The sequence below is a fragment of the Enterococcus alcedinis genome (assembly GCF_014635985.1).
Classification (GTDB): Bacteria; Bacillota; Bacilli; order Lactobacillales; family Enterococcaceae; genus Enterococcus_I; species Enterococcus_I alcedinis.
This window is the reverse complement of record NZ_BMDT01000001.1, coordinates 57,672-115,342: the sequence shown is the minus strand read 5'-3', so window position 1 is coordinate 115,342 and position 57,671 is coordinate 57,672. Positions and strand designations below refer to the sequence as shown.

Below are 57,671 nucleotides of genomic sequence, written 5' to 3'. Positions count from 1 at the left end.
TTCTGCATCTTCTAAACGAGCAACTAGGACTTTTTCATTTCCTTTAATCACATTTTCAATATGATTACTGTCACCATTACGCACAGAAATAAAGTGTGGTAATAATTGACCGTTTGCATCTCGGACATCAAAGTAACGTTGGTGTTCTTTCATTGACGTCACAAGTACCTCTTCCGGTACGGTTAAATATTTCTCATCATAATTCCCCACAAAAGCTGTCGGGTACTCTAGTAAATTGTTGACTTCTTCTAATAAGTTAGCATCAAGTGACATTGACCAATCATTTTTTGTCGCAAGATGTTGAATTTGATCAACAATCATTTCTTCACGACGTTTAGAATCAGCGATCACGTAAACTTCTGCTAATTTTTCTAAATAGTCATCGGCAGTCGTAAATGTGACTTCATGTCCTAAGAATCGATGCCCTCTTGAAGTACGACCTGTTTGTACATCTAAAAACTCAAATGGAATGACTTCATCACCAAATAAAGCTACAATCCAATGAATTGGACGGATATATTCAGTATCGTATTTGCCCCAATGCATCGTCACTGGGAAAGTTAAACTTGTTATCACGTCTTTTAGACCTGTCAGGACTTCAAAAGCATCTTTTCCGACCGTTTGTTTTTTAACGTGGACGTATTCGACACCTTTAATTTCTTGGAAGAAAATATCATCGGTCGTTAACCCTTGTCCTCGGACGAATCCTTGAGCGGCTTTTGACCAATTACCTTCAGCATCTAATGCAATTTTTTTAGCTGGACCTTTAGCAATTTCTTCTTGATCGGCTTGTCGTTCATCCACATTCGTTACATAAACAGCCAGACGTCTTGGGGTTGAATAAGCTTCAATCTGATCGTAATTTAAAACATTTTCTTTTAAAAATGCCGCTGTTTTTTCTTTTAATTGGTTCATGCTCGGAACAACAATATGCGCCGGTACTTCTTCTAGACCAATTTCAAATAATAAATTTTTCCCCATCTTAGTTTTCCTCCTTCAACCATTTTTGTGCTTCTTCAGGACTTAATAACGGGTAACCCAACTTCGCACGTTCTGCAACAAATATTTTCGCGACCTCACGTGATAGATTACGAATTCGCGCTAAGTAGCCGGCACGTTCCGTTGACGAAACCGCACCTCTTGCGTCAAGTAAATTAAAGTTATGGCTGCACTTCAAAATATAATCATAAGCTGGGTGCACTAGGCTTGCTTCAATACAGCGTTGTGCTTCGATTTCAAATTTATTAAAGTTATCTAGTAACATCTCTTGGTCACTAATTTCAAACGAATATTTTGAATGTTCATATTCTGGTTGTTTAAAAATTTCGCCATATTTAACCCCTTGTGTCCATTCTAAATCATAAACACTTTCCACTTCTTGAATGTAAGAAGCTAAGCGCTCCAGACCATAGGTGATTTCAGAAGTCACTGGTGAGCAAGGTAAGCTTCCGACTTGTTGGAAATAAGTAAATTGGGTAATTTCCATTCCATTTAACCAAACTTCCCAACCAAGACCGGCACAACCCATCGATGGATTCTCCCAGTTGTCTTCAACAAAACGAATATCATGTTCTAACGGGTCAATTCCAAGTAGGCGTAAGCTTTCCAAATATAATTCTTGGATATTATCTGGCGATGGTTTCATCACCACTTGAAATTGGTGGTGTTGATACAAGCGATTCGGGTTTTCACCATAGCGACCATCAGCAGGACGGCGCGAAGGTTCAACATATGCCGCATTCCAAGGTTCAGGACCAATCGCACGTAAGAATGTATACGGGCTCATTGTTCCAGCCCCTTTTTCAGTATCATAAGCTTGCATCAACATACAACCATTACTTGACCAAAAATTTTGCAATGTAATAATCATTTCTTGCACAGTTTGTTTTTTTGTCATGTTTTTTCCCCCTAAATTTTTAATTTCCGTTGTTCATTTCTTGGCTCTAAACATCAAAAAGTCCCTATACTTATCTTCTTAGACAAGTATAGGGACGAATAAATTCGCGGTTCCACCCTACTTCCGATCAATCGGCAGCTTTGATTTTAAATGCTCACAATCGCCCAAAATAAAATAACCACTATCTGGCTTCCACTCTCCCAAACTCGCTAAAAGGATTAAACTTTTATTTCTTATAATGTTCAACGCATGATTCAATTGTCTCTATCATAATTCTTTTTTGATCGTCTTGTCAATCATTTTTCAGTATTTTCTTCGTTTTCATTCGTCGGCTTTAAAATATTGCCCCAATCATTCATCTGTTCGATAAACTTTTTACTTTTTAAGTGAATACCGACATATTCTTCAAAAAGTTGATCCACAACTTTTTGAATTTGTTTTTTCGTTTCTGGCTTTAGATGAATCGATTGAATCTTTTGGTAAGAGACTTTCGAAAACTGACGAATAAAATGAATCGCTACAGGGTCGGCTTGATAACGATGCTTGTCTTCTAGAAAGTGGCGCTCACACAGTAGCCCATGATATTTGGGTGAAAAATCGAATTTCCCCTGTGTTTGCCCACAAATTTGGCACTGTTCCCAATTAAATAAAACCCCAAAACGTTGTAAAATTTGAATTTCAAAAATATTAGTCACTATTTCAAAGTCTTTGCCTTCATCAAGTAACGTCAATGCCTGCTGTAAAAAGTGAAACAGATTGGGATCGTAGACGCGATCTTCAATGGCTGCATCCGTTAGCGTCAGTAAATAAGTCGCATAAGCGGCTGCAAATATGTCTTGTTGAATCTTCAAAAACGGCTGAATTTCTTTAGCTGCATTTAAAAAAGAGAGGCCTTCTTCGTTAAACTTCCCTAGATAAACACCTTGAGTATAGGGCATAATTGCTGGTGTTAAAGGATTATTTTTGCGATGGGCTCCTTTAACAAAGAACATTAACTTTCCAGCAGATTCCGTAAAGATTTTCACCAGTTTATCTTTTTCTTTATAATCTTTTGTAAATAAAATGATGCCTTTTGACTCTGCGATCTGCTTCATCGAATCACTCCCTTTTCAAACGTATTTATCTCAAAAAAAGCAGAGCTATGACGAAATGGTCACAGCTCTGTCTAATCGCTTAATACTCGTCTTCTCGGTAACCAAAGTCTTTTAAGTTGGTTTGTTTATCACGCCAATCTTTTTGAACTTTAACCCATAACTCTAAGAAGACTTTATCACCTAGTAAATGTTCAATATCAAGACGTGCTTTCGTACCTATTAATTTAAGCATTTTACCGCCCTTACCGATAATAATCCCTTTTTGACTGTCACGTTCAACAATCACTGTTGCTTGAATTTCAATCTTCTTGTTTTCATTGCGTTTCATTGAATCAATGGTTACCGCGACTGAATGCGGGACTTCATCGTGTGTAAAGAATAAGACTTTTTCACGAATAAGCTCAGATACAATAAAATATTCCGGATGATCGGTAATCTGATCCTCTGGGAAATATTGTGGCCCCTCTGGCATTTGTGAAGTTAATGTCTCCATTAAACGCTCAAAGTTATTGCCTTCTGTTGCTGAAATTGGCACTATCTCAGCAAAGTCCATTTGTTTTGAATAGTCATCAATGATTGCTAATAAATCATTTGGATGAATTTTATCAATTTTATTAATCACTAGGTAAACGGGAACGTGACTCTTTTTAAGGCGCTCAATAATTAAGTCGTCACCTTTACCACGTTTTTGATCGGCACTAATCATAAACATTACGATGTCAACTTCACGCATCGCACTATATGCCGTTTCAACCATGAAATCGCCTAGACGATGGCGTGGTTTATGAATCCCTGGTGTATCAATAAAAATAATTTGTGCTTCTTCTGTCGTTAAGACACCTTGAATCTTATTACGCGTTGTCTGAGCTTTATCACTCATAATCGCAATTTTTTGACCGACAATACGGTTTAAAAGTGTTGATTTCCCAACGTTTGGGCGACCAACAATCGCGACGAAACCTGATTTATATTCTGACATAGTTGTCCCTCTTTCTTAAAAAAACAGTTGATAAATTTTGGGTAAAAAAATGAAGCTTGCAACAATAAGTGCAAATATCGCGGTTATTAAGACCGCACCTGCAGCCATATCTTTGACTTTTTTTCCAATTGAATGAAAGTGAAAATTCGTAATCATATCGACCACATTTTCAAATGCGGTATTGATTATTTCCATAACAAGCACTAAAAAGATACTTAGCAACAACCATAGCCATTCCCAACGATTCAATTGGAAAATAAAGCCCAACACAATTGCGATTCCCCCAAGAATCGTGTGCGCACGCATATTTCGTTCATCTTGATAAACGGTTTTTATACCGGTTAGTGCAAACTCCACTGAACGAGTAAAGTGCTTATTTTTTCCAATATCTTCTTTATTACCTTTGTAATCCATAAGCGTTCAAAATTTCTTTTTGTAAGCCAAACATTTCGGCTTCATCTTTGGGGTTCATATGATCGTAGCCATTTAAGTGTAAAAAACCATGTAAGGCTAGGAAACCAAGTTCTCGTTCGTAGCTATGCCCATACTCTTGCGCCTGCTCACGTGCACGTTCCACCGAAATCATTAAGTCACCTAATGTTTTCGGTAAGTCCATTGTCATTTCAAAATCTTCTGAAAAGAAGACAGGCATCTCATCTTCTCCTTCTTCTTCAAAGGCAAAACTAATAACATCGGTCGGTACATCTTTATCACGATATGTCCGATTAATGATTTGAATATTGGCGTCGTCCATGAAGGTGACGGACATTTCGGTATTTCCAGGCAACTCTAAAAAATCAGCCGCAAATTGCAATAAAGAATCGATATCTTTTTGGTCCTTTGTTGGGACTTGATTTGTTTCATCAATAAAATTAATTTCCATTATAATCTCTTCTTTCTTGTTCTTGTTTCATTTCGACTGCTTCAGATTCCATTTTAGGATATTTAATTCGTGAGTGGAACGTGCTGCATAACCCATTGACTAATGATTTTTGAATGATTTTAATTTCTTTCATCGTTAAACCAGAATCATCTAACTGACCATCTAACAGGCGATCTTGAATGAGATTCGTCACAAATTCTTTAATTTTTTGATTCGTTGGGTGATCCATTGCCCGAACGGCAGCTTCACAACTATCGGCAATACTAACTACTGCAGCTTCCCTTGTTTGCGGAATTGGTCCTGGGTAACGATACTCTGATTCTGCAATATCGGGATTACGCTCTTTGGCTTTAAAATAAAAGAATTTCATCAAGGTTGTCCCATGATGTTGACGGCAAATATCAATGACCATCTGCGGCATGCGGTGTTGCTCTAAAATCGCCGCACCATCAATCACATGACCAAAAATAATTTGTTTACTATCACTTGGCAATAAGAAATTGTGTGGATTCTCTGCACCATCTGGTAAGTTTTCGACAAAGAAGTTGGCATGTTTTAATTTCCCAATATCATGGTAGTAACAAGCCACTCGCGTTAGCAGAGAATGTCCGCCAATTTCAGCAACTGCATTGGCACTTAAATTGGCGACCATCATACTATGATGATAAGTACCCGGTGCTTCTTCTAACAACTGCTTAAGCAGTGGATGATTCGGGTTACTTAGTTCATTTAGTACGATAATACTGTTATCCGTTACGAGTAATTCGATATATGGATGTAAACCGATTGTTAAAACCAAGGATAAGATACTACCTGCAAAACTGGCAATTAAATTGACCCAAGCACGACTATCAGTAAAACTCATTCCTTGATAAACAATCAAAATCGTATTCATAACCAATGGGAACAAGACAATCCATACAATTGAAGACAGGCCTTGTTTAGATATGCGTTTGCGGTCAAGTAACGTGCCCATTAGTCCTGAGAATAAATAGGATATCAAAATAATCGTTAACACGTTGGTACCAATTGAATCATAAAAGATAAACGCAGCCATCACAACTTGAAATAAGGCTGCAATGACCCCTGTCCGGCGACTAATAAAGACATTTAAGACTAAAGGAATAAAAGCTGCCGGGAAAAGTAGCGGGATAAACTGCGATGTATTTTCTTGGAAAATTTGAAAGAATTTCATAAAGACCATACTTAATGTCATCATTGTTGTATAAAAAACAATGGCGACAACGCGACGTTCCTGTCCTTTTAATTGTCGAATAAAGTAAAGTAAGACAAACACTTCTAAAATATTGGCTAAGACCATCGCAATAAAGGGAAATAAACTCGTGCTTTGATTCGTCATTCCTAGGAGATTCAGCTTTTGAATCACATTGCTATCAATCTGAGAACCTTCACGTACAATGACCTCTCCTTGAAAAATCATCACTGGTTGAACGGCATTCATCGCTTCTTGTTGCAATTCTTCTGTTCGTTTTTCATTGAGTACTGAGTTAATCACGATGCCTTGATTTAACATATAACGAATCGCCTGCGTCTGATCGGTCGATAAATTTAAAAAGGACGCCTCATCATAGGCATTTTGTCGGACTTCGTTTAAACGATTAATTCGAATCGGATTTTTCATTTGAGTCAGAATAATTCGAATCGCCTCGTTTTTGACCGTGGCTTGTTCTTCAGCAGAAAGCTGAAAAACGATTTGAAAGAAATTATTCGGAATCCGTTGATAGAAAGCTAAATTATCAGAATCAATTTGCTCAAAATGTTTTTTTAATGCGGCAATTTCTTCGTCTAAAGTTATGAGTTGGGGTTCTGTACCCTTTTTAGCCGCTTTTTGTCGTTTCTCATTTTCAGCTTTTGTTTCTTCTTCAACTTGTGAAATCAACGTAAATAAATGCTCGATTAATTGGCTTTGTTTCGTGCCGGCATCTTCATCAAACGTATATTCTGGTGCCACCGATTCAGCTGCTAACTTTCTTTTTTGTTGCGTAGCTTCTGTATTCTCAATTGTTTTATTTGCACGTATACTTTTATCTGCTACTTGACCTTCTTTATAATCCACTTGTCGCTGCTGGACATTTGAATAAAGTAAGGCTGAAGAAAAGACAAAGAAAAACAAAAGGAGTAACGGTACTAACCATTTTCCTAGCTTCCCATAAATCTTTTCTAAAGGTCTTATAAGCATATTTCCCACCTACTTTTCATTTATTAGGAGTGCTCACTTTGGTCATAGGCGCGAATAATTTGCGCAACCACTGGATGGCGAACAACATCTCCTGCATCGAATGAAACAAAATCAATTTGTGGGATATTCGCTAATGTCGCTTGCGCGTGAACTAAGCCGCTCACAATCCCCTTATGTTTAGGTAAATCAATTTGACTGACATCCCCATTGATTACCATTTTGGAATTAAATCCTAAGCGTGTTAAAAACATTTTCATTTGTGCAACCGTTGTATTTTGTGCTTCATCTAAAATAACAAACGCATCTTCTAAAGTGCGTCCACGCATATAAGCTAGTGGTGCAATTTCAATCACACCGCGCTCCATTAAACGATTCGTATGATCGACACCAAAAATTTGATATAAAGCATCATAAACCGGACGTAAATACGGATCAACCTTTTCTTTTAAATCTCCCGGTAAGAAGCCTAAGTTTTCTCCTGCTTCAACAGCCGGACGGGTTAAAATAATTTTTTGGACCTCGCCCTTTTTTAAGGCTCTAATGGCTAAAACAACGGCTAGAAAAGTTTTTCCTGTTCCAGCAGGCCCAATACCAAACACAACATCTTTTTGGTTAATCGCCTGAATATACCGCTTTTGTCCAACATTTTTTGCTCGAATAGCTTTACCGAAGCGGTCTTTCATAATCTCTTCTTCATAAAGATCAATAAAATCATTTACATGCTCTGAATCAACCATTTTTAAGGCAGTAATCACATCTGGACTATGGATTTCAATCCCACGTTGAATCAACTCTCTTAAGGCATTTAAGACCGAAATCGCCTTCTCCGCATTTAATGGACTACCTTCAACTTGAATCATTTCACCTCTTGAATGAATCACGCTCTGTGTTGCTTCTTCAATTATTTTTAGATGTTTATCGTGCGTTCCAAATAGTACGTGACTATCTTCGTGCGCATCAAGCTTTAATTCAATCGTGATTCGTTCTTCTGTCAAAAAAAATCGCTCCTTTATTAACCTAAACATTCACTATATGATACCACAATCTACTAAAAAGAAAAATTGCTTGTCACAAAAAAATTTCTCGAATAAAAAACAACTCCATTTTCTTTTTTATTCGAGGAATTTTTCCCTTTCAAGCAAGATGAATTGATGACAATGATTGATTTGCCTAATTTATTTTTTCGGTTGTAAAATATTAAAAAAGTCGTAGGATTTCTCCTACGACTTTAAGTCTGCTTACAAATTGTTTAATTCTTCTTTAACGGTTTCATTCACTAGGTTTCCATCGGCTTTGCCTTTAACTTGTGGCATAACCACTCCCATTACTTGCCCAAAGGCAGCACTAGAAGTTGCGCCTACTTTCTGAATCGCTTGCTTCACAATTTGGCGAATTTCTTCGTCAGTTAGTTGCGCAGGTAAGTATTTTTCAACAATTGCAATTTCTTCTTCGACTTTTTGGACCAAGTCTTCGCGATTGGCTTTTTGAAATTCAACGAGTGAGTCACGACGTTGCTTCATCTCACGAGATAAAACGGTCAATTCCTCTTCTGCGTTTAATTCGCGACCAAGCTTAATTTGATCATTTTGTAACGATGCTTTAATCATGCGAATCACCTGCAAAACATTTTTTTCTTTTGCCTTCATCGCTAGCTTCATGTCATCGTTCAAAGTGTTTAGTAGTGACACACTACCAACCCCAATTCTTTTACTACTTAGAATACGAAAAAATTAGAATTTTTTACGTTTTCTAGCAGCTTCAGATTTTTTCTTGCGTTTCACGCTTGGTTTCTCATAAAACTCACGTTTACGTGATTCTTGTAATGTACCTGCTTTTGAAACGGAACGTTTGAAGCGACGAAGAGCATCATCAAGAGACTCGTTTTTACGAACGACTGTTTTTGACATGTTAAATCCCTCCCTCCGAGCTTAAAAAGTAACCGTTTTTGCAAGGAATAAAAAAACATCCCTCACATCACTGTCCTTTGACAAATTATATCGAAGCCTTGAAATAGTGTCAAGCTGTTCTGCTAAAATCTTCTAATTATTTTGCATTTTTGTTCGCATAACACAATATATTCAAATAAAAACATCTACGATTCATTAATTTTGACGCATTTTTCACATTTACCGAAAATTTCAAAGCGATGATCTTCAATCAAGCAATCTGGTAACTGTTCTTGATAAAAAGTCATTGGACAAAGATCTAATGGCTTTGTTGCCCCACAATTCGTACAAATAAAGTGGTGATGATGATGATTTGAATTCGGATGTACGCAATGAAAACGAAAATTCATCTCACCATTTAATTCCGTCTCTTCTAAAATTCCTAATTCTGCAAATTCGCGTAAATTTCGATAAATCGTATCTTGACTGAGTCCGGGATATTCTTTGGTTAAGCTAGAGTGAATTTCTTTTGGTGAAACATAACGATTTGACTGTACTAAATAGTCAATCATGACTTCACGTCGCTTCGTTTGTTTTTTACCGTTTTCTTTTAGAATTTTCATCGCTCCAGCAATTGCTACTTGATTTTCCAACGCTAGTCCCTCCTTTTTACAATCCGTCTACAATTCTTAATCGAGTGTATGGTATAATAAGTATGACTAAAATGCAAGTGAGGGATGCTTATGACAGAGACAAATGTAAAAGAAACATTAACCTTTTTCGTTATTTCAGATTCAGCTGGAGAAACCGCATCAAAATTAGCCCAAGCAACGATGGCTCAATACCCGATGATTAATTTTGAAATCTTTCGTCGCACGTTCATTACAACAAAAGATGCCTTAATTAAAGCACTCGTTGATGCTAAGAGTCATAACGCCATGATTTTACACACTATTATCAATCAAGAGCTTGTTCAAGTAGCAGATGATTTTTGCGAAGCAAGTGGCCTGTTTCACTTTGATGTGTTGACGCCACCGGTACTTGAAGTTCAACGTCGAACCGGTATCGAACCGACGCGTGAACCCGGGGCCTTGCATCACTTAAATAAAAACTATTTCAAACGCATTAAAGCAATGGAATTTGCTGTTAAATACGATGACGGTAAAGATCCACGTGGTTTTTTAGAAGCCGATGTCGTGTTATTAGGTGTCTCTCGCACATCGAAAACACCTCTTAGTCTCTTTTTGGCTAACAAAAATTTAAAAGTAGCTAACTTACCAATTGTCCCACAGGCACATATTCCAAAGCAATTATGGGAAATTGATCCTAAAAAGATTGTCGGTTTAACTAATGATCCAAAAATTTTAAATAATATTCGCAAAGAACGGATGATTTCCTATGGATTAAATCCAGACACTGCGTATTCTCAAATTGATAAAATTATTTCTGAACTAGAATTTGCAACGGAATTATATAATAAATTAGGTTGTATTGTGATTAATGTGGCACGGCTTTCGATTGAAGAGACGGCTTCCATGATTTTAAATGCTCTAAATTTAGAAGACCATAGTTACTTTATTACCGACGACAATGAAGACTAACAAAAGCCCCAACGAATCGATTCGTTGGGGCTTTTGTTAGTTAAAAGACTTGGATGCCTTCACGATCAATTGATAGTTGTTCAATTCTTGCTGTATCATCGATTCTTCTAAGTGACTGCATGACTTTTTCCGTCTGCTCTTCTGGTGACAAGATTAAAACTGTTGGGCCTGCTCCACTCAAGAAACAACCATATGCGCCCTCATCTTGACAAATCTGACGAATTAATGCCAAATGTGGCACGAATTTTTGACGGTAACGTTCATGCCAACGATCTTCTTGCATCATTTTTGCTGCTAAAGGCAAGTTCCCTTTGATTAAAGCAGCAATCATCACATTCGCAATCCCGCTTGCTTCCACTGCATCTCTATAGGAAAAAGATTTTGGTAAAACTTCACGACTTTCAACGGTTAATAACTCTTTATTAGGGATAAAAGCAATGATATCACCTTCTGGGAAGTAATGCTTTACATAGCTTACATCGTCTTTGTGTTTTTCAGGAAAATAACATGCAACAACAAAATCACCACAAATTGCTGGTGCCACGTTATCAGGATGCCCCTCGATACGTGTTGCAATCTCAACTTTATCTTGTTGAGATAAATTCAGATGAGCTAAACGATTGGCTAATTCAATCCCCGCAACAATGACAGATGAACTACTGCCTAAACCACGTGCCAAAGGAACACTAGAGTTCATTTTTATTTTTTGTGGCGTTAAATTTGGCGCAAGACTTAACGCTGTTTCAATCATTAAGTTGCTTGCATCACTTGGAACATCATTTCCTAAATCATGAATGATTTCCCACTTTTCATTTGGTCCTAGCACTTCAATAAATAAATACAAAGAAAGTGCAATACCACAAGAATCAAAACCAGGGCCTAAATTGGCACTCGTTGCCGGTACTCTAATTTTCATTGTAATCCCCCATTACCCCTAATTGTCCTTGAATTTGACCTTGTGTTGCCAATTCAGCCAATAATGCTTCGTATGCCGATGGGACCACATGATTAACAATCAGACTCAAACGATTTTCTGTCGCTGCTAACGCACAATAAACCACCTTATAACCTTGTTTGTTAAGCGATTGAACCAATGCGTCCACACTTACTGGAGTTGCATTTAATTCAACACTAATAAAATAATTTTCTTCAACGACTGAACGGTCGGCCAATGGACTCCCCAACTCTTTACGGTTGAACGCTTCAAATGACTGCTGATCATAAGCGCGATCAGCGATTTCAATCAAGTCAGATAAGACGCTCGTTGCTGTTGGTAAAGCACCTGCTCCAGGTCCATACAGTAGCGATTGGCCAATCCCTTCACTTTCAATAAAGACACCATTATATTCATTTTTAATCATCGCTAAAGGATGTGTTTTAGGTACAAGGACAGGTGACACACGAGCCGTAATCCCTTGTGCTACACGTTTAACCTCACCGATTAATTTGACTTCATAACCTAGTGTTTGTGCAGTAACAACGTCAGCTGCTTGCACATGACGAATCCCTTGTATCGATAAATCAGATAAGCTTAAGTCAGCCCCAAAAGCAAAAGCACCTAAAATAATCATTTTATACGCTGCATCAATACCATCCACGTCATTTGTCGGATCCGACTCTGCAAAGCCTAATGCTTGCGCTTGAGCTAATGCGGTTTGATAATCCATCTGCTCTTCCATCATCTTAGTTAACATATAGTTCGTAGTTCCATTAACAATCCCTTTAATACTCGTGATTGTGTCAGCCGCATAACTCGTTGCTAACGGGCGTAATAATGGAATTCCTCCACCCACACTTGCTTCATAATAAAAACCGACTTTATGTTCTTTTGCTACGGCAATGATTTCTTTTCCATGCTGAGCAATTAAGTCTTTATTAGCCGTGACAACATGTTTCCCATTTTTCAAAGCAGATAAAATGTATTCTTTAGCCGGTGAAATTCGACCAATCAGTTCAATCACAATATCAATTTCAGCGTCCTTTGTAATATCTTCAATATTCGTAACTAATTCAAAACCATGGGCTTTTGCCACAGCTGCTTTTTCTTGTGGGTTTAAAACGAGCGCTTTTTCGATTGATAATAAAATACCTGTTTGCGCCTCGATTTGTTTTTGCTGCGCTGCTAACCTCTCAACGACACCTGTTGCTACAACGCCTAATCCTAGTAAACCGATTTTCATTTCTTTTTTCATATGTTCTCCTATCTAATCTAACATTTTAATTAGAGTTATATCATCGAATTTTAATATTCTTCTTTAATATAGCAAAATTTCAAGCAAAAAAAAAGAGGGACCTGTAGACTTCCTCTTTTTTATTCATTTTAATGACGAATATGTTCGAGAGTTTGTTCTAAAATATCAAAAACATGATCATCATCAAGCTGGTAATAAATCGTTTTTCCTTCTCTGCGTGACCGAACCATCCGGTTTTCTCGCAATAATTTTAATTGATGAGAAACAGCAGATTGTTCCATATTCACAATTTCCGCAATAGAAGTGACATTTCGCTCACCTTTTTCAAGTGCTAACAAAATTTTCAGTCGTGTTTTATCACTTAACAATTTAAAAATACGACTAATCTGCTCCATTTCTTGAAGTGTTGGTAATTTCTCCATAGCGCCCTCCATGAAAAACAAGAGGGAGAATCATCCCTCTTATTTTTTAAACTCAATTATTCTGCTGCTACAGTGATTTCATTGATTGCAGCTTCTAAAGCGACAATTTTAGCATTTGCTTCTGCTTGACTGTCACCTTTCACGCCGATATAAAATTTGATTTTTGGTTCCGTTCCCGAAGGACGTACTGCAATCCAACTCTCATCTGCTAAAACGTATTTTAAAACATCTGATGGTGGTGTTGTCAAGTGCTCAACTTCTCCGCCCGCTGTTGTTTTAGTCAATTCTTTAAAATCTTCTGTTTCAATAACCGCTACACGTGCGAATTCGGTCGGTTTTTTTTCACGGAACGTTTTCATTAAGCGTGCAATTTGAGCCGTTCCTTCTTGTCCACTCATTGTTACTGAAATGGTCTTTTCCGAAAAATAGCCATACTGTTCAAAGATTAATTGTAAGGCATCAAACAAGGTTTGACCTTGTTTTTTATAGTAAGCGGCAACTTCTGCAAATAAAACAAGCGCTTGAATCGCATCTTTGTCACGGACAAACGGCTTAACAAGATATCCATAACTTTCCTCAAAACCAAACATAAAGGTTTGAGAATGGTCTTCTTCAAACTGTTGAATTTTTTCTGCAATAAATTTAAAACCCGTTAAAACGTCTAACATTTTCACGCCATAACTTTCAGCAATCGCTGTTGGTAGTTCACTTGAAACAATTGATTTCAGAACCGCCGCATTGGCTGGTAGCGTCCCTGCTGAGCGATGCGCTTCTAAGATGTAATGGATTAAGATGGCACCGATTTGGTTACCGCTTAACACTTGATATTGACCATCTGGCATGCGAATCGCAGCGCCTAAACGGTCTGCATCTGGGTCGGTAGCAATAAGTAAGTCCGCGCCTTCTGCTTCGCCTAAACGAATCGCATATTCAAAAGCCGATGCTTCTTCAGGATTCGGCGACTTCACTGTACTGAAATTCGGATCGGGTTGTCCTTGACTAGGTTCAATTACAAATTTTTTAAAGCCGGCTTGTTTTAAAGCGCGTTCACCTAACATTTTTCCTGCACCATGTAATGGTGTGTAAACCAATTTTAAATCATCGCCCATTTCATCGATTAGCGCTTGGTTAATCGTGACCGTTTTTACTTCTTCTAGATACGCTTGATCGACTTCTTCACCAATAAATGTAATCAGTTTTTTAGCCAATGCCTCATCTTCGCTTAAGACTGGAATTTCTAACGAGTTTTCCACTCCACGCACAAAACGTGTCACAGCCTCCGCGTCAGCAGGTGGCATTTGCCCACCGTCCTCGCCATAAATCTTATAGCCGTTATATTCAGCCGGATTATGCGATGCCGTAATCATAATTCCAGTAAACGTATTTAAATGACGGACAGCAAAAGATAGTTCTGGCGTCGGTCGCAGACTCTCAAAGACGAAGGAAGGAATGTCATGTTGCGCGAGCGTGCGAGCTGCTTCTAAAGCAAACTCACGTGAAAAATGACGTGAATCAAAAGCAATCGCCACACCACGTTTTTTCGTCGCCTCATCTTGCGTTTCCATAAAACGAGCCAAACCTTCTGTCGCTTGACGAATCGTATAAATATTCATTCGATTAATTCCTGGTCCTAAAATACCACGCATCCCTGCTGTTCCAAATTCTAAAGGTGCATAGAAAGCATCTTCTAGCGTTACTGGCTCGTTTGCTAACTGTTTTAATTGTCCCTTTAAATTATCTTCTAAATCGGCAAAGTTTGCCCATTGTTCATATGTATTCATCCAAGATGTCATTTGAATCCCCTCTTTCAAAAAATGTCTCACTTTGGCTTAGTATACCATTATTACCTTAGTACGAAAAGCGCTTGACGTGTTTCTTCGTGCAAATATTTATATGCAACAACCACTTCACAGGATTTTATCTCTTGATTGGTTATTTGCTATACTTGAGCAGCTCAAAAAAGAGGCCCTGACAGATGTCACGCCTCTTTTTTTAAAATGAGTATTTTTTGATCCATCCACATCAAAAATCTGCTTTTTCGAATGACTTTATTTTTGTTCTTCTATATAAGCAAATGCTTGTTGTCCAGCGATACTGCCATCGCCGACTGCCGTAGTAATTTGACGCAAAGTCTTATCACGTACGTCTCCAACTGCATAAACGCCCGGAATCGCTGTACGCATCTCATCGTCGGTGACAACCCAACCGTCTTCATTTGTAATGCCGTTGCCTTTGAATGCTTCAGTTAAAGGATCTAAACCAACATAGATAAAGATTCCTCCAGCTTTTTCTTCATGAACAGCTTCTGTTTTAACGTTACGAATAATCGCGCCAGTCATCATCATATTATCGCCAACAATTTCTTCGACTACCGAATCCCAGATGAATGAAATTTTAGGGTTCGCAAAAGCACGATCTTGGATAACTTTTTGCGCACGTAATTCATCACGACGGTGCACAATCACGACTTCCTCGGCAAATTGTGTTAAGAAGATAGCCTCTTCAACAGCCGAATCCCCACCACCAATGACTAATAATTTACGGTTACGGAAAAATGCACCATCACAAACAGCACAGTAGGAAACCCCGCGGCCTGCAAATTCGTGTTCACCTTTAACACCTAGTTGACGGTGCTCACAACCGGTTGCAATAATAACTGTTTTGGCTTTGAACGTCTCACTGTCCGTCGAAACCTCTTTATAATCGCCTTGATCTTTTAGGCTTTGAACAATTCCGTAGGCGTGTTGCGTCCCGAATTTTTCTAACGGCGCATACATCTTCTCGGCTAAATCTGGACCCATAATTCGATCAAATCCTGGATAGTTTTCAACCTCTGCTGTATTATTTAGTTGCCCACCTGGTGCACCTCTTTCCAATAATAATACGGATAAATTTGAACGTGAAGCATAAAGCGCTGCGGTCATTCCAGCAGGACCTGCTCCAATTACAATTACATCTAACATAACAAATGACTTCCTTTCCATCATCTAACTACTCTACAATTTATGCCATTCCTAATCATCTGTCTAATATTCTGCTTAGGATTGTTTTGCCGTTCAAAAGTGCTTGACTTTTTGAATGAATCTTGTAGAATTGCCAAGACATTACAAATAATAACTATAAGAGAGGGCGTTCGTTTTGGCAAGCAAAAAAATACTTACGATTTCGGATCGTGAGTTAATCTTTCTAAGTTGGCCGATTTTCGTAGAACTGTTTTTACGAGTTGTAATCGGTAACATCAACGTTTGGATGATTTCACACTACTCCGAACCGGCCGTGGCTTCAGTTGGGGCCGCCAATCAATTATTAAACTTAATGGTCTTTGTCTACGGTTTTATCACCATCGGTACCCAAATTATTATCGCCCAGTACATCGGCGCAAAACGACAACATGAAATTAAAAATGTAATTAACACTGCTTTGTTTGGCTCACTTGCAATTGGTCTTATCATTAGTTTATTCTTTTTATTTTTCTCTGAATACTTATTAGCATTTATGAATTTAGATGCCGAGCTCATCGCTATCGGGAAGAACTACTTACAAATTTTTGGTGGTAGTCTAATTATTTCCGCATTGACGGCGGTTATCATCGCGATTTTACGGACCCACGGCCATACCGCTCCTGCTTTGCTAGTACCGATGTCCGCCAGTATTTTATCTGTCGTTGGTAACTATTTTGTCTTATATCAACCTTTTGGATTACCAAGTTTTGGTGTTACAGGACTCGCTTACTCCAGTGTTTTTGGTAATTGTATTGGCCTAATTATTTCGATTTTCTTGTTAAAACGCTACATTGGCTTCTCTGTATTATCTTTACGTATCAAAAAAATATCTCTACCTATTTTAAAGGCTATTTTAACTTATGGCTTACCATCATCTGGTGAATCCTTGTCTTATCAAGGTGCCCAAGTTGTCGTGACGATGATCGTTGCCTCACTTGGATCCAGTGTTTTAATTGCTAAATCGTATATTAGTGCCATTACCCAATTTGTTTACTTAATTGCTTCCGCGATTAGCCAAGGCAATCAAATCATGATTGGCCGAAATGTCGGAGCTGGTGAATTTGATCGTGCCTCCAATCGTGGCATGCGAACAACGATTATTGGTGTCAGCGTCACATTATTTATTTGTATTATAACCTTTATTTTTATTGAACCAATCATGGGTATTTTCACTTCAAATAGCGACGTGATTAAAATTGCTCGCGAAGTCTTCTTAGTTGAAATTGTTCTAGAAACAATGCGCGCCATTAACATGATTCTAGTTGGTTCCTTAAATGCCAGTGGTGACGTCAAGTTCCCTCTCTTCTGTAGTATTCTCGTTTTATGGGTGATTAGTTTACCCTTCTCGTATTCTCTAGCGATTTGGGCTGGGATGGGGTTAGTTGGTGTTTGGATTGCCTACGCAATTGACGAAGCCTTACGAGCCTACTTGATGATTCGGCGTTGGCGTTCAGGTATCTGGAAAAGTAAAGCCGTTATTCATCAATCCGCAACACTTGAAGAAACCCCTGCTTGATAAAAATGACTTGGTTCAATCGAGCCAAGTCGTTTTTTTGTTAACTTTTTTAATTATTGCGTATACTTAGACAAAAGGAGCTGAATTAAACATGTCAATTTATCCATTCAATGCTACACTTGAAAATGGTCAAACCTATCCATTAGATAACTATCGGGGAAAGGTCATCATTATCGTCAATACCGCAACTAAATGTGGTCTAACACCACAATTTGAAGAGCTTGAAGCTATTTACGAAGCGTACAAAGAACAAGGTTTAATCATTTTAGGCTTTCCTTCCAACCAATTCAAACAAGAACTTGCCACCGGGACCGAAGCTGCCGAAGCTTGTCGCTTAACTTACGGCGTGACTTTCCCAATGCATGAGTTAACAGTTGTTAATGGTGAAGAGGCTGATCCTTTGTATAAATACTTAAAAAAACAAGCACCCGGTTTTTTAAATGATGAAATAAAATGGAATTTCACGAAATTTATCATTGATCAAGAAGGCCAAGTCGTCGCGCGTTTTGCACCAAAAGATGAACCAAACAAAATGTTACCAACCATTAAAGATTTGTTAGCTAAAAATCAATAATTAAAGCTGCCCCTCTTTACTAAATAAAACAGGCACGTTACGAAGGTGAAAAACTCACCCGTGTAACGTGCCTGTTTGAATTTCCTGTAATTTAGACTTCACTACTTTGCAATTTATACATCGCAGCATATAAACCATCAACTTGAAGCAACTCATCATGTGTCCCTTTTTCAACAATGTTTCCTTTGTCTAAAACTAAAATCGTATTCGCATCACGAATCGTTGATAATCGATGAGCAATAGCAATTGTTGTTCGACCTTGACGCATATTGGCTAGGCCTAATTGAATCAGACTTTCGGTTTCAGTATCAATATTCGCTGTCGCTTCATCCAAGACTAAGATTTTCGGATTGGTTACCATCGTACGAGCAAATGAAATTAATTGACGTTGCCCACTTGAATAGCTCGCCCCACGCTCAATAACCTTCGCATGGTATGTTCCTGGTAGACTTTCAATAAAACGATCGGCTTGAACAAATTTGGCTGCCTCAACGACCGCTTCATCACTAATCTCTTTATTCAATAAACGAATGTTATCCGCAATATTGCCATAAAACATAAAAGCGTCTTGTAAAACAAGTCCCATTTTTTGACGTAGCTCTTCCAATGAGAAGTCACGAATATCTTGATCATCAATTAAAATTTGACCTTGACCAAATTCATAAAAACGCATCAAGACATTGATAATGGAACTCTTACCACTTCCGGTATGCCCGACTAAAGCGACCGTTTCACCTGGGTTCGCAACAAAGGAAATGTTGTTTAAGACGTTGTTTTTACCATCATATGAAAACGTCACATTACGAAACTCAATTTTTCCTTGTACAATTTCAGCATTCGCTCCTGGGTTTTGCTGTGGTGTGTATTCTGTTTCGTCAATAATTCTTAGCACGCGGCTTCCTGCGACCACACCATCGGTAAAGGTACTCAAGAAATCCATCATTTGTGTCATAGGGTTAAAGAACGCTTGAACATATGTGGCAAAAGCGTAGATTAAACCAACTTCAATCGGTGACTTTAATGCGTTAAACCCAAAAGCAGTCAAAGCAAAACCTAAAGCAAACGTATAAAGCAGACTAATGATTGGCCCTAAAAGCAAAGAGTTCATCTTAATCATCGCATAACGCGTAGCTAAATATTCATCATTCGTCGCTTCAAACTCTTTAACAAACCGTTTTTCTTGACGAAATTGTTGAATAATTTGCATCCCTGAAATCGATTCATTCAATTTTGTATTTAACTGACTCAGCTTTTCACGCATTTGACGATAAACACGCGAACTAAATTGTTGGTAATACCAAATGACAAATCCTAAAATCGGTAAGAAAAATAAAATACCTAACGCAATTTTTGAGTTGATTTGAAACATCGCCAGAAAGGATGAAATAACCGCGAAAATACCTGTTAAGACGGTTAAAAAGACGTGCCAAAACTCAAACAATGTCTCTGTGTCATTGGACACACGCGAAACAATCGATCCGGCTGGCGTTTGATCAAAATAACGCATCCCTAATGTATGGAGCTTTTCAAACAGTTTGACACGAATGTTTTGATAACTGCGTAACGATGCCGAAGAATATAAGTACCATTGGAAAAACCAAATCACGGCTTTTAAAATTGTCCCTAACAAATACAACATGGCAAAGAATAAAATTATTTGAACCGTCGCCGTTTGATTCGTCAAGTAGCGATCGATTAATGTTTGTAAAATTCGAGGTAGGAATGCATTGATTGTCGCTAACGCCATCGCAAACAAAATCGCAATGATAAACGTCTTTTTAAAAGGCTTTGCATAGACAAATAAGCGTTTAATGACTTTCAACTGCTCTTTAAAAGGCATCGATTTTGACCATTCAGATTGTTGTTTTTGCATTATTCGTCCCCTCCTTCAATCGCTGCTTCTAACTGTTGTTTCTCCCACATTTTTTGATACCAACCGTTTGAATTGATTAACTGTTCATGTGTGCCACGTTCAATAATTTTCCCTTCATCCAAGACTAAGATTTCTTGAGCATGCATCACGCTACTTAGGCGGTGAGCAGCAATAATCGTTGTTTTGTTTTGACGGCTAACTTTAAGACTCGATAAAATACCTTCTTCCGTTTTCGCATCTACCGCGGATAAGGCATCATCTAGAATCAATAACTCTGGTTCAGTAATTAGGGCTCTAGCAATCGAAATCCGTTGTTTTTGCCCGCCAGATAACGAAACCCCTCGTTCACCAACCATTGTTTCATAACCTTCAGGGAATTGTTCAATATCTTGATGGATTGCAGCCAATGTAGCCGCTTCTTCGACTTTTTCTTGTGGCAATATTGGATTAGCGAAACGAATGTTATCCGCAATATTCATTGAAAACAAGAAATGATCTTGAGGGACATAACCAATCGATTGTAGCAAAGCGTCTAGTGTATAATCTTTGATATCATCTTGATCGAATGTAATTTTCCCGTCGTAGTGATCGTATTCACGCATCAGTAATTTCAGTAAAGTCGTTTTTCCAGAACCCGTTTTACCGACAATTCCTAAAACATTGCCTTCATCAATCGTGACATGGATTCCTTCCAAAGCTGGCACTTGGGCGTTTGGGTAAGTAAACTTCTCAAGCGCTACCTGAATCGCTCCGTGAGCCGGTGTTTTACGTGCGTTAAAAGCTTCCTCAATATGTGTTTTTTCTCGTAATAAATTTGAAACACGGTCATAACTAGCATTCCCACGTTCTAAGACGTTAAATAAGCGGCCAATAGCGAACATCGGCCAAACAAGCATGCCAATGTAACTGACAAATGTCACTAGCTGTCCAATGGTTACAACATCTTTCATAATAAATTGACCACCAATGATCATCGTTAAAACATAAGATAAACCAATGATTATCGTGATTGTTGGATCAAAGAGCGCTTCTAAAAAGTTCACGCGACCATTTTTTTGAATGGCTTGATCCACTTCTGTTTTAAATTCAGCAATGTCTTCTTTTTCTTGTCCAAATGTTTTAATCACTTTCATGCCGGTGATGCTTTCTTGTGCTTTATCATTAATATCTGAAAAAGCAGCTTGCGAACTTCTAAAAGCATCATGTAGTTTCGATCCTAAGACACGCGACGCAACGGCTAACAACGGTAATGGGATGAGTGCGATTAACGTTAGACGCCAATCGACGAAAATAATCATCGCTAAAATGGTCATCCCCCCTGTAATCATCGAGTCGGCAAACGTTAATATTCCAGCTCCTGCTACATTTTGAATCGCAGTTAAATCATTTGTCGCATGTGCCATCAAATCGCCCGTGCGAAACTTTTGGTAAAACAAATGATCCATTTGAGTGAAGTGGTGAAACAGTTGGCGACGTAAACTACGTTCTAACCGAGCAGCACTCCCCCAAATATTTGTACGCCAAATAAAACGAAACGTATACTGCGTAATGGCGGATAATAATAGTAAGCCTACCCACAATAAGATTGATCTTAAATCAATGCGGTCTTCTGCAATTTTATCAATAATAATTCCAATGACTTTTGGAGGTACGAGTTGCACGATTGCCACAATGACTAGTGAAATAATTCCAATAATATAATGTTTCTTTTCTTCTTTAAAAAACCAACCTAATTTCCTAAAAATCGACATTTTTCTCCTCCAAACTTTTTAACGAGCGTGCTTCATTGCACCAAAAAACGGGCTCTAAAAAACGCCCGTTCACTTTAATTCTTTAGTTTTGATTTTTCATTTGTTGCAACATTTGACGAATTTTTTTCTCAGATGGTTTTTGACCCATTGACATCATCATTGTGCGTAACATATCTTCATTGATTGGTGGGTTTTTCTTTAAATAATCTTGCATATATTTACGTGCTAAGAAGAATCCTCCAATCGCACCTAATACTGCACCGATTGCAAGAAATAAAATAGCTAATCCTACGTTCATAGTAACACTCCTTCCTTAAAGGTTCCCTCAAGGAAACATTTTACTAGATATCAAATCAAAAGAAAAGTCCTTACTGAGACTTTTCCAAAAGAAACGCTATTTATTGACTTGTTTCATGGTACTTCTTGTACTGATTACCCTTGCGCTTCAATTTTTTCGAGTAAATCCCCGTCAAAAGTACCACTTTGTAGCATCGCAATTTCAAACTTATACGGTGCTTTTTTGTTCTTTTTGTCTTCACCAACATACGGTGTTTCCAAAATTTTAGGAATTGTAACGAGTTGTGGGTGATGAACAATTTTATTTAAGGCATCAAAACCAATTTCACCAAAACCAATGTTGGCGTGGCGGTCTTTTTTCGCACCTTGTATATTTTTTGAATCATTCACATGAACGACTTTCAATCGATCCAAGCCAATAACTTTATCGAATTCATTTAAGATACCATCAAAGTCTTCACGAACATTGTAACCCGCATCATGAATATGACACGTATCTAGTGTGACAGATAATTTATCATTTAAGGTTACCCCTTCGATAATCTGTGCCAATTCTTCAAACGAGCGACCGATTTCAGTCCCTTTGCCAGCCATTGTTTCTAGCGCAATTTGTGGAATTTGATCTGCCGTCAACACTTCATTTAAGCCTTTAATAATTTGTGCAATCGCAGCATCTGCGCCCGCACCAACGTGAGCACCTGGATGCATCGTAATTTGCGTCGCTCCTAGTGCTTGAGCACGCATAATTTCTTCTCTTAAAAACTGTGTTGCAAAACCAAAATTTTCTGGCTTAACAGTGTTACCTAAATTGATAATATAAGGGGCATGTACAACCATATTACTCATGCCATGCTCTTTCATAAATGCCATTCCAGCTTCTATATTCATCTCTTCAATTGCTTTGCGACGTGTATTTTGCGGAGCGCCCGTATAAATCATAAAAGTCGTTGCCTGATAACTCGCCGCTTCTTCAGCCGCGCCAAGTAACATTTTTTTCCCACTCATGGAAACGTGTGATCCAATTAACATCTTTTTTCCCCCTCTAGTAATCCTCTAATTGAGTATGAGGGATTGCCCTCAAAATAACAATTCTTTTGCTTATTTGATTAATGAAAAATGAGTAAAACAAGAGTCATCAAAGGTAAACTGATTAAAAAACTAATCGATGCCGCAAACCCTAGCACTTCTTCTTTGACTCCCGAAACGACCGCCAACATAATACTAAATAACGGAATTGGCGTTAAAGCTAATAAACAGAGCATCGATTTCGTTAAGTTATCCAATGGTGAAAGCGTAATAATCGCAATCATAATTGCGCCTAAGCCATAGCGTAAGATTAAGACTTCAAAAACTTCCTTAATGGAATCTTTTGGCAAACGAAATTCTAAATACAAGCCAATCATAAACATTGATAAGAATACGTTTGAAGCGGCCACTGGCTGCGTTAAGGTTAACACAAATTCTGGAATTGACCATTCGAAATAACGTAAAAAAAACATAATCAAATAAATCATGAAAGGAACCGATTTCGCTAGTTGTACAAGACTATTTTTTAGATGAATTTTCTTTGAATCGCCAGTTATTCGATCGACAATAATTTTATTCGCACCTGATAACAATAAATTATTTCCCACATCAAACATGGAGACTAGTGGGATACCTAGTGGTGCGACACTCTGAACAAACGGCAATGTGAAATTACCGATATTAAAACCCGAAGTACCAAATAAAAACAAGACTTTTGATGTGCGTTCCCGATGACGTGTATAAAAATAAGCAATGGTTAACTGCAAAGAAAACCATAATACACCGGCTAAAATAAATAATAACAAACCCTTTTCAATCGATAACGTCGCAAAGTTTACAATAATGACTGCTGGTAATGTAATATTCATAATCACACGGGCAATCATTGTCCCGTCTGACTTGGTTAATATTCCGACTCGTTTCATAATAAATCCTAAAAAAATCATAAAAAACAAACTAACTGACTGCCAAATAATTGCTGACATCCGCAATCCCCCTTCTTTTTCTTCCCTAAATAAAAGTGAGGCAATGCCTTAATGACAATGCCTCACCCCTTTTACAACGACTTTTTAATTAAAATTGTAACAAGTGGTATTTTTTCTTCCCGCGACGAATGACTGTTGAATGGCCGTCAATTTTATCGACATCACTGATTTCGTAAGTTAAATCTTGTACACGCTCACCATTAATGTAGATTGCACCATTTTGGATATCTTCCCGTGCTTGACGTTTTGACTTCACAACTTCGGCACTAATTAATAGGTCGACTAAATTCAACGCATCTTCTGCTTGAACGTGATAAGTCGGCACACCTTTAAAGCCTTGTTTAATTTCTTCGCCAGATAAACCTTTGATTTCTCCGCTAAATAACGCTTCTGAAATACGTAACGCTTGGTCATATGCTTGGCTACCATGAACCAATGTCGTCACTTCTTGTGCTAATGTTTTTTGTGCTACTCGTTTTTCCGGTGCATTGACAAATTCTTCTTCAATTGCTGCAATTTCTTCTAACGATAAGAAAGTGAAATATTTCAAGAATTTGATAACATCGCGATCATCGGTATTAATCCAGAATTGGTAGAATTCATAAGGCGTTGTCTTTGTTGCATCCAACCAAACCGCGTTGCCTTCTGTTTTACCAAATTTTGTGCCGTCAGCTTTTGTAATTAATGGCATCGTCAAACCAAAACCTTGGACTTCTTTTTCACGACGTAACAATTCAATACCTGAAGTAATATTGCCCCATTGGTCGCTTCCGCCAAGTTGTAATAAACAACCATGTGCTTCATATAATTTTAAGAAATCGTACGCTTGTAATAATTGGTAAGCAAATTCCGTGTACGAAATGCCTGACTCAATCCGACGCTTCACACTTTCTTTACTCATCATATAATTAATCGTAAAGTTTTTACCGACATCACGTAAAAAATCAATTAATAACGTGCTACCCAACCAATCATAGTTATTCGCAATAATCGCTGGATTTTGTGCATCATCAAAATCAATAAAACGTGACAATTGATTTTTAATGCTCTCTGACCAATTTTGAACCGTATCAAGCGTGTTTAATTGACGCTCCTGATCTTTAAAAGACGGATCCCCGATCATTCCAGTTCCACCACCAACTAAGGCAATTGGCACATGGCCATTTTTTTGAAAGCGACGTAACATAAGTACGGGTAATAAATGTCCAATATGTAAGCTGTCTGCTGTTGGGTCAAAACCAACATATAGTTTCACTGACTCGTCATTTAATTGTTTCTCTAGTGCGACTTCATCTGTCGTTTGATGAATCAGTCCACGATCTTTTAATTCTTGAAAAAAACCTGGTTTCATTTTTTTTCCTCCCAACAATTGATGTTCATTGATAATAGTAACTGAAAATTCCTTGAAAGAAAAGGTCATTTCGCAAATTTTGCACAATTATATCTATTCGTTTTATTTTTTGATATAATCGTATAGATACAAATTTTAAAATTGAGGTGACAAATTTGCCCAAATCGACAAAAAAAATAAAAAATTTCCCTGGATGGTTTTACTTAAACGTTGGATTACGTGTCGGCTATTCCGTTCTCTTAGTCGGTATTTCCCTCCTACTATTTGCAGGTGCTCTAGGTGCAGGTATCGGAATTGGATACTTTACTTATCTTGTTGAAGACATTCAGATGCCTAATAAAAAACAATTTCAACAAGAGCTCGGTGATTTAACTCAAACATCAAAAATCGTTTACGCCGATAACAGTTTAATTTCAACCATTCAATCTGACTTATTACGCACCAACATTAAGCATGAAGAGATTTCACCATTAATCACAACAGCCATTGTTGCGACTGAAGACGAGTATTTCTATGAGCATAATGGGATTGTGCCAAAAGCGGTCTTACGAGCACTCATTTCAGAAGTAACTGGTCTGGGAAGCAGTGGTGGTTCGACATTAACGCAACAGCTCGTTAAACAACAAATTTTATCTAATGAAACAACCTTCGATCGAAAAGCCAATGAGTTATTACTGGCAACTGAAATCGAAAAATATTTTTCTAAAGAAGAAATTATTACGATGTACCTAAACGTCTCCCCTTTCGGTCGCAACAATCGTGGCCAAAACATTGCGGGAGTCAAGGAAGCAACCTTAGGCATTTTTGGCGTGCAACCAGACAAAGTCAATTTGCCACAAGCTGCCTTTATCGCCGGTCTGCCACAAAGTCCGATTGTCTATAGCCCTTATACAAATACGGGTGCATTAAAAGAAGCAGAAGATTTAACATATGGCTTACAAAGAAAAGACTTTATTTTATTTAGTATGTATCGTAATCACGATATCTCTAAACAAGAATATGAAGAGGCCTTAGCCTATGATTTAGTGGCGGACTTTAAAAAGCAAGAGTCTGCCAACAAGAATACCCAAGATTACTTGTATCAAGCCGTCATGGCTGAAGCCGCAAAAATTGTTGCCAAAAAATTAGCCACGGAAGATAAAGTTTCCGATGAAGAGTTTGTCGAAGAAGAGACGAACGCACTTTATATGGACAAAGCCTATACGAAGCTAGCCAATGGTGGCTACACCGTTAAATCAACGATTGATAAAACGATCTATCAAGCAATGCAACAAGCCGTTGCCAACTACGGCTCTTATTTAGACAATTGGTCTGGAGCCAGAATCGAAGTTGGGAATGTATTAATGGAAAATAAAACAGGTAAAGTCTTAGGTTTTGTTGGTGGACGCGAGTATAAAAACAACCCTTACAACCACGCCTTTAGCTCGCATCGTCAAGCAGGATCTGCTATTAAACCTTTCCTTGTTTTTGCACCCGCAATCGATCAAGGAATTATTGGTTCTGAGACGCGTATTTCTGATTATCCTACAAATTGGAGTAATGGCGAAGATGCTGGAAAACCAATTGTCAATGCGATTAACTCTGGATCAAAAACATTCCGAACTGTTCGTGAGTCATTGGATCAGTCAGACAATATTCCGGCCTATCATATTTATCAAGCGCTCTTAAATCATATGGGCTCGCCAACTGCTGTCTATGATCAATATTTGTCTAAAATGAATTTTCCTGATGTTCCAACTTGGCAATATGAATCGGCGCCACTTGGTGTTCCTGAAGTCACAACATTGGAACAAACAAACGCTTTTCAAACTATTGCCAACGATGGTATTTACCAAGAAGGCTATGTTGTAGATGCGATTATTGATTCGGAGGGCAACGCTTATTATCAACATGAAGCAAACCCTACTCAAGTCTTCTCCAAGGCGACCGCTTCAATCACAACCGATTTGTTACGTACCGCTTTGAATCGTGGTCTAACCACCAATTTTACTAGTCAACTAAGCAATCTCGATTGGAACTTAGGTAACTTAGATTGGATCGGTAAAACAGGAACAACCGATTATAACGTCGATTCTTGGCTCGTGGCTTCTACCCCAACTATCACGTTAAGTAGTTGGTCTGGTCGCGAAGATAGCAAACCGTCTGATGAAGGTGCCGGACAACGTACAGCAACTTACATGGCTTACTTAGCGAATGCCATTTATCAAGCGAAGCCCGATGTTATGGGTGCTGGCCAAACATTCAAACTCGATCCTAGTGTCCGCCAAGAGACCGTTTCTAAATTTACTGGTGTCAAACCGGGTGGTACAATGACAATTGATAATATTACCTTCAACACACCAACTGAAACTGTAACCTCTTATTGGGCAAAAAATGGTCCAGCAGATTTAAGTTTCCGCTTTGGAATTGGTGGTACAGATGCCAACTATGCCGATTATTGGCGTAAAGTGGTACCAAAACCTAAACCCAAAAAAGAACCTGCTAAAAAAGAAGAGAAAAAAGACGAGAAGAAAAACGAAGATAAAGAAGAAAAAACAGAAGAAAAACCTGCTGAAAACAAAGAGGACGCAGAAAAAGAAACACCCGAAAATTAAATATATTAAAGAAGACCTCTAGAGAAAATCACTCCGGAGGTCTTCTTTATTTGCCTGTCCGCTCGAATCTCTAGACTTCTAGCAAGAACGTAGTGAGTGATTGATTTACATGCTCTCTCTTTCTTCTATAAGGCGATTACGATAGTGACCTTTGTTCATTTTTAGTCAACCAACACTATTTGACGAACAATAAAAAAAGGGTCTGCGACATCAGTCACGGACCCTTTTTGTTATACGAATAATTAATCGATGAACGGGTGACAAAAATCTGCTTTTCAAAGATAAGCCGCTTGTGTCACACCTCGATTTTGATTGTAAACTATTTCGTTGAATTACGGTGTGCAATTCCATATGGTAATGTAATTGTTTTTTCTTCAACTTCTTCTTTGTTCATTAGTTTCGTTAATAAACGCATTGAAACCGCACCAATATCATATAGCGGTTGTGTAACCGATGATAATTTTGGACGTGCAACTTGTGTTAATAATGAATTGTTACTTGTAATAATTTCGAACTCTTCTGGTACTTTGATATCTTTATCAACTAGTCCATCTAAGATTCCGATAGCTAACTCATCATCTGTTACATAGGCTGCTGTTGCTCCACTATTTAATAGGCGGTCAACCAATGCATAGCCGTCTTTAAACGAATAAGGAGACTCAAAAATTAAACCTTCTGAATAGCCTAATTTGTTTTCAGCAAGTCCTTCTTTGTAACCAACTAGACGGTTTTGACCGTTAATAGGATCAATTAAAGCGCCACTGATAAAAGCAATTTTTTTGTTACCGTTTTTCGCTAACGCATCAATAGCATCTTTCGTTGCTTCTTTATAATCAATATTGACACTTCCAACTTGTTGATCTGGATCGATTGAACCAGCTAAAACAACAGGTGTTTTTGAACGTGAAAACTCTGCACGAACTTCATCGGTAATACGATGTCCCATAAAAATCACACCATCAACTTGTTTTGCAAGTAGGTTGTTTAAAACGTTCACTTCTTTTTGGCTATCGCCATCTGAATTCGCTAAAATAATATTGTATTTATACATTGTAGCAACATCGTCAATTCCACGTGCTAACGAAGAGAAGAACATGTTACTTACATCTGGGATAATAACCCCAACTGTTGTTGTTTTTTTACTTGCTAAACCTCGCGCCACAGCATTCGGTCGATAATCTAAACGATCAATGACTTCCAACACTTTTTTACGTGTGGCAGGCTTAACGTTTGGATTACCATTTACTACGCGGGAAACAGTTGCCATTGAAACATTTGCTTCACGGGCAACGTCATAAATTGTAATTGTTTGCTTATCCATTGTATTTCTCCTTTAATTTCTTTATTTTCAGAAAATATGATTTACATTTCTTAGTTAGAATATCAAACTTTTAAAAGATTTGCAACCGTTTTATATCTATTTTCATGAAAATTCGTCCTAGCTACTCATTTTTGTTCATGGTACTATAATAAAAAAGATTTCTCTCTAGAAAGAAGGCTCAATTAATGAATATTGAAAAAATCGATGCCCTAAAAAAATGGATGGACACAGCGAATGTTGAACTTGCTTATGTCAGTAATCCACAATCAATTGCTTATTTCACCGGCTATCAAAGCGATCCACATGAACGAGTTTTAGCCTTATTTATCGCACTTGACCAAGATCCTTTTCTTTTAACTCCTGCTCTAGAAGCTGAAGCTGCAATTAAAAGTAGCTGGACTTATGATGTTGTTGGTTACTTAGATACTGAGAATCCTTGGAAAATTATTGCTAACGAAATTAACCAACGCTATGGCCAACCGAAACAAATTGCTTTAGAAAAAAATTCCCTGTCACTCGATCGTTTTGAGTTCTTGGCAAATTTCTTTCCAAAGACAAATTTCCAAACCGATATCACACCCACTATCCAAAAAATGCAACTGATCAAAACAGATGCTGAAATTAATGGCTTAATCGAAGCTGGGTCGTGGGCTGATATTGCTTTTGAAATTGGTTTTTCAGCGATTGGATCGAACGTTAGTGAACAGGAGATTGTCGCGCAAATCGAATACGAATTAAAGAAAAAAGGTGTATCAAAAATGTCTTTTGATACGATGGTGCTAACTGGAGCTCGTGCAGCGGATCCACACGGTACGCCAAATAGCACACAAATACAAGAAAACCAACTTGTTTTATTTGACTTAGGTGTTGTTTGGAAGGGCTATTGCAGTGATGCGACGCGTACTGTCGCTTATCAAACGCCTACTGACTTTCAAAAGCACATCTATCAGATTGTCCTTGAAGCGCAACTCGCAGCTCAAGAAGCGGTAAAACCAGGAATAACAGCAGGTGAACTCGACGAGATTGCAAGAACGATTATTGAAGATGCGGGATACGGTTCCTACTTTAATCACCGTCTAGGTCATGGTATTGGAACAAGCGTACATGAGTATCCTTCGATTGTCGCTGGCAATGATTTAGTATTAGAAGAAGGCATGTGCTTTTCAATTGAACCCGGAATTTATTTACCCAATCAAGTTGGTGTGCGGATTGAAGACTGTGTTTATGTGACAAAAAATGGCAGTCAAGCATTAACAAAAACGTCAAAAGATTTAATCATTATTAACTAAGGTGGGAATAAAATGTCTGGTACAAAACGAGTAAACATTCAAATTGGACAAGAAGTTGAGATTGTCCTAAAAAAAGATCAACGATCCGGAGCACTGACTCGCGGCCATGTCAAACGAATACTGACAAATGCAGCGAATCATCCACATGGCATCAAAGTGATGTTAGTAGAAGACAATCAAGTCGGACGGGTGAAAAACATTCTCTAGTCTGTCATCAATCAAGAATTAGGCATACAGCGATTGACAAGCTGTGCCTATAAAAACACTAAAAAGAGTGAGACAGCCATTAATGGTTGCCCCACTCTTTTTAATGTTTGATTGATTATCGATTATTCATGGTCAGGATTTGCTTCTTCAATGATTTCTTTCAATTCCTCAATCACTTCTTCCGTCACTTCATCTTCAGCGGCGGCTGTTTCTTTTGTTGCAATAAAAGGATCGGCAATCGGCGGTGTTGCAACTACTGAATCTTCATCTGCAAAATTCAATACGATATCATCCATTTCTTCGACTTGCTCTTCAAACTCTGCTACTTCTTGTTTAAATAAACGTGAAAGTTCATCAACTTCTTCTTGAACTTCTCCTAATGCCTCATCCGACTCATCATTTGCTTCATCAATAAAAGCATTTGCTTTTTCTTTTAACATTTCTGCTAATTCTTCCAAGCGCTTTGTATAAGCTGCCGTCTTTTCTTTAACGACATCAGAAAAATCAGCGCCTTTTTCCTTTGATGTATCCGAATAATCAGAAGCTGTATCTAACAAGTCATCAATTTGCTTAGCTAATTTATCACGTAACTCGCGTCCTGATTCTGGAGCCAACAATAAAGCTGCAACAGCCGCAGCGGTTCCTCCGATTAATGCACCTAATAAAAATCCACCTTTTTTACTCATTTGTCATTCCTCCTTGATTGGTTTTAACTGTTGAACTTTTTTTACTTCTTTTTACACGATTCAATGTTGCTTGACTGAATTTCCCTAAGATACTTGCACCTGCTACGGATCTTCCTAAAGATGAAAAACGTGTAACCGCTTGGCGACCTGAAGTATTCAAGTCTGAAACACTGGTACTTAAATCTGCTACCGCATCAAATAGTGGATTGATTGTTTCGACTTTCGCTGTTACATCAACCATTAACTCGTTACTTTTTACTAAAAGACCTTCAACTTCCCGAACCAAAATATCCACATCTTTTGTGACAACTTGAATGGTATTGTTGACTTCCGTTAATGTCGTCTCTGCTTTTTGGACCGTCTTACCAATTTGCATTAATAAGCGTGATAAAACAACCACTAAAACAGCAAACGCAATCGCTGCGATGAGTGCTGCAATTTCTCCTCCTGACAATCAAAAAACCCCTTCCTATTTTCCTTCATTAATAAAAAATGACCCATTAAGTATAACAATCGACTGTTGTTCTTAATGGGTCCTTAAAAACTACGAAAGTTCGATTTCTTCTTCTTTAGAAGTTGAAGCTTGTTCTGTCGCTAATTTTTGTCCTAATTGAATAATGTATTCTTTTAAATTTTCTTGTACTTCTGGATGCTTTAAGCCGTACTCGATACTTGTTTTCATAAAGCCAAACTTATCTCCAACATCATAACGCGTCCCTTTAAAATCATGTGCGAAAACTCGTTGTGTTTTGTTTAGAGTATCAATTGCATCGGTTAATTGAATTTCACCGCCAGCTCCTGGTTCTTGCTCTTCTAAGACCGAAAAAATTTCTGGTGTTAAAAGATAGCGACCGATAATCGCTAAATTACTTGGTGCTTCACCTGGTTTTGGTTTTTCAACAAAATTCTTAACATTATATAAGCCTTTCGCCACTTCTTCTCCAGGATTAATAATACCATATTTATGCGTCTCTTCTTCTGGGACTTCCATGACAGCAATAGTTGATGCATGCGTATTCTCATAATCTAACATCAGTTGCTTCGTTAATGGCACGTCATCCTCCATTAAATCATCGCCTAACATCACGACGAACGGTTCATTACCTACAAAAGCTTTTGCCTGTAAAACAGCGTGTCCTAGACCTAACGGATGTTTCTGACGCACAAAATGTAAATTGATATCCGTTGTTTCTTCAACTAACTTCAATAATTCATCTTTATGTTTTTCCTTTAGATTCGTTTCTAATTCTAAGTTAGCGTCAAAATGATCTTCAATTGAACGCTTCGCCTTACCCGTGACAATTAAAATATCCTCAATGCCTGATTTTAATGCCTCTTCAACAATAAATTGAATGGTCGGCTTATCAACAATTGGCAGCATTTCTTTTGCCATTGCTTTTGTTGCCGGCAAAAAGCGTGTACCTAAACCAGCTGCTGGAATTACGGCTTTTCTTACTTTCATTCAAAAAAACTCCTTAACTAAATTCATTTTCGACACGACCGTCGCGCAACATAATTTCTTTTGCCGCTACTTTAATGTCTTGTCCCTCATATAATACACGGTAGATCGCTTCAGTGATTGGCATCTCCACACCTAGTTGTTGTGCCAACTCTAATGCGGCTTTTGTTGTTGAAACACCTTCAACAATCATCCCCATATTTTCTAAAATCTCATCAAGTTTTTTTCCTTGACCAAGTAATTGACCGGTACGCCAGTTACGAGAATGGATACTTGTACAAGTAACGATTAAATCTCCGACACCACTTAAACCAATAAACGTTAACGGATTCGCTCCTAGAGCAACACCTAGACGACTAATTTCTGCTAAACCTCGAGTCATAATGGCCGCCTTGGCATTGTCACCAAAACCTAAACCAACCATTGCACCTGCACCTAGTGCGATAATGTTTTTTAATGCCGCGCCGAGTTCAACACCAATGACATCATCATTTGTATAAATTCGGAAATAATCATTCATGAATAAAGTTTGTACGTATTTCGCGGCTTCTAAGCTGACACTCGCAGCGGTGATCGTTGTAATATCATGAACTGCGACTTCTTCCGCATGACTCGGCCCTGATAAGACAATAATATCTTTACGTTTTTCAACGGGAATTTCTTCAGCTAAAACTTCTGAAATTCGTTTATGGCTTTGTTGCTCTAATCCTTTGGAAGCATGGATAATATAAGGTTTATTTGAAATCATTGTTGCAACTTCATGAGCAACCTCTCGGATCGCTTTGGTCGGTATAACGAATAAAATCGCATCCGCATCATTGACTGCTTCAGCTAATGATGTTGTGGCTTTTAACCCTTCTGGTAGTGTTAAATCAGGCAAATAGCGATGGTTCGTTCGTTGTTGATTAATCTCAATTACTTGCTCTGGATTTTTCCCCCACAAAATAGCCTCATGACCATTTTCAACTAAGACTTGCGCAAGCGCTGTTCCCCAAGAACCTGGTCCTAATACAGCAATTTTTTGTTTCACAGTGGAAACCTCCTTCTAAATATTCCTATGTAAATAATTCTCTTAGTTCATTTTAGCATAACTAAAATACTCTGTCGCTAAATGATGAATTGATCTTTTCCGTATGAACGATTGTATGGCTTTAAATTAGTTACTTTCTTACGACGCCAAATTAAAAGAGCCCATGCACCCACAAATAAAAGTGCCGAAAGCAGTTGGGAAACACGCAGTTCACCAAATAAATACAGACTATCTGTACGCATCCCTTCAATAAAGAAGCGTCCAAAACTATACCAAATCACATAAGAAAGAGCGACTTCACCTTGCTTTAGAAAACCATTTTTCTTTCTTAAAATGATCAAAACAATGAAACCAAGCACATTCCATAATGACTCATATAAAAAAGTTGGTTGACGATAGATGCCGTCAATTTCCATATTATCAATAATAAACTTAGGTAAATGCAAACTTTCTAAAAATTGACGCGTCGTATTGGCTCCAAATGCTTCTTGGTTCATAAAATTTCCCCAACGACCAATCCCCTGTGCTAATAAGACGCTTGGTGCGGCAATATCTAGAAAGGTCCATGTCGAAATGAAATTTCTTCGACAAAAGAAATACAACCAAATCCCACCAGCAATTAACCCACCATAAATCGCCAGTCCACCTGAACGGATATTTAAAATCTGAATCGGATCTGCTAAATAGGGTTCTAAATCAAACAAAACATAATACAGTCTAGCACCAATAAACGCAACTGGTAAACCAACTAGCATAAAGTCAGTTACATCATCTGGTTTTAGATTCGCTCGAATTCCCTCTCGAGTACTCAACCACATCGCTACAACAATCCCAAAGACAATAATTAAGGCATACCAATAAATTTCGATGCCAAATAAATCAAACGCTACACGGTTCATTCCTCGTTCACTTCCTATACACCTGAATTTTCTTCAATTAAGCGAGTCAAACGTGACTCAAATTCTTTTGTTGCATCGTATCCCATCGTTTTCGCACGGAAATTCATCGCAGCTACTTCAACAATAATCGCAACGTTACGCCCTGTTTTAACTGGAATCTTAATTTGAGGGATTTCAACATCACCTAAAATAATTGTTTCATCAGCTGAACCTAAACGATCATATTTTTTTTCACGCGTCCAGTTCTCTAAATAAACAACTAATTGTACTTCCATTGAGCCACGAACAGCACTCGCACCAAACAAATTCATGACATCAATAATCCCAATACCGCGGATTTCAATTAAGTGCTCTAAAATTTTTGCAGGTTCACCGATTAGTGTTAACTCGTCTTGCTTGTAAATATCCACTCGGTCATCAGCAATCAAACGATGGCCACGTTGCACAAGTTCTAAAGCGGTCTCACTTTTTCCGATTCCACTATCCCCTTGAATTAATACTCCGAGGCCGTATACGTCAACTAGTACACCATGCACGTTCGTTCTTGGTGCTAAGACACCTTCTAAATATGTCGACAGCTCACCCATTAAACGAGAGGTTGATATTTTCGAACGTAAAATAGCAATTTTATGCTCATCACATGCTTGAATCATTTCATCCGAAACTTTTAAACCTCTTGAGATAATAAAGGCCGGTGTCTCATCTGAACACATACGACGAATAACCATTAGGCGCTCTTCTTTCATCATACGCTCAGCGAAAGTAATCTCTTTACTACCAAATAATTGTAATCGGTCATGTGAATAATAATTAAAATAACCCGTTAATTCTAATCCTGGGCGCGAGATATCTCCCGTCGTAATATTTCGATTCAAAGCCTCTTCGTCACCGGTTACAATTTCTAATCCTAGTGCTTGGGCTAACTCATTTACTTTGACAAGTTCTGCCATTTCTTTTGACCCCTTTTCTGAACATTTTTAATTCATAGTATTATTTTATCATTGTATGAAGAAACTTACTACTATCGACAAAATTTATCTTATTTTTTTTGTTTTTTATGCTATGATTTACTAAAAAGGAGGTTATTTTAATATGAAATTCTCAGAATACACTTATTTACGCCCAAATTACGAGACTTATAAAGTCGAGTTTTTGAAAACGCTCCAATTATTAACCGATGCGACTGTCCTATCAGAGGCGGTGAATGCCGTTCAACATTTAAATGAGTTACGCGGGACAATCGAAACGGCTTACAATTTAGCTATGATTCGTAATTCAGTCGACACAAATGATGCTTTTTATGAAAAGGAAGACGAATTTTGGAATGAATACCAACCACTTTTCCAAGAACTTGATTTCCAATTTTATCAAGCACTTTTAAGCTCGGATTTACTTGAAGAGTTAAAAGCGACTTTTCCAGCGACACTCTTTTTATTTGCTGAAGGGCGGGTTAAAACGTTCCATTCGGATTTAATTCCGTTATTCCAAAAAGAAAACCAACTTTGTTCGGACTTTTCAAAACTCGTAGCGTCTGCTCAAATTTCATTTGAAGGTGAAATCTACACCTTATCTCAAATTACACCTTTTACTCAAAGTGTTGATGAAACGACTCGCCGCCAAGCGACTGAAAAAGTCACTGGTTTTTATGCAGAGAACGAAGCTAAGTTTGATGCCATTTATGACGAAATGATCCAAGTTCGCACCGAAATCGCGACGAAGTTAGGTTTTAAAAATTACGTTGAATTTGGTGATGTCTTAATGAATCGTTGGGACTATGATCGACCGATGATTGAAACGTATCGCTCAGAAGTCTTACAAAAAATCGTTCCAGTGACGCAAAAACTTTATGAACGCCAAGCAAAACGAAATGGATTGTCTAAGCTGAATTTCCATGACTTATCTCTTGTTTTTCCAAATGGTAATGCGACACCAAAAGGCACGCCTGAAGAACTCGTTGCCAAAGCTCAAAAAATGTACCACGAGCTTTCACCTGAGACGGGAGAATTCTTTGATTTCATGGTCAATAACGAATTACTTGATTTATTAAGTAAAACGGGTAAGCAAGCGGGCGGCTATTGTACGTATATCCAAGATTACCAATCACCATTTATTTTTGCTAACTTCAATGGGACTTCGCACGACGTTGATGTCTTGACCCATGAAGCCGGACACGCCTTCCAAACGTATGAATCACGTTGGATTAAAGAACCAGAAATTGTTTTTCCAAATTACGAATCTTGCGAAATCCATTCGATGTCGATGGAATTTATCGCATGGCCATGGATGGATGATTTCTTTGAAGAACAAACCAATAAATACAAATTTAATCATTTAGCGAGTGCGCTACAATTCTTGCCATATGGCGTATTGGTTGATCACTTCCAACAAGAAGTCTATTCCAATCCAAACTGGACGTCTGCTGAAAGAAAAGCATGCTGGCGTGCATTAGAAAAACAATACTGTCCTGAACGTGATTATGAATTATTCCCTGAACTCGAAAATGGCATTTATTGGTTCCGTCAAGGCCATATCTTTACTTCTCCGTTCTACTACATCGACTACACGTTGGCTCAAGTTTGTGCTTTCCAATTTTGGAAAAGATTTAACGTCGACAAAGATGAGACTGCATGGCAAGACTACTTAGCAATCTGTCAAGTCGGTGGTACGAAAACATTCTTAGAGATTTTAAACATCGCTCATTTACAATCACCTTTTGAAGCCGGTGCACTCGATGATACGATCATTTTAGTCGATGACTACCTCTCTTCTGTAACGGAAGAACAAATTAAATAATCTATCGCAAAAAAAACGTTGAGGATTTTTCGTCCATCAACGTTTTTTCTTTATTTGAAAAATCAATTGCTCAGAGTTAAGTGAGAGCTAAGCAAAAATCAAACAGCCTTTTCTTAACTCTCGCTCCTAATCGATTTTTTATGCCCTCTTATCTAACTGATGTTGGTTAACAATCATATTAACAAATGACAAAATCATCGCCATTAAGATTGCTGCTCCAAATGAGGAAAAGCCAAAGTTGTATTGCCCGACAAGATTTGATGTCCATTGTAACATTAACGCATTAATGACGAAGCTAAAGAATCCTAAGGTCAAAATCGTTAAAGGAAATGATAAAATCATCAATATCGGTTTAATAATCGTGTTCAACAATGATAAAACAATACTTGCAACAAGTGCCGTCGTAAAGCTTTTAACAAAAAACATCTCTGGAAAGAGGACGGTTAGTGAGATAAACGCCAACATATTAACTAAAACGCGTTGGAAATACGTCACTAAAAATCACTCCAGTCATCTTCATCGACACGTTCAGCTTCTTTTCTTGAAGATGATTTTGAACTTTTTTCATACTTGTTGCTATTGTAATAGTGATTATCATGACCATAACCACCACGGTTACTTGTTTTATCTGCTGAAGGAATCACGACTGCCATAATAATATAAAGCAGTACTGGCGACCCCATCCCCATTAATGAGATGAAGACAAAAAGAACACGGACAATTGTTGGATCAATATTAAGATATTCTGCTACCCCTGCTAAAGTTCCTGTTATTACTACGTTTGATCTTGATTTCGTTAATTTTCTTTTCATTTTTTCCACCTTCCCAGTTTTGAACGTACGACACATGAAGCAATGTTTTTCCTGCTTTGTTTTAAGACGACGGTTCTAGACTGACTCTTCGTTATTTTTCAAGTAAATATTTCCTGTTGTTGTTGAAAGTTCAATTTGTGCCATTTTATCTGCTACGCGACGGAAATGAAGTAATTGATTGGTTCTTTCTGTTTTTTCGCGCACAATTTCAAAATCAGTTAAACGATTTTTAATGCTGCCTAAATTGGATTTAACTGTTCCTTCTAAGCCAATGCTAGCTGGTAATGATACTTTAACATCCCCATTGACAGTCGTCACTTTGACACGACGTAAATCTTCTTCTCTTAATGTTAAACGAATATCTCCATTAATTAAGTTGACGCTTAAATTTTCTAAATTTGTTGCTACTTTCACGTCGCCATTGACACTCTCAATAATCGCATCTAAGATATGCCCACTCGTTACAGTAATATCACCGTTGACACAAGACATTTCTAACATTGAAGCTTTTAGCCCTTCAATTTTGATATCACCATGCGTTGATTTGATGTAAATATCTTTTGTATCCAGTCCGTCGATATTGATATCACCATTTAATAACTTGAAGGTTGTATAGTCATACATACGTGTTGGCAAATAAAAGATTGCATCGATTCGTACGCGTTTATTCGGTACTTTGAACATAATTTGTTCATCATCGACAATAATTTGACTACGTTCTTCAAAAGCAGCTAATGGTGTTTCAGCATCCATTTTACCATAAAGTTTAATTTCTGTTTCAATTCGAATATCTTCTTGATCCCAGAAACGTAATTCAATATCACCATTGGCAACTTGGACATCTAAAATCGTTGGAGCAACATCAGTAAATTCAAAATCTTTCGTGAATTTCGTTGTTGCAACACCTGGAATTCTCAAGTTGATATCTTTCCATTCAACATTTTCACCAACAGTTTGCGAAACGGATTCGATTGTTTTCTTAAAGAATTTACCCATTTGACTTGTAACATCTGCAACTTTTCCACCGACTTGATTCAGCGTCTCGCTTGCCTGTTCTTTCCATTCTTCTGGGATTTCCATTTTTTGGTTTAATTCATCTTTCTTTTGTGACCATTTCGAACGTCGAATGTTTTTCAATTGACCTTCCAACTGTGCTTTCTCTTCTTTTAAATCGACCAATGCCAATTCAAAATCTTTAATTTCTTCTTCTAGTAATTCGCGGGTATCCAATTCTTCTTGTGTTAATGAGTCAAGTTCTTCTTTTGTATTGATTTCCATTAGTGTCTCACGTGCTTCCGCTAACGCTTTATTCAGACCTTCAATTTCAACCATGATACTATCCAACTCGACTGACGCTTGATTCGATTCGGTTGCTAGACGATCTAAAATCTCTTCTAAGTTTTTTTGATCTTCCGTTTGCTTACTTTCGAATAGTTTTTCTTCATCTAATTCAATATCTTCAGTATCGATTTCATCGACAGGAATTTGCGTCTTCTCAATTGTTACATCTTCATTGTTTTTGCCAATTTGTTCTAGTAAGTCTAAGGCTTCATCCGTAGAAAGCACACCTTTTTTTACTAATTCCAATATTCTTTCTCTTTCGTTCATGGAAATTGCCTCCTCAAGCAAAGTATTTTCACAAGTTAACCTTGTAACCCTATTATGCCCGTTTTGATTCAAAAAAACATAGGTCTTAAGTACCAATTTTCAATATTTAAAAAAACTTCTAATAACAGGATGATTCATCCTCATTATTAGAAGTTTCGATTTGCTTAAAGTTCTTCGGTGCGATTTGAATTTAACTCACTAATTTTTCCTGTAGCAAGATAAACGATCCACTCACAAATATTCGTTACATAATCGCCAATTCGCTCTAAATATTGCGCAACGTTTAAATATTCTGTTCCAATAACGATTAATTCAGGGTTGTTTTTCATTTCTTTAATCGTTTGGTAATAAATATCTTTGTAACATTGATTGACTTTATTATCCATTTCAGCAATCAATCGAGCGTCTTCTTGATCGGTTTTAACATAAGCAATTAAAACGTTATCGACCATTTTTTTCACATAGTCAGACATATCATAAACTGCTTTTTCTAGTTCAGGAATTCGTTCTTCACCCTTCATACGGATAGTTGATTTAGCAATCGACACTGCGTGGTCTCCCATACGCTCTAAATCTGAGCTAGCTTTCATTACGGTAATAATACGACGTAAATCAGTGGTTACTGGTTGTTGTAATGCAATCATTTCAAAGCTTTTTTTCTCCAAGCGAACTTCAATTAAATTGATATCTTCATCTTGATCTATAACTTTTTCAGCTAATGCCTTATCATGTTTTACATAGGCTTGTACGGAATTATGAATGGCTTTACTTACGAGCATCCCCATTTCATAAAATTGATTATGTAAGTTTAATAAATCTTCTTCGAATTGTGTTCGTAACATCTAGATCTTCCTTTCCAGTACTAAAGTTTATTTTCTTTTAACCAAAGCGACCAGAAATGTAATCTTCGGTCTCTTTTTGACTAGGATTCATAAAAATCTTTTTCGTATTGTCAAACTCAATTAAATCACCATTCAAGAAAAAGGCTGTTTTATCTGAAATACGTGACGCTTGAGACATGTTATGCGTCACAATAATCATTGTATACTTTTCTTTTAATTCTAACAATGTATTTTCGATTTTGCCTGAAGAAACTGGATCCAACGCACTTGTTGGCTCATCAAGTAAAATAATTTCTGGATCCACTGCTAGCACGCGAGCGATACAAACACGTTGTTGTTGTCCACCAGATAGTGACAATGCGCTTTGGTGTAGTTTATCTTTTACATCGTCCCAAACAGAAGCTGCACGTAAGCTTTCTTCAACCACTTGGTCAAGGACTTGTTTATTCGTCTCGCCTTTTAATTTCAATCCATAAATGACATTTTCATAAATTGAAAATGGGAATGGATTTGGCTGTTGGAAAACCATTCCAATTTCCTTACGTAAATCAACGGTGTCTGTTTTCGGACTATAAATATCTTTTCCTTTATACATCACACTACCAGTAATTGTTACGTTTGGAATTAAGTCATTCATTCGGTTTAGTGAGCGTAAGTATGTTGACTTCCCACAACCAGAAGGACCAATCATTGCTGTGATTTCCCCTTTATTAATTGACAAATCAATGCCTTTTAACGCTTCTTTTTTCCCATAATATAAATGCAAATCACGAGAGGAAAGAATGATTTCACTCATGTTGTTTTCCTACCTTTCTAACCAAAATGCCCAGAGACGTAATCTTCTGTCGCTTGAATTTTTGGACGAGTAAAGATTTTACTTGTTTCGTCGTATTCAATAGCATGACCCAGGTAAAAGAATGCCGTGTAGTCACTAATACGAGCTGCTTGTTGCATATTGTGCGTTACAATAACAATCGAATAATCGTCTTTTAAGCTAATAATTGTCTCTTCTACTTTACCCGTTGAAATCGGGTCAAGCGCACTTGCTGGCTCATCCAATAGTAGAATTTCTGGCTTCATCGCAATCGCACGTGCAATACACAGGCGTTGTTGTTGTCCACCAGATAAAGCTAAGGCACTTTTATCTAAAGAATCTTTTACTTGATCCCATAAAGCTGCTTGTTTTAAGCTCGTTTCAACAATTTCATCTAATTTGTGTTTATCTTTTTCACCATGACGTTTTAACGCGAAGGTGATGTTTTCATAGATTGATTTACTAAATGGATTCGGACGTTGAAATACCATTCCGATTCGTTTGCGTGCTTCAAAGACATCAACTTTTGGCGAGTTAATATTAACGCCTTTATACATAATCTCGCCTGTTACTTTCGTATTCGCAATTTCATCATTCATTCGATTTAATGAACGTAAATAAGTTGATTTTCCACAACCAGACGGTCCGATTAAAGCTGTTACTTTATTTTTTTGGAATTGTAAATCAACTCCTTTAATTGCCTCGTTATCTCCATACCAGACATGTAAGTCATTCGTATGTAAGATGACGTCTTTTTGATCCATCGTAATGATGTTTCGTTCATCCCAGTTGTATGTTTTCATAGTAATCTCCTTAAGCAGAAGTTAATTTTTTGTGAAGTCTCTTACCAATGGCACGCGCGCCAAAGTTAAAGAGTAATACTGCAATAATCAAAACAGCTGAAGCTCCCGCAGAAACCGCTGCACCATCAGGCATCGTACCTTCTGTATTGATTTTCCAAATATGAACGGCTAGCGTTTCTGCTTGACGGAATAAGCCGATTGGACTGGATACACTTAAAGGGTTCCAGTTTGTAAAGTCTAAAGCAGGCGCACTCTGACCCGCTGTATAAATTAAAGCTGCGGCCTCACCAAAGATTCGTCCTGAACTTAAAATGACACCAGTTAAAATACCAGGTGTTGCTTCTGGCACAATTACGCGTAGGACCGTTTCCCAGCGAGATAAGCCTAATGCCAATCCAGCTTCACGTTGCGTGAAATGGATCGCTTTTAATGACTCTTCCACGTTTCTTGTTAATAGTGGTAGATTAAAGAATGTTAAGGCTAAGGCACCTGACAAAATTGAGAAGCCATAACCAAATTGAATAACGAAGATTAGGAAACCAAACAAACCGACAACAACCGATGGTAACGAACTTAAAATTTCAATCGCTGTACGGATAACATCAGTAACCCAGTTCTTTTTCGCATATTCCGCTAAGTAAATACCCGCACCCAATGAAATCGGGAAACTGATCAACATTGTGATAAGGAGTAAGTAAAAGGAGTTGTATAACTGAATACCAATTCCTCCTCCTGTTTCATAGGCTCTTGACGGTTGCGTTAAAAATTCCCATGAGATATGAGGAATGCCTCGAACTAATATATATAGAAGTAAAGAAGCCAAAATTAATACGATAATTCCAGCAACAGCATAAAGAACGCCTGTTGCAATCTTATCCGCTTTTTTTGCATTCATTAATTCAATCTTCCTTTCTTACCGATTACTCGAATCACAATATTAAAGACTAATGACATAAATAGTAAAATTAATGCTAATGACCATAAGACGTTGTTTTCAACCGATCCCATAATCGTATTTCCGATACCCATTGTTAAAATCGATGTTAACGTTGAAGCTGGTGTCACTAGACTTGTTGGAATTAGTGCAGCATTTCCGATAACCATTTGGATGGCTAACGCTTCACCAAAGGCACGAGCCATTCCGAAAACAACGGCTGTTAGAATACCTGGTACGGCTGCGCGTAACACAACTTTATAAGTTGTTTGCCAGCGAGTTGCGCCTAGTGCTAGGGATGCTTCGCGGTAATGACGAGGCACACTCTTTAATGCATCAACTGTCATTGTCGTTACAGTTGGTAAAATCATGATGAACAAGACAAAGGTACCGGCTAAAATACCGAAACCTGTGCCACCAAATACCGAACGAACAGCTGGTACGATGACAGATAAACCAATGAAACCATAAACAACTGAAGGAATCCCGACAAGTAATTCAATCACGGGTTGCAAGATTTTTTGCCCTTGCTTCGGTGAAATTTCAACCATGAAAACAGCTGCACCAATCGCAAAAGGTGTCGCAACAATTGCCGATAAAAACGTCACTAAAAATGACCCGATGATCATCGGTAGTGCACCAACTAACGGCTGCCCATTCTCACCGACTTGGCTAGGGTTCCATTTTGTTCCAAATAAAAATTCAAAAAAGTTTACTTTATCAACAAAGAATGTCGCTAAACCTTTGCTTGCTACAAAATAAAAAATGGATACGACTACGGCTACAATAATAAAAATACTTAAAAAACTAATCAGTTTCCCACGTTGTTCCATTTTTGCTTTCTTTGATTTCTGGGTTAATACTTTTTTTACATCTTCCAAGAGATTGCCTCCTTAAATCTTTCATTCTATCTTCGACTAGTCTACTTGCTGGACGTCAATTTTTGTTTAACGTTTTGTAAATTTTGCGTGAAGATTGTAAATCTTATGTAAAGACTAGTCAATAATGTTACCTTGCCAGTCTCTTTGAACTTTCATTTTTGAAATAGGGATGTAGCCTAACTGGCTAACAACGCTATCTTGAATCTCATCAGACAAGACATAATCGATAAATTCTTTCGTTAATCCCGTTGCCTCACCTTTAGTATACATATGCTCGTATGACCAGATAACCCAGTCATTGGTCATGACATTTTCGTCTGTAGGTGCGACACCTTCAATACTTACAGGTGTAACATCTTCTGTCACATATGAAAACGAAATATAACTAATGGCTCCAGGCGTATCCGCCACGATTTGACGAACCATTCCACTTGAGTCTTGCTCTTGTGATTGTTTCGCTTTTTCACCATTTAAAACCCAACGCTCAAAAGTATTACGTGTTCCACTTCCATTTGCACGGTTTAACAAAACAATCTTTTGATCTTTTCCGCCAACTTCTTTCCAGTTAGTAATTTTACCAGTAAAAATATTACGTAGTTCTTCTATTGAGAGATCCGTTACACCGACATGGTTGTTAACGATAGGTGTAATGCCAACCGTTGCTACTTTATGACTAACTAAAGCGTCCGCATCGACACCGTTTTTCTCTTCTGCAAAAACATCTGAATTCCCAATCTCAACAGCACCTGCTTGCACCTGACTTAGTCCTGTTCCACTTCCGCCACCTTGTACGTTTACAAAGCGTCCTGGGTTATTTGTTTGAAAAGATTCCGCTGCTGTTTCCGCTAAAGGTTGCAAAGCAGATGAACCAACTGCTGTAATCGACTCACCACGATCAATCCAACTCGCACAACCTGCCAAAACAACAAGTAATCCTAGCAATGTAAATCTTGTAAAATGTTTTCTCATTTTGAAACCCCTTATTCTGAAAAATTATTGTTTTTTACTATTTGTTTCCATAATAACATTTTCGCATTCTATTTGAAATTAGAATTAGTTAAATTCTCAAGAGATTCACACATAATAACGCCAAAAATGAGTGAAATGGCTGTTTTTACCATTTCACTCATCAAAGAGTCTCAATTAAATTACATACATATAGGCGTTAATTTGTTTATTTATAACTTTTGCAGGGATTCCTACAGCAGTTGCATAAGGTGGGATATCCTGTAACACAACCGCATTTGCACCAATCTTAGCTCCTCTACCAATTGTAATGTTACCTAGAACTTTTGCCCCTGCACCGATCATCACATCATCTTCAATGGTTGGGTGCCGTTTTTCCCCTTGAACACCGCTAATACCACCTAAGGTTACCTGCTGATACAAAGTCACATTATTGCCAATTTCTGCTGTTTGACCAATGACAATCCCCATGCCATGATCAATAAATAAATTTTCACCAATTCTAGCACCTGGATGAATTTCAATTCCGGTTGCTTTTCGTGCACGATGAGCGAACCACTTTGCTAACATTTTTTTATTTCTCGCATATAAACGATGTGCGAGACGATAATAAGCTAACGCTTTGACACTTGGCGAAGTCCATAGAGCATCCCAAAAATTGTCTGTCGCAGGATCTCTTTCTATGATCATTTTCGCTTGTTGTATCATAGATTTAAACATATTTCCCCTCTATTCTTCGTCGAATAATATTGTTGATAAATACCTTTCACCTGTATCAGGTAATATCGTCACGACTTTTTTACCGGCTCCTAAACGTTGCGCTATTTTTTTAGCTGCTGCAAAGTTTCCACCCGAAGACATCCCGACTAAAATACCTGCTTGTTTGCCTAGCTCTCGACTCGCAGCATAAGCTGTTTCTTGGTCCATCGATAAGATTTCATCAATAACGTCAGCTTGATAGATTTCAGGAATAAAATTCGCACCAATTCCCTGAATACCATGAGGACCAGGATTTCCACCTGTCAAAACGGGTGACTTATCTGGTTGAACTGCAATGATTTGAGTCGTTGGATTTTTACTTTTCAAAACTTTTCCAATACCACTAATGGTACCGCCAGTTCCAACGCCTGCAACGAAGGCGTCGATGTCACCATCTAAGTCGTCATACAGTTCAAGAGCTGTTGTTTCAATATGTGCTTGAATATTCGCAGTATTTTTGAACTGATTAATCAAAAAGTACCCTTTATCTCGAGCCAATTCCTCGGCTTTTTCAACCGAACCAGACATTCCATTACTTCCCGGAGTTAATACCAGTTCTGCTCCGTAAGCTGCAATCATTTTACGACGCTCAAGACTCATCGTATCTGGCATCACAATGACCATTTTATACCCTTTAGCAGCACCAATCATCGCTAAGGAAATCCCCATATTTCCACTTGTGGCTTCGACAATCGTATCTCCTGGCTTAATGAGCCCTTCATCTTCTGCTGCTTGAATCATATAAAATGCCGCTCGATCTTTCACACTTCCCCCTGGATTGAAACTTTCAATTTTGACGTAAATATCAGCCATTCCTGCCTCTGTATTTTCTAACTTAACTAGTGGTGTCCGACCAATTGCTTCGATAATATTATTGTATAACATGTGAATCCCCCTTTTTTTGTTTAATCAAAAAAAAGCCTTCTGCACCTGTATATTTACATATACAGAGGCAAAAGGCATACTTTCACGGTTCCACTCTGTTTAGGATTTCTCCTAACTCAACTTCGAGTACTTTCATACTCTAGTTCGATAACGGGAACTACCGGTTCAATCTACTTTATTCGATTGAACTGCTCATTGGCGCACTTCTATTATATCTGTATAGACCTATCCCACCAACTAGGTCCTCTCTTTGATACATCAAGTAATATACTTTACCAATTCGTCGCGATTGCTATTCTTTTGATTAATGAGAGTATACTAATCCTATTCTCATTTGTCAATTCAAAGCTACTTGAGATTTTTTTCCTTAGGACGAGAGACTAACTTATCTAAAATCGGAGCCATTACAGCCGCGACAAAACCACCTGCAAAACCATTATTATATAAATTCATTCCCGCATGTAATTGTGCCAAACTATTCGTCGTAAACATAATAAAAATTCCGCCTGCTAAAACACCAAAAATCGGTCCGTAATAGCCACTAATTGGTGCTAAAGTTGTCCCAAAAAGCGCTGCTAGAATGGCAGCAGTTGAACTAACATCATGAGCACTAAAATAACCAACAATAAAAACCCCAACTAAAATAGGAATCACATTTTTAATATGCTTACCTACCGCTCCAAAGCCAAAGACCGTAAAGACGCCACCGATTGTTGGACCATTTAACTCTCCACCTATACATAACACATAACCCGTACTAATTAATCCCAACAGGGACATATTCATTAAAACAACTCCTTTTTCAAATTGAGAAAAATAATCGGATCCGCCACGTCCAGATTCTTTTAACAAACTTGAAAAACCAACCAATGAAAAATCATTCAACCACCAACCTAAGAAAAAAATTAAACTAAACAATAAAATTAAAAACAAGCTCATTTCTCGATTATGCCCTTGAGAAACTAAATAAACGGGTGTGACTTTTAATTCAAAACTTTGGAAAATAGCCATGAAAAAAGAACCAATCATTCCAGCAGTAAAACCAATATTATATAAACTAAACCCTTGATGAAATTTTACAAAGTGCTGTGATAAAATCGGCATGAAAAAACCTGCAATCATACCGACAAGGTTTCCTAATAGGAGTCCTGTAATTGTCGGTAATGAAAAACCGAAAGACACAACACTGACTAACGGACCTAATGCTGTGCCAAAAAGAGCAATCGGTACCCAGTTAAATGGTATTTTTGAGACTCTGTAATACAGATAGACTCCCAAAATAATCGATGTTGAATTATACAGATTTTTTCCGAAAAAAGAAAAACCAACAATCGTGAAAATAGCTGCTACAATCATACTGTTCACTTTTGTTTTGCTAATCTTCAAAACGAAAAGTGCTTGAAATAGCATCAACGCACCGTTCATAAATGCTGCACCAACATTCGCAATTTTAAAATAATCCGTAATTAGATTACCCGGAGCCGTGAAAATGATTCGACTACCTTTCCAAATTTCTAATGGTGTATTCCAAATAAATGCAAGTAAAAATAATAAGACAGCTAGCATAAAAAAAGAGTAATTTATTGCTCTTTGATCTGATTTTAGAAAGAGTCGCATCGAAGAACCCCCAAACATTAAATTCTTTCTAATCATTTTCACATACTTATTTAAAATTGTCTAGATTAAGTTTCGTCTAACAGGACATTCTAAAAATCGAATTAAAAAATAGGGCTGTGACATCGGTCACAGCCCTAAGATTTCATATCTATATTTTTTTCATACAAAGAGTCCGAAGAGAAACTAATCCAATCAATATTCTTTGATTCTCCCGTCTCTCAATTAAGGTCAAACGATGTTTAAAAACTCTTCTTTTGATATTAAATCTTTAAGAAACGTCTCATTGAAATAATTGATCCTAATGAACCAATTAAGATTCCTAAGACTGCTAAAATCGCACTAATTTGGATCATAAATTGACCTGGTGCTAACAAGCTATAATTTGAGCGTAATAATACTGGATTCAATACGCGATATACTTCTGGGTATCCAAAAATAATTAGACCGATTGGGATGATTGAGCCAAATAGACCAATCCAACCACCTTCAAGAAAGAATGGCCAACGGATGTAACCATTTTTAGCACCAACTAGACGCATAATTTGAATTTCTCGTTCTCTAGATAAAATTGTAATACGAATCGTGTTTGAAATTAAAAACATCGCTACAAATAATAATAAGCCAGAACCAATTAGGCCCCAAGTTCGAACTCCTTCTGCAATGCTAAAGATTTTATCTGATAAATCTTCACCATAAGTTGCTTTATGGACGACTTTTTTATATTTTTTCGCTTCTTCTGTAATTCCTTTAACGTATTTTGGTTCCTTCGCTTGTACAATAAAAACATCTAACAATGGATTGTCTTGTTCAAAAAGTCCCCAAACATCACCATAGGATTCCTTTACGCGATCAAGCTCATCATCTTGACTTGAAAATTCAACCGATGCGACATGAGGAATATTTTTTAAATTTTGCTCAAGTTCATCTTGTTCTTCTTGAGTCGTCCCATAAGAAATAAAGACCGAAACTTCCACGTTATTTTCCATATCTTCAGCTAATTTAACAGTATTCAAAATAATTGTTAAAAAAATACCTAACAATGTTAACGTAATTGCTACCGCACTGATTGATGAAATCGTCATCCAACCGTTACGGCGTAGACTTTTGATACTTTCTAATATGTGTCGAAAGAATGTTCTAATCATCGTATCCATACTCTCCTTCTAATTGGTCGCGAATAATACGACCATTTTCTATCGCAATGACACGATGGCGGATGGTATTTACGATTGTACTGTTATGTGTTGCCATAACAATCGTTGTTCCTTGTGCATTAATACGATCGATCAATTTCATGATTTCCCATGAGTTTTCTGGATCTAAATTCCCCGTCGGCTCATCAGCAATCAAGACCTTTGGCATATTTACAATCGCGCGAGCAATCGAAACTCGTTGCTGCTCTCCACCAGAAAGTTCACTTGGGAAAACACGGACTTTATGTTTTAGACCAACTAAATCTAAAACTTCCATTACACGCTTTTTCACTTCACGTGGTTTGCGTCCGATTACTTGCATCGCATAAGCAACATTCTCATAAACGGTTTTTTTGGGTAACAATTTATAATCTTGGAACACAACGCCAACTTCACGTCTGAGACTCGAAATTTCCTTGTTTTTAATCTTTAATAAATCGTAGCCGGCAACATTTAACATGCCTTTTGTGGCTTTTTCTTCACGATACATTAATTTTATAAATGTCGATTTTCCAGCACCACTCGGCCCAACGACGTAAACGAATTCGCCTTGTCCGATGGAAACCGAAAGATTGCGAATCGCAGTTGTACCATTGGAATATTTTTTCATTACATCCTGCATTTCTATCATATATGTCTCTCCACCTTTTTTGTTCGTACTGGAACATTATAGCATTGCTATGTTTCATTCAGCTTTCATTACATTACAATTTGATTGCATTTCGGTCATTTTTGAGGGTTTTGGTCATTTAATCGCATTTTTAAATAAGCATCGATAAATCCGTCAATTTCGCCATCCATCACTGCTTGAGTATTTCCTGTTTCATAATTGGTTCGGTGATCTTTAACCATAGCATATGGATGAAAAACATACGATCGAATTTGTGAACCCCAGCCGATTTCCATTTGTTCTCCACGGATCGAAGCCGCTTCTTGTTCTTGTTTTTCGATTTCTAACTGATATAGTTTCGCTTTTAACATGCTCATTGCTTGTTCCCTATTTTTTAGCTGTGAACGTTGCGCTTGACTCGCAACAACAACTCCAGTTGGAATATGCGTAATCCGAACCGCAGAATCTGTCGTATTGACGTGTTGTCCACCGGCACCGCTCGCACGATATGTATCGATTTTCAAATCATCTGAATTGATGTTCACATCAATCGAATCGTTTAACTCTGGCATCACATCAACGGAGCAAAAGGATGTATGACGACGTTTGGCAGAATCAAATGGCGAAATACGAACGAGACGATGGACGCCTTTTTCAGAACGTAAATAACCATAAGCGTTATAACCTTTGACTAACATCGTGACACTTTTAATTCCTGCTTCATCTCCTGCTTGATAATCGAGAACTTCCAATTTGAACCCTTGTTGTTCCACCCAACGTTGATACATACGAAGCAACAAACTACCCCAATCTTGTGATTCTGTTCCACCAGCACCAGGATGGAGTTCAACAATCGCATTATTATGATCATAAGGACCATCAAGTAATAAGGACAATTCATATAGATTCATTTCATCGGTTAATTCTTTTAGTCCTTCAACTAGTTCTGCTTCCATCTCAGGATCTGGGTCTTCTTGCACCATCTCTAGCATCAGTTCTAGTTCTTCCACTTTGGTTGCTAAACGATGGAAACGTCCAAAAGTATCTTTATTGGCATTATGTTCATTAATGACTGCCTGAGCTGCCATACTATCATCCCAAAATCCAGGTTCACTCATTTGATGTTCAACTTCTGCAATCTCTTCTTCCAATCGATCTAAGTCAAAGAGACCCCCTAAAGCTGATGATTTTTTGATTTAAGTCAGATAACCGATGACGAATGTCTGCTAATTCCATTTAAATTCCTTCTTTCTTTTTAGTAAAATTGATCTAAAAGAGCAACTGCTCAAAATAAGCCTATCTGAAGAAAAATGAAAGTGCCATTTTTTCAGATCTTTGCTTATTTATCGAAGTTTACCACTCTTTTTACATCCTTTGTTTACAAAAAATAAACTAGGGCAGTTCCCTGCCCTAGTAATTGTTTTATACTAGTTTGTTTCTGCCATGACAGTTTTTGAATTTTTTACCGCTACCACATGGACATAAATCATTACGTCCAACTTGTGCAAATGATTCTTCATTTGTCGCGGCTGTTTCTTGAACAGGAGCTACTTGTTCTCTTTGAACGTTTTGACGAATCTCAGCTTTCATAAAGAGACGCGTAACATCATATTCGATTGCTCCAACCATTGCTTCAAACATTGAATAGCCTTCTGTTTGATACTCAACTAATGGATTATTTTGTCCATATGCACGAAGACCGACTGATTGACGTAATTGATCCATTGCATCAATATGATCCGTCCATTTGGCATCAACTACACGTAGAATAACAACTTTTTCAAACTCCAGTAGTTGTTCCGGACTATTTAGATGCGCAACTTTTTCATCAAAAATTTCTTGCGCTCTTTCTAGTAAATAAACTTTGACTTCCTCTGCAGTCTTACCTTCTAAATCGGCAACAGAAATACTGTCTTCATGGACTAGGACACTGCCCGCAAAATCGACAATTCCTTCATAGTTTAATTTATTTTCATCTAATGACATATGACCATCAACTGAACGCTCAATTGTTCTTTGAACCATTCCCATTAATTGTGGTGACAAGTTTTCTGTTTCCATAATCACTTGCTGTCTTTGACGGTAAATAACTTCACGTTGTTCACGCATCACATCATCATATTGTAAAACATTTTTACGTGTATCATAGTTGTTACCTTCAACACGTTTTTGTGCAGACTCGACTTGTTTCGTTAACATCTTACTTTGGATTACACTGTCTTCTTCATCAATATTCATACGATCTAAAAAGGCTTTGATACGATCTGAACCAAAACGACGCATTAAATCATCTTCTAATGATAAATAAAATTGAGAAACACCTGGATCCCCTTGACGACCTGAGCGTCCACGCAATTGGTTATCGATACGACGAGACTCATGTCGCTCGGTTCCGATGACCGCAAGACCACCTAATTCTGCAACGCCTAAACCTAATTTAATATCCGTTCCACGCCCAGCCATGTTTGTTGCGATTGTTACAGCACCTTTTTGTCCGGCATTTAAGATAATTTCGGCCTCTTTAAAGTGATTTTTAGCGTTTAAAACTTCATGAGGAACTTTCGCTTGGTTTAATAAATCAGATAAATATTCCGATGTTTCAACTGCAACCGTTCCGACTAAGATTGGTTGTCCCTTACGGTAGCGTTCCTTGATGTCTTCAACAACTGCCACAAATTTACTTTGTAATGTTGGGTACAGTAAATCTGCACGGTCATCACGAATAATTTCACGGTTTGTCGGGATTTGAATAACATGAATGTTATAAATTTCTCTAAATTCTTCTTCTTCAGTTTTAGCCGTTCCAGTCATCCCCGCTAGTTTTTTATACATACGGAAAAAGTTTTGGAATGTAATTGAAGCCATTGTTTTCGTTTCGTCTTCAATCTCAACATTTTCTTTCGCTTCAATTGCTTGGTGAAGACCGTCAGAGTAACGACGTCCATCCATAATACGACCAGTAAATTGGTCAACAATTAACACTTTACCTTCCTGAACAACATAATCAATATCAAGCAACATAATATAGTTTGCTCGTAATGCTTGATCTAAGTGATGCGTCAATGCAGTATTTTCAATATCGTATAAGTTGTCTAAAACAAACGTTTCTTCAGCCTTTTCAATCCCAGCTTCTGTTAAAGTAATCGTTTTTGATTGAATATCAATTTTGTAATCTTCATCTTCTTTTAGGCGCTTAACAAAATTGTCTGCACGCTCATATAAAGCTGTCGATTTCTCAGCTTGTCCCGAAATAATTAAGGGTGTTCTCGCCTCGTCAATTAAAATGGAATCGACCTCATCGACAATCGCAAAATTCAATGGGCGTTGAACCATTTGATTGCGATAAACAACCATATTATCTCTTAAGTAGTCAAAACCTAGCTCATTGTTCGTGCTATAAGTAATGTCACATGCATAAGCTGCACGTTTTTCTTCAGAAGATTTCGAGTTAATATTTAATCCAACCGTCATACCTAAAAACTCATATAGTTCACCCATCTCAGTCGAGTCACGAGTCGCTAAATACTCATTGACCGTCACAACATGGACACCCTCGCCAGTTAAAGCATTTAAATAAACTGGCATTGTCGCTGTCAACGTTTTACCTTCTCCGGTTCTCATTTCTGGAATATTACCGTCATGTAAAACAATCCCACCCATTAACTGAACGTGGTACGGATATAGACCTAAGACACGTTTTGCTGCTTCGCGTACAACTGCGAAAGCTTCTGTTAACAGCTCATCCAGTGTCTCCCCGTTTTGGTAACGCGTACGAAATTCATTGGTTTTTTCTTGTAATTGGGCATCAGAAAGCCCGCTCATTTCATCAGCTAGCAACTCAATTTGGTTCGCCATTTGATCGAGACGTTTTAATTCTTTTTTATCGTTTTCAATTAAATTTTTAAAAAAATTGGCCATTGCAACGTATATCTCCTTTTATTTCAATTCTTCTTCAAGTTAGTTATGATAAGTTTCTTCATCCCATTTTATCACTTGTTTCTTGTTATTGCCACATTTTCTATTGATTCCATGTAAAAAGACCATCGAAGTTTTCACTTCATTTATGAACAAAAAAAGGTAAAAGCCAGAATCGACTCTTACCTTTTATCTTTTTTAAGATTAATCTGTTTCAATTAAACCGTATTTACCATCTTTACGACGATAAACGATACTCGTGCCGTTTGTCTCAGCGTCTTCGAAAATGAAGAAGTTATGACCTAGCATATTCATTTGTAAAACTGCTTCTTCGCTATCCATTGGTTTCAATGATAGTCGTTTCGTACGAACGATTTCTAGTTCTGAACCATTCTCTTCTTCCGCATCTCCATTAACGAAGATTGCTTGTGAACGTACATCTGGAATTGCAGTTTCTCGAGCTTTACGGTTGATTTTTGTTTTAAATTTGCGAATTTGACGTTCTAATTTATCAACAACCAAATCGACACTTGCGTATAAATCTGGTGACGTTTCTTCAGCTCGCAATACTAAGAAAGGTAGTGGGATCGTCACTTCTACTTTTGCTGTTTTTTCAGTATAAACTTTTAGATTAATATGAGCAGTTGCGTTAGGTACATCTGAGAAGTATCTCTCTAGTTTTCCAACTTTCTTCTCCACATAATCTCTAATCGCCTCAGTGACTTCAATATTTTCTCCACGTACATTATATCTAAACATAACAATTGCCCCTTTCGTCTACCAATTAAAGAAAATGGAAGGACCACTCTTTCCACCTCTTCTTATTTCTATTATATCGAACTTTATGAGAAATGCAAAAGAAATCGCTACCAAATCTTAATTATTTTTAAGAAGCCTAGCGAGCCAACGATAACGTGAGGATTTTTAATGGTTTAAAGACCATTAACGTCTCTGCTGCATAAAATAATGTCCGACCAGTCGTATAAACGTCATCAAAAATCACCACTTCTTTTCCTTGAATTGTTGCTGCCAAGGTCGTTGCTTCAAAAGGTTGTATCATCGATAGACGTTCTTGTCGATTCTTTTGTGCTTGTGCAGGGGTGTGTTGGCTCTTTTTCAATAAATCAAATGTCGGGATATTAGCAGCCGACAATAACGCTTCACTTTGATTAAATCCACGTTCTATTTGCCGTTCACTTGATAAAGGGATTGCACAAACAATCGATTTGGGATGTTGCTTGAAAAAATGACTAATTTCTTTTGAGAATGTTTTACGCAAACGATAATCTCCTAGAAATTTGTAACGATAAATCCAATCATGAAAAGCGTCATTATATTGAAAGAAAGCGTGATGTGTAAATAAATAGGCAGGATATTTTTGTTGCCAAAGTTGACATTCTTCACACGAACTTAATTGGCCTTGCTTCATACACAAGGTACAGCACGGTGTTGCAATGGGACTGAGTTTTTCTTGGCATTGCGCACAACGCGTCTCTTGAATGTTCCAGGGGCATAGTATTTCTGTAATCGTCAAATTACGAATTTGTAATTGCTGACACCACGTACACTTCATTCATCTAACCACGCTTTCGCTAATTGATTCATACTTTTAATTTCCCGACACGCTTGCCGAATGTCACGTGTTTTTTGATTATGGAAAAAAATAACGCGTCCACGTCGAAACGCTCCTTTGCGATCGACTCGACCAGCAATTTGAACGAGAGCTGATTTCGTGTAGACTGGGTGGTTTGCTCCGATTACAATGACTGAAATATTTTCAAACGTGACACCCCGCTCTAAGATCGTTGTCGAAAATAAGACTTGGTAAGCTTGTTCTCGCATTTTTTGAACTTTTTCTGCACGAACCTCATCCATTGAACTAACCGATTCCACACCTCCTAGCGCAAATTGTTTTTGTGTTCTGCGGGTTAATTTCTCCATAAATGCGATACTCGGACAAAAAACTAAAACATGATTATCTTTTAACAACTCCAACACTTTACGATAAAATTTTTTAAAATAAAAAGAAGTATCACCGGCTTTTCCCCAGTGATTATACCAAAGGCATTCTGGCTCAATTAGCGGCCTTTGATGGAAACGAAGCGGTGATTTTTCAATCGCAAAAGAATCTTTCACCTCCTCTAATAATTGATTCGGTGGTGTCGCTGTCAAATAAATCAATTGACCACTTGGCTTTAAAGCATTCTTAAGAGCAAATTGTAAAACCGGATTGCCTTCATAAGGAAAAGCATCAATTTCGTCCACGATAATTAGATCAAACGCCTGATAAAAATGTAACATCTGATGCGTCGTACAAATAGTCAAATCCGTGTAACGATATTTTTCAGTTGATTCTCCGTAGAGTAACAAAACCTGTTCTGCTTGAAAAGCTTCAACCACGCGTGGATACAACTCGCGGCAAACATCGATCCTGGGTGACGTGACACAAACTCGCCCACCTTGCGATAATGCTAAATGGATCGTTGGGAAAATCATCTCGGTCTTTCCTGATCCAGTAACTGCCCACAACAGCGTCGATGTCTTTTGCTGATAATTTTTCTGTAACTGACGGGCAATTATTGACTGAGTTTCAGTCAAAGTCCCTACCCAAGTGAATGCGACTTCTCTAAATGAATGTTTTTCTTCTGACACTTTAGCGTAGACTAATCGACAATCACTCGTTATCTTGCCAAATTCTTGACATTCGGAACAAAAAAAGACTTGTCTTGGTAGAGCATTCTCTTTCTTATCAACCGTAGAACCACAGCGCTGACAACGAAAATCTTTGTCTAAAAGGATGCTTTCGCGGGATTCGAACAGTGTTTCAGGATAAGCCACTAGATGTTGAAGCGGCACAACTAATTGTCGACCTTTCAAATCTTCCATATTTTTCACCTCAAAAATATATACAAAAAAAAGCAAAGATTTTTCTTTGCTTTTTGTTTTTATTTATTTTCGATTAAACTTAATGCTTGTTGTAAAACTTTCTCGCCATTCATCATCCCATAGTCAGCCATGTTGATGATTTCCAACGGAATCCCCATCGGCGCTAAACGCTTTTCGAAATCAGCCTTCATAAAACGAACTTGTGGCCCCAATAATAAAACATCCACTTTTTTGCTCTCTAAGTAATGATTCGCTTCCGAAGCAGATACCGCAAAAATATCCGCATCAATTTCATTTACAGTTGCTGATTTTTGCATTGAAGTTACTAATAAACTCGT

At 37.7% G+C, this 57,671-nt stretch carries 56 protein-coding genes and 1 other annotated feature (2 of these 57 cut by a window edge); of the genes, 7 read left to right on the top strand and 49 right to left on the bottom strand.

What is annotated here, in order from left to right:
- The 11 genes from glyS to IEV09_RS00550 form a co-directional block, all read right to left on the bottom strand.
- Positions 1 to 981, bottom strand: the 5' portion of a protein-coding gene (gene glyS / locus IEV09_RS00600) for a glycine--tRNA ligase subunit beta (protein WP_188366324.1). It extends 1,089 nt beyond the left edge of the window; only the first 981 of its 2,070 coding nucleotides appear in the window; the start codon lies at positions 979 to 981; its stop codon lies beyond the left edge, outside the window.
- Between the two features lies 1 nt (position 982).
- Complete coding sequence (glyQ, locus tag IEV09_RS00595; protein ID WP_188366323.1) at positions 983 to 1,897, bottom strand: glycine--tRNA ligase subunit alpha; 915 nt, start codon at positions 1,895 to 1,897, stop codon at positions 983 to 985.
- Between the two features lie 296 nt (positions 1,898 to 2,193).
- Positions 2,194 to 2,991, bottom strand: coding sequence for a DNA repair protein RecO (gene recO / locus IEV09_RS00590; protein ID WP_188366322.1), 798 nt, complete (start codon positions 2,989 to 2,991; stop codon positions 2,194 to 2,196).
- Positions 2,992 to 3,070: 79 nt separating this feature from the next.
- Entirely contained in the window at positions 3,071 to 3,970 is a 900-nt protein-coding gene (era, locus tag IEV09_RS00585; RefSeq protein WP_188366321.1) for a GTPase Era, read from the bottom strand.
- Between the two features lie 15 nt (positions 3,971 to 3,985).
- Positions 3,986 to 4,384, bottom strand: coding sequence for a diacylglycerol kinase family protein (locus IEV09_RS00580; RefSeq protein ID WP_188366320.1), 399 nt, complete (start codon positions 4,382 to 4,384; stop codon positions 3,986 to 3,988).
- Complete coding sequence (gene ybeY, locus IEV09_RS00575; protein ID WP_188366319.1) at positions 4,368 to 4,853, bottom strand: rRNA maturation RNase YbeY; 486 nt, start codon at positions 4,851 to 4,853, stop codon at positions 4,368 to 4,370. Before ybeY ends, IEV09_RS00580 begins: the two co-directional genes overlap by 17 nt.
- Positions 4,843 to 7,053, bottom strand: a complete 2,211-nt coding sequence (locus IEV09_RS00570) for an HD family phosphohydrolase (protein WP_188366318.1) — start codon at positions 7,051 to 7,053, stop codon at positions 4,843 to 4,845. Before IEV09_RS00570 ends, ybeY begins: the two co-directional genes overlap by 11 nt.
- A gap of 23 nt (positions 7,054 to 7,076) precedes the next feature.
- A complete protein-coding gene (locus tag IEV09_RS00565; RefSeq protein ID WP_188366317.1) occupies positions 7,077 to 8,048 on the bottom strand; it encodes a PhoH family protein in 972 nt (323 codons plus the stop codon).
- A gap of 243 nt (positions 8,049 to 8,291) precedes the next feature.
- Positions 8,292 to 8,741 carry a GatB/YqeY domain-containing protein gene (locus IEV09_RS00560; protein WP_188366316.1) on the bottom strand — a complete coding sequence of 150 codons (450 nt, stop codon included), beginning with the start codon at positions 8,739 to 8,741 and terminating at the stop codon, positions 8,292 to 8,294.
- Between the two features lie 42 nt (positions 8,742 to 8,783).
- Positions 8,784 to 8,960: a 30S ribosomal protein S21 gene (rpsU, locus tag IEV09_RS00555; protein WP_002356740.1), complete on the bottom strand. Its 177-nt coding sequence runs from the start codon at positions 8,958 to 8,960 to the stop codon at positions 8,784 to 8,786.
- A 185-nt stretch (positions 8,961 to 9,145) separates the two neighbouring features.
- Complete coding sequence (locus IEV09_RS00550; protein ID WP_188366315.1) at positions 9,146 to 9,592, bottom strand: Fur family transcriptional regulator; 447 nt, start codon at positions 9,590 to 9,592, stop codon at positions 9,146 to 9,148.
- Between the two features lie 90 nt (positions 9,593 to 9,682).
- Here IEV09_RS00550 and IEV09_RS00545 point away from each other — a divergent pair, with 90 nt between their 5' ends.
- Positions 9,683 to 10,540, top strand: a complete 858-nt coding sequence (locus IEV09_RS00545; RefSeq protein ID WP_188366314.1) for a pyruvate, water dikinase regulatory protein — start codon at positions 9,683 to 9,685, stop codon at positions 10,538 to 10,540.
- 40 nt (positions 10,541 to 10,580) lie between these two features.
- On the opposite strand, the gene thrB is transcribed toward IEV09_RS00545, so the two are convergent.
- From thrB to trxB, 5 genes are all read right to left on the bottom strand, one after another.
- On the bottom strand, positions 10,581 to 11,456 hold the full coding sequence (thrB, locus tag IEV09_RS00540) for a homoserine kinase (protein WP_188366313.1): 876 nt from the start codon (positions 11,454 to 11,456) through the stop codon (positions 10,581 to 10,583).
- Positions 11,446 to 12,732, bottom strand: coding sequence for a homoserine dehydrogenase (locus IEV09_RS00535; protein WP_188366312.1), 1,287 nt, complete (start codon positions 12,730 to 12,732; stop codon positions 11,446 to 11,448). The genes thrB and IEV09_RS00535 overlap by 11 nt, the downstream gene beginning before the upstream one ends.
- Positions 12,733 to 12,860: 128 nt before the next feature.
- Positions 12,861 to 13,154 carry an ArsR/SmtB family transcription factor gene (locus IEV09_RS00530; RefSeq protein ID WP_188366311.1) on the bottom strand — a complete coding sequence of 98 codons (294 nt, stop codon included), beginning with the start codon at positions 13,152 to 13,154 and terminating at the stop codon, positions 12,861 to 12,863.
- 56 nt (positions 13,155 to 13,210) lie between these two features.
- Positions 13,211 to 14,947 (bottom strand): phospho-sugar mutase, encoded by a 1,737-nt coding sequence (locus IEV09_RS00525; RefSeq protein ID WP_188366310.1) that lies wholly within the window; start codon positions 14,945 to 14,947, stop codon positions 13,211 to 13,213.
- A 255-nt stretch (positions 14,948 to 15,202) separates the two neighbouring features.
- Positions 15,203 to 16,117, bottom strand: coding sequence for a thioredoxin-disulfide reductase (gene trxB, locus IEV09_RS00520; protein WP_188366309.1), 915 nt, complete (start codon positions 16,115 to 16,117; stop codon positions 15,203 to 15,205).
- 175 nt (positions 16,118 to 16,292) lie between these two features.
- Here trxB and IEV09_RS00515 point away from each other — a divergent pair, with 175 nt between their 5' ends.
- Together IEV09_RS00515 and IEV09_RS00510 are read left to right on the top strand one after the other, a co-directional pair.
- A complete protein-coding gene (locus tag IEV09_RS00515) occupies positions 16,293 to 17,672 on the top strand; it encodes an MATE family efflux transporter (RefSeq protein ID WP_188366308.1) in 1,380 nt (459 codons plus the stop codon).
- A 91-nt stretch (positions 17,673 to 17,763) separates the two neighbouring features.
- Entirely contained in the window at positions 17,764 to 18,246 is a 483-nt protein-coding gene (locus IEV09_RS00510; protein WP_188366307.1) for a glutathione peroxidase, read from the top strand.
- Positions 18,247 to 18,337: 91 nt separating this feature from the next.
- On the opposite strand, the gene IEV09_RS00505 is transcribed toward IEV09_RS00510, so the two are convergent.
- The 6 genes from IEV09_RS00505 to tyrS form a co-directional block, all read right to left on the bottom strand.
- A complete protein-coding gene (locus IEV09_RS00505) occupies positions 18,338 to 20,122 on the bottom strand; it encodes an ABC transporter ATP-binding protein (RefSeq protein WP_188366741.1) in 1,785 nt (594 codons plus the stop codon).
- Complete coding sequence (locus IEV09_RS00500) at positions 20,119 to 21,870, bottom strand: ABC transporter ATP-binding protein (protein ID WP_188366306.1); 1,752 nt, start codon at positions 21,868 to 21,870, stop codon at positions 20,119 to 20,121. Before IEV09_RS00500 ends, IEV09_RS00505 begins: the two co-directional genes overlap by 4 nt.
- Positions 21,871 to 21,952: 82 nt before the next feature.
- A complete protein-coding gene (locus IEV09_RS00495) occupies positions 21,953 to 22,168 on the bottom strand; it encodes a YneF family protein (protein ID WP_188366305.1) in 216 nt (71 codons plus the stop codon).
- 134 nt (positions 22,169 to 22,302) lie between these two features.
- Positions 22,303 to 23,196, bottom strand: coding sequence for a deoxyribonuclease IV (locus IEV09_RS00490; RefSeq protein ID WP_188366304.1), 894 nt, complete (start codon positions 23,194 to 23,196; stop codon positions 22,303 to 22,305).
- A gap of 77 nt (positions 23,197 to 23,273) precedes the next feature.
- Positions 23,274 to 24,179 carry an AEC family transporter gene (locus tag IEV09_RS00485; RefSeq protein ID WP_188366303.1) on the bottom strand — a complete coding sequence of 302 codons (906 nt, stop codon included), beginning with the start codon at positions 24,177 to 24,179 and terminating at the stop codon, positions 23,274 to 23,276.
- A gap of 88 nt (positions 24,180 to 24,267) precedes the next feature.
- Positions 24,268 to 25,530 (bottom strand): tyrosine--tRNA ligase, encoded by a 1,263-nt coding sequence (gene tyrS, locus IEV09_RS00480; RefSeq protein ID WP_188366302.1) that lies wholly within the window; start codon positions 25,528 to 25,530, stop codon positions 24,268 to 24,270.
- Between the two features lie 155 nt (positions 25,531 to 25,685).
- On the opposite strand from tyrS, the gene IEV09_RS00475 reads away from it, so the two are divergent.
- Complete coding sequence (locus tag IEV09_RS00475) at positions 25,686 to 28,124, top strand: transglycosylase domain-containing protein (RefSeq protein WP_229731633.1); 2,439 nt, start codon at positions 25,686 to 25,688, stop codon at positions 28,122 to 28,124.
- A 319-nt stretch (positions 28,125 to 28,443) separates the two neighbouring features.
- Here the strand turns inward: IEV09_RS00475 and ccpA are convergent, their stop codons facing one another.
- Positions 28,444 to 29,445, bottom strand: a complete 1,002-nt coding sequence (gene ccpA, locus IEV09_RS00470; protein WP_188366300.1) for a catabolite control protein A — start codon at positions 29,443 to 29,445, stop codon at positions 28,444 to 28,446.
- A 185-nt stretch (positions 29,446 to 29,630) separates the two neighbouring features.
- Between ccpA and IEV09_RS00465 the strand changes: the two genes are divergently transcribed.
- Both IEV09_RS00465 and IEV09_RS00460 read left to right on the top strand, forming a co-directional pair.
- The gene (locus IEV09_RS00465) at positions 29,631 to 30,734 is read left to right on the top strand and encodes an aminopeptidase P family protein (protein ID WP_188366299.1); all 1,104 of its coding nucleotides are present in this window, start codon (positions 29,631 to 29,633) and stop codon (positions 30,732 to 30,734) included.
- Between the two features lie 12 nt (positions 30,735 to 30,746).
- Positions 30,747 to 30,941 (top strand): YwbE family protein, encoded by a 195-nt coding sequence (locus IEV09_RS00460; protein WP_188366298.1) that lies wholly within the window; start codon positions 30,747 to 30,749, stop codon positions 30,939 to 30,941.
- 122 nt (positions 30,942 to 31,063) lie between these two features.
- Here the strand turns inward: IEV09_RS00460 and IEV09_RS00455 are convergent, their stop codons facing one another.
- The 6 genes from IEV09_RS00455 to hprK form a co-directional block, all read right to left on the bottom strand.
- Positions 31,064 to 31,627 (bottom strand): YtxH domain-containing protein, encoded by a 564-nt coding sequence (locus IEV09_RS00455; RefSeq protein WP_188366297.1) that lies wholly within the window; start codon positions 31,625 to 31,627, stop codon positions 31,064 to 31,066.
- A complete protein-coding gene (locus IEV09_RS00450) occupies positions 31,620 to 32,081 on the bottom strand; it encodes a DUF948 domain-containing protein (protein ID WP_188366296.1) in 462 nt (153 codons plus the stop codon). Before IEV09_RS00450 ends, IEV09_RS00455 begins: the two co-directional genes overlap by 8 nt.
- A gap of 90 nt (positions 32,082 to 32,171) precedes the next feature.
- Positions 32,172 to 33,089 carry a UTP--glucose-1-phosphate uridylyltransferase GalU gene (galU, locus tag IEV09_RS00445; protein ID WP_188366295.1) on the bottom strand — a complete coding sequence of 306 codons (918 nt, stop codon included), beginning with the start codon at positions 33,087 to 33,089 and terminating at the stop codon, positions 32,172 to 32,174.
- Between the two features lie 13 nt (positions 33,090 to 33,102).
- Positions 33,103 to 34,116, bottom strand: coding sequence for an NAD(P)H-dependent glycerol-3-phosphate dehydrogenase (locus tag IEV09_RS00440; protein ID WP_188366294.1), 1,014 nt, complete (start codon positions 34,114 to 34,116; stop codon positions 33,103 to 33,105).
- 77 nt (positions 34,117 to 34,193) lie between these two features.
- Positions 34,194 to 35,015 carry a prolipoprotein diacylglyceryl transferase gene (gene lgt / locus IEV09_RS00435; protein WP_188366293.1) on the bottom strand — a complete coding sequence of 274 codons (822 nt, stop codon included), beginning with the start codon at positions 35,013 to 35,015 and terminating at the stop codon, positions 34,194 to 34,196.
- 14 nt (positions 35,016 to 35,029) lie between these two features.
- Complete coding sequence (gene hprK, locus IEV09_RS00430) at positions 35,030 to 35,965, bottom strand: HPr(Ser) kinase/phosphatase (RefSeq protein ID WP_188366292.1); 936 nt, start codon at positions 35,963 to 35,965, stop codon at positions 35,030 to 35,032.
- Positions 35,966 to 36,107: 142 nt separating this feature from the next.
- On the opposite strand from hprK, the gene IEV09_RS00425 reads away from it, so the two are divergent.
- Positions 36,108 to 37,808, top strand: coding sequence for a M3 family oligoendopeptidase (locus IEV09_RS00425; RefSeq protein ID WP_188366291.1), 1,701 nt, complete (start codon positions 36,108 to 36,110; stop codon positions 37,806 to 37,808).
- Positions 37,809 to 37,946: 138 nt separating this feature from the next.
- Here the strand turns inward: IEV09_RS00425 and IEV09_RS00420 are convergent, their stop codons facing one another.
- From IEV09_RS00420 to IEV09_RS00325, 20 genes are all read right to left on the bottom strand, one after another.
- A complete protein-coding gene (locus IEV09_RS00420) occupies positions 37,947 to 38,303 on the bottom strand; it encodes a phage holin family protein (RefSeq protein WP_188366290.1) in 357 nt (118 codons plus the stop codon).
- Positions 38,303 to 38,620 (bottom strand): PspC domain-containing protein, encoded by a 318-nt coding sequence (locus IEV09_RS00415; RefSeq protein WP_188366289.1) that lies wholly within the window; start codon positions 38,618 to 38,620, stop codon positions 38,303 to 38,305. Before IEV09_RS00415 ends, IEV09_RS00420 begins: the two co-directional genes overlap by 1 nt.
- A 75-nt stretch (positions 38,621 to 38,695) precedes the next feature.
- A complete protein-coding gene (gene liaX, locus IEV09_RS00410) occupies positions 38,696 to 40,228 on the bottom strand; it encodes a daptomycin-sensing surface protein LiaX (protein WP_188366288.1) in 1,533 nt (510 codons plus the stop codon).
- Positions 40,229 to 40,392: 164 nt separating this feature from the next.
- A complete protein-coding gene (gene phoU, locus IEV09_RS00405) occupies positions 40,393 to 41,070 on the bottom strand; it encodes a phosphate signaling complex protein PhoU (RefSeq protein WP_188366287.1) in 678 nt (225 codons plus the stop codon).
- Positions 41,071 to 41,107: 37 nt separating this feature from the next.
- Entirely contained in the window at positions 41,108 to 41,866 is a 759-nt protein-coding gene (gene pstB, locus IEV09_RS00400; RefSeq protein WP_188366286.1) for a phosphate ABC transporter ATP-binding protein PstB, read from the bottom strand.
- Positions 41,867 to 41,883: 17 nt separating this feature from the next.
- Positions 41,884 to 42,687 carry a phosphate ABC transporter ATP-binding protein PstB gene (gene pstB / locus IEV09_RS00395; protein ID WP_188366285.1) on the bottom strand — a complete coding sequence of 268 codons (804 nt, stop codon included), beginning with the start codon at positions 42,685 to 42,687 and terminating at the stop codon, positions 41,884 to 41,886.
- Positions 42,688 to 42,697: 10 nt separating this feature from the next.
- Positions 42,698 to 43,582 carry a phosphate ABC transporter permease PstA gene (gene pstA / locus IEV09_RS00390; RefSeq protein ID WP_188366284.1) on the bottom strand — a complete coding sequence of 295 codons (885 nt, stop codon included), beginning with the start codon at positions 43,580 to 43,582 and terminating at the stop codon, positions 42,698 to 42,700.
- Entirely contained in the window at positions 43,582 to 44,502 is a 921-nt protein-coding gene (gene pstC, locus IEV09_RS00385) for a phosphate ABC transporter permease subunit PstC (protein WP_188366283.1), read from the bottom strand. The genes pstA and pstC overlap by 1 nt, the downstream gene beginning before the upstream one ends.
- A gap of 114 nt (positions 44,503 to 44,616) precedes the next feature.
- Entirely contained in the window at positions 44,617 to 45,471 is an 855-nt protein-coding gene (locus IEV09_RS00380) for a phosphate ABC transporter substrate-binding protein PstS (protein WP_188366282.1), read from the bottom strand.
- Between the two features lie 174 nt (positions 45,472 to 45,645).
- The gene (gene epsC, locus IEV09_RS00375; protein WP_188366281.1) at positions 45,646 to 46,188 is read right to left on the bottom strand and encodes a serine O-acetyltransferase EpsC; all 543 of its coding nucleotides are present in this window, start codon (positions 46,186 to 46,188) and stop codon (positions 45,646 to 45,648) included.
- A gap of 9 nt (positions 46,189 to 46,197) precedes the next feature.
- The gene (gene cysK / locus IEV09_RS00370) at positions 46,198 to 47,112 is read right to left on the bottom strand and encodes a cysteine synthase A (protein WP_188366280.1); all 915 of its coding nucleotides are present in this window, start codon (positions 47,110 to 47,112) and stop codon (positions 46,198 to 46,200) included.
- 60 nt (positions 47,113 to 47,172) lie between these two features.
- Positions 47,173 to 47,405, bottom strand: a binding site (T-box leader).
- Between the two features lie 55 nt (positions 47,406 to 47,460).
- Complete coding sequence (locus IEV09_RS00365) at positions 47,461 to 48,729, bottom strand: DUF1576 domain-containing protein (protein WP_188366279.1); 1,269 nt, start codon at positions 48,727 to 48,729, stop codon at positions 47,461 to 47,463.
- A gap of 260 nt (positions 48,730 to 48,989) precedes the next feature.
- Complete coding sequence (ftsX, locus tag IEV09_RS00360) at positions 48,990 to 49,874, bottom strand: permease-like cell division protein FtsX (RefSeq protein ID WP_188366278.1); 885 nt, start codon at positions 49,872 to 49,874, stop codon at positions 48,990 to 48,992.
- Entirely contained in the window at positions 49,867 to 50,553 is a 687-nt protein-coding gene (ftsE, locus tag IEV09_RS00355) for a cell division ATP-binding protein FtsE (RefSeq protein ID WP_188366277.1), read from the bottom strand. Before ftsE ends, ftsX begins: the two co-directional genes overlap by 8 nt.
- Before the next feature lie 95 nt (positions 50,554 to 50,648).
- A protein-coding gene (gene prfB, locus IEV09_RS00350) for a peptide chain release factor 2 (protein ID WP_188366276.1) occupies positions 50,649 to 51,768 on the bottom strand; the annotation gives its coding sequence in 2 pieces (ribosomal slippage) (positions 50,649 to 51,695 and positions 51,697 to 51,768; 1,119 coding nt in all).
- A gap of 186 nt (positions 51,769 to 51,954) precedes the next feature.
- Positions 51,955 to 54,450, bottom strand: coding sequence for a preprotein translocase subunit SecA (gene secA, locus IEV09_RS00345; protein ID WP_188366275.1), 2,496 nt, complete (start codon positions 54,448 to 54,450; stop codon positions 51,955 to 51,957).
- Between the two features lie 201 nt (positions 54,451 to 54,651).
- On the bottom strand, positions 54,652 to 55,206 hold the full coding sequence (hpf, locus tag IEV09_RS00340) for a ribosome hibernation-promoting factor, HPF/YfiA family (protein WP_188366274.1): 555 nt from the start codon (positions 55,204 to 55,206) through the stop codon (positions 54,652 to 54,654).
- Positions 55,207 to 55,342: 136 nt separating this feature from the next.
- A complete protein-coding gene (locus tag IEV09_RS00335) occupies positions 55,343 to 56,020 on the bottom strand; it encodes a ComF family protein (RefSeq protein WP_188366273.1) in 678 nt (225 codons plus the stop codon).
- Positions 56,017 to 57,333, bottom strand: coding sequence for an ATP-dependent helicase ComFA (locus IEV09_RS00330; RefSeq protein WP_188366272.1), 1,317 nt, complete (start codon positions 57,331 to 57,333; stop codon positions 56,017 to 56,019). Before IEV09_RS00330 ends, IEV09_RS00335 begins: the two co-directional genes overlap by 4 nt.
- 59 nt (positions 57,334 to 57,392) lie before the next feature.
- Positions 57,393 to 57,671, bottom strand: the 3' portion of a protein-coding gene (locus tag IEV09_RS00325; protein ID WP_188366271.1) for a PTS sugar transporter subunit IIB. It continues 45 nt past the right edge of the window; 279 of the gene's 324 nt are visible here — the last part of the coding sequence; its start codon lies off the right edge, out of view — the gene reads right to left on this strand; its stop codon occupies positions 57,393 to 57,395.

Excerpts from the sequence above, each read along its gene's own strand:
- IEV09_RS00485 (WP_188366303.1), bottom strand. The coding sequence starts at position 24,179 with ATGTCAGCAATTATTTGGCAGTCAGTTAGTTTGTTTTTTATGATTTTT.
- ftsE (WP_188366277.1), bottom strand. The coding sequence starts at position 50,553 with ATGATAGAAATGCAGGATGTAATGAAAAAATATTCCAATGGTACAACT.
- era (WP_188366321.1), bottom strand. The coding sequence starts at position 3,970 with ATGTCAGAATATAAATCAGGTTTCGTCGCGATTGTTGGTCGCCCAAAC.
- phoU (WP_188366287.1), bottom strand. The coding sequence starts at position 41,070 with ATGTTACGAACACAATTCGAAGAAGATTTATTAAACTTACATAATCAA.
- ccpA (WP_188366300.1), bottom strand. The coding sequence starts at position 29,445 with ATGGATAAGCAAACAATTACAATTTATGACGTTGCCCGTGAAGCAAAT.
- hpf (WP_188366274.1), bottom strand. The coding sequence starts at position 55,206 with ATGTTTAGATATAATGTACGTGGAGAAAATATTGAAGTCACTGAGGCG.
- IEV09_RS00545 (WP_188366314.1), top strand. The coding sequence starts at position 9,683 with ATGACAGAGACAAATGTAAAAGAAACATTAACCTTTTTCGTTATTTCA.
- epsC (WP_188366281.1), bottom strand. The coding sequence starts at position 46,188 with ATGTTTAAATCTATGATACAACAAGCGAAAATGATCATAGAAAGAGAT.
- IEV09_RS00535 (WP_188366312.1), bottom strand. The coding sequence starts at position 12,732 with ATGAAAAAAGAAATGAAAATCGGTTTACTAGGATTAGGCGTTGTAGCA.
- IEV09_RS00460 (WP_188366298.1), top strand. The coding sequence starts at position 30,747 with ATGTCTGGTACAAAACGAGTAAACATTCAAATTGGACAAGAAGTTGAG.
- IEV09_RS00330 (WP_188366272.1), bottom strand. The coding sequence starts at position 57,333 with ATGGAAGATTTGAAAGGTCGACAATTAGTTGTGCCGCTTCAACATCTA.
- secA (WP_188366275.1), bottom strand. The coding sequence starts at position 54,450 with ATGGCCAATTTTTTTAAAAATTTAATTGAAAACGATAAAAAAGAATTA.
- IEV09_RS00335 (WP_188366273.1), bottom strand. The coding sequence starts at position 56,020 with ATGAAGTGTACGTGGTGTCAGCAATTACAAATTCGTAATTTGACGATT.
- IEV09_RS00580 (WP_188366320.1), bottom strand. The coding sequence starts at position 4,384 with ATGGATTACAAAGGTAATAAAGAAGATATTGGAAAAAATAAGCACTTT.
- IEV09_RS00365 (WP_188366279.1), bottom strand. The coding sequence starts at position 48,729 with ATGCGACTCTTTCTAAAATCAGATCAAAGAGCAATAAATTACTCTTTT.
- IEV09_RS00415 (WP_188366289.1), bottom strand. The coding sequence starts at position 38,620 with ATGAAAAGAAAATTAACGAAATCAAGATCAAACGTAGTAATAACAGGA.
- lgt (WP_188366293.1), bottom strand. The coding sequence starts at position 35,015 with ATGAACCGTGTAGCGTTTGATTTATTTGGCATCGAAATTTATTGGTAT.
- glyQ (WP_188366323.1), bottom strand. The coding sequence starts at position 1,897 with ATGACAAAAAAACAAACTGTGCAAGAAATGATTATTACATTGCAAAAT.
- cysK (WP_188366280.1), bottom strand. The coding sequence starts at position 47,112 with ATGTTATACAATAATATTATCGAAGCAATTGGTCGGACACCACTAGTT.
- IEV09_RS00525 (WP_188366310.1), bottom strand. The coding sequence starts at position 14,947 with ATGACATCTTGGATGAATACATATGAACAATGGGCAAACTTTGCCGAT.
- galU (WP_188366295.1), bottom strand. The coding sequence starts at position 33,089 with ATGAAAGTAAGAAAAGCCGTAATTCCAGCAGCTGGTTTAGGTACACGC.
- recO (WP_188366322.1), bottom strand. The coding sequence starts at position 2,991 with ATGAAGCAGATCGCAGAGTCAAAAGGCATCATTTTATTTACAAAAGAT.
- ybeY (WP_188366319.1), bottom strand. The coding sequence starts at position 4,853 with ATGGAAATTAATTTTATTGATGAAACAAATCAAGTCCCAACAAAGGAC.
- IEV09_RS00455 (WP_188366297.1), bottom strand. The coding sequence starts at position 31,627 with ATGAGTAAAAAAGGTGGATTTTTATTAGGTGCATTAATCGGAGGAACC.
- IEV09_RS00380 (WP_188366282.1), bottom strand. The coding sequence starts at position 45,471 with ATGAGAAAACATTTTACAAGATTTACATTGCTAGGATTACTTGTTGTT.
- hprK (WP_188366292.1), bottom strand. The coding sequence starts at position 35,965 with ATGGCAGAACTTGTCAAAGTAAATGAGTTAGCCCAAGCACTAGGATTA.
- IEV09_RS00465 (WP_188366299.1), top strand. The coding sequence starts at position 29,631 with ATGAATATTGAAAAAATCGATGCCCTAAAAAAATGGATGGACACAGCG.
- tyrS (WP_188366302.1), bottom strand. The coding sequence starts at position 25,530 with ATGAAACCAGGTTTTTTTCAAGAATTAAAAGATCGTGGACTGATTCAT.
- thrB (WP_188366313.1), bottom strand. The coding sequence starts at position 11,456 with ATGAAAATTAGAGTACCGGCAACGAGTGCCAATTTAGGCCCTGGTTTT.
- pstA (WP_188366284.1), bottom strand. The coding sequence starts at position 43,582 with ATGAATGCAAAAAAAGCGGATAAGATTGCAACAGGCGTTCTTTATGCT.
- pstB (WP_188366286.1), bottom strand. The coding sequence starts at position 41,866 with ATGAGTGAAATCATTCTTTCCTCTCGTGATTTGCATTTATATTATGGG.
- ftsX (WP_188366278.1), bottom strand. The coding sequence starts at position 49,874 with ATGATTAGAACATTCTTTCGACACATATTAGAAAGTATCAAAAGTCTA.
- trxB (WP_188366309.1), bottom strand. The coding sequence starts at position 16,117 with ATGTTAGATGTAATTGTAATTGGAGCAGGTCCTGCTGGAATGACCGCA.
- IEV09_RS00490 (WP_188366304.1), bottom strand. The coding sequence starts at position 23,196 with ATGTTAATTGGATCACACGTTTCCATGAGTGGGAAAAAAATGTTACTT.
- liaX (WP_188366288.1), bottom strand. The coding sequence starts at position 40,228 with ATGAACGAAAGAGAAAGAATATTGGAATTAGTAAAAAAAGGTGTGCTT.
- IEV09_RS00425 (WP_188366291.1), top strand. The coding sequence starts at position 36,108 with ATGAAATTCTCAGAATACACTTATTTACGCCCAAATTACGAGACTTAT.
- IEV09_RS00510 (WP_188366307.1), top strand. The coding sequence starts at position 17,764 with ATGTCAATTTATCCATTCAATGCTACACTTGAAAATGGTCAAACCTAT.
- IEV09_RS00570 (WP_188366318.1), bottom strand. The coding sequence starts at position 7,053 with ATGCTTATAAGACCTTTAGAAAAGATTTATGGGAAGCTAGGAAAATGG.
- rpsU (WP_002356740.1), bottom strand. The coding sequence starts at position 8,960 with ATGTCAAAAACAGTCGTTCGTAAAAACGAGTCTCTTGATGATGCTCTT.
- IEV09_RS00495 (WP_188366305.1), bottom strand. The coding sequence starts at position 22,168 with ATGAACGTAGGATTAGCTATTTTATTTCTTGCAATCGGTGCAGTATTA.
- IEV09_RS00530 (WP_188366311.1), bottom strand. The coding sequence starts at position 13,154 with ATGGAGAAATTACCAACACTTCAAGAAATGGAGCAGATTAGTCGTATT.
- pstB (WP_188366285.1), bottom strand. The coding sequence starts at position 42,687 with ATGAAAACATACAACTGGGATGAACGAAACATCATTACGATGGATCAA.
- IEV09_RS00500 (WP_188366306.1), bottom strand. The coding sequence starts at position 21,870 with ATGTCGATTTTTAGGAAATTAGGTTGGTTTTTTAAAGAAGAAAAGAAA.